This is a genomic window from Mesorhizobium sp. B2-9-1 (assembly GCF_006439455.1).
Lineage (GTDB): Bacteria > Pseudomonadota > Alphaproteobacteria > Rhizobiales > Rhizobiaceae > Mesorhizobium.
Map to the genome: position 1 here is coordinate 164983 of NZ_VFTP01000007.1, position 56116 is coordinate 221098.

Sequence of the window (56116 nt, forward strand, 5' to 3'; positions counted from 1 at the left end):
GAAGACTCAACTCTCGGGAGAACCGTCCCTAGCCTGAAGCAATTCCAGGATCCGTGCGCAGCGATAGGCTCGGCGGCTTCGCCGCAGCCCTCCGTTCGCCGCAGGAAATATGAAGAATGGCGGCCATATGATTTGAGGCGGTCGCGGGTCCTCGTGCCTGACTAATTCCGGCGTTGCGATGCAGCACCCGTACCTCGCCCCGCGCGCACCACGCCATCTATGACATCAGCGGCAGGAAAAGCGCGACGCCGACAAGCGCCAATTGATCTCGATTAACCAGTGCCGCCCTAATTGTTTTCGGCGATATCGCTGCGGATGAACAGGGTTACCGAGGCGTTCTGATAGAGCAGACGATAGTCCCGCAAAGCCTTTGCGATCAAGGGGCTGTCACGCAACGGCGCCGTTGCGTGCGGCTGCGTCAGATGGAGCTTTATAGGTACGTCCGGTCCTGCGGTTCCGTCATCGGCAACGATATCGGGCCGTTTCGTGGTCAACTCACTGGCGATCGCCTGCGTGTATTCCGCCCGCAAGGCTTCGAGCCGAAGCCGGGTCGCGGCATCCGGCCCGGACTCGATTAGGACTAGGGCATCATTGACCATCCAGCCGGACGGGTGGCGCCCAACCATGCGAGCGCCGGTCATTCGGACGAGCGGATTGCCGATCTGCAGCCCCGAGCCGATCGATATAAAGGTCGGGTGATCGGCGATCCGGTTGATGGCGGCCGTCGCCGCGTCGAGATCGCCACGCGGTTCGACGAATGCCAGGCCTTGCCGTGGCGCGACGGTCGTTACGAACAAAAGCAGACCCAGCCCTACACCCGCCTTTGCCATCGCAGGCAGGTCGCGCTGTGGCCGCAACCGGATGAACTGGAGCACAAACGCCAACATGCCGAGCGTCAGGAACGGCATCGCCTGATAGGTCCAGCCTTTGCCCAAGACGACAAACCCAGGGACATAGCCAACACCTGCCAGCAGCAGAATCTTCGCATCGCGATGGGGCCGGTCAGGGTAGGCCATAGCCAACGTTGCCGCAGCCATGGCCACGAAAATCTTCACCGGCAAGAGCATCAACACGTCGACGACCGGCAAGCGCATCGGCAAATAGACCTCACGCAGCAAAGGCAGGACATCGCTGAAGAAGGGCTGCATGAAAATCACAAGCACGACCAGATAGGCGACGGTCAAAACAGCGCCGAAGACATTCTCGGTCGTCAGCAGAGGCCGCGCCGAGCGTCGCTGCGCGGCAAGGATCAGCACCGGGCAAGCCAGCGCCAGCACGCTGAAGGGCGGTTTGATCATGACGAAAATCGCGGCGCCAAGCCCTGCGGCAAGCCGCTCGGCCGTGCTGCCGGCGCGGAAATCCGCTGTCCGGTCGCGTGCCGCAAGCAGCGCCAGCCAAGGCAAAAGGCAGATGACTGCGATTTGTTCGCGCTGGCCGAAATCCGCCGGCGACAGCGCAAGCAGAAGAAACACCAAAACCGGAACTGCCCAGACGAATCGCGTCAGCGTTTGGTCGGCACGTACAAGGATTCGAGCTGAAAGCCAGACCGAACCGATTGCCAGCACTACCATGCCGAGCCCCACCCAGAGCTCCGCCGAAAGCCCGGTCAACCGCTCAAGAATCAGGAATGGCAGATAGAGCCAGGTGGAAAAGGGCGGATTGGCCTCGGCGACGTCGACATATAGGCGTTCGCCGCTCAGCACGCGGTCGCCGACGGTCAGCAGCCACGACACGTCGACATTGCCCGGCAAGACGCGCGAGACGACAATCGCATAGAGCGCGATCAACAATGTTGCGGCGGCCGGCAGGCCAAGACGAAATGCAGTTCCGGCCTGACGGGGCCGCAGATCGGCCTGCTCGCCTGAAGCAACCAATGGCGCATCCATGCCGGGAGCCTCAATAGCAGTACAGCGTTTGTGGCTTAGTTTCTAACGGACCGGCAGTTAAGCGCGCTTTAACCGGCAGACACCGCTCAAAATTTTCCTCGCGACCTCTCCCGAAAAGGACGGCTGCGGATCACTCTGCCTGGGCAGTTCCTGCATTGCGCAGCAGCACTTGAAGTTCGTCATTCTCGGCAATCTGCCGGTAGCCTCGCAGGAAATTGACGTAGTCCTGCCACCGGGCAAGCTCCGCATTCCAGTCCCTGTCGATTTTCTCGACGATTATCATGGCAGGCTTCTGGTTCTCGAGTTCGGCGATCTTGCTCTCGATGTAGCGATCGGCGATCTGCCGGTAGTGGGATGCCGCCTCCTGGTCGCCGTCCCGGCTTGCGATGCCCGAAAGATAAAGCGCCTGTTCACCCAGCCAGTCGTTGCAATGGCGTGAAATCCATGTCCCGCCGAGCATCCGGGTAAGCGGATGGCCCCCCGAGATGTCGGCGCCGACTAGCGCGACGGTCGGCTGAGGAGCCGCGGCCTTAAGCTTGGCGACAAACTCTGCACTGAGCTTCTGTGTCTGCATGAACGGGATGGCGGCGGCGGCAATGATGGCAGCCAGCAGCGTCTTGTGCCTCAGGTCCGTTGCCGTGCCCGACGACTCGTATGTCGATGGGCCAGCTTGCGCCATCCTCAACAGGAGCGCCGCCAGAATCAGGCTGAAGGCCGGAAACGCGTGATAGGCCCAGCCCTTGGCCTGGTAGATCAGCGGCACGGTTGCAGCCAGCGAAGCAAGCGTGAACACGATGATCAGCGGCGACAACGGCAATCCTGGGCGAAGAAAGCGCAGCGCCAGCAGCGCGATCAGGTAGATCGGCCCATAGGTCGTCAGCAACGCCTCCATATTCTGGATCCGCATGTAGGTGTCGGCCAGCACCGGGTAGATGACGCTTAGGAATTCCGGATGGAAATACTGCACGGCGACGATATAGGCGACGCAAATCAGGCCGATCGTCCAGTACTCGACGGCGAAAAGCGTTCGGATCGACCGGCGGTTCCAGGCCGCGTAGAGCGCCGGAACGAGCACGACCAGGGCATAATAGGGCTTCACCAGCACCAGGATGCTGCCGCTCAATCCGGCAAGGAGGGCCACCGGCAGGCTGGGCATTCGATCGTCGATTGGCGCCGCGCGCCAGGCCGTCAGCATGAGCAACGGCAAAAACAGCGCGATCCCGAGATGCTCCCGCTCGCTGAAGGCATTGCCGGGGAAGATGACCAGCAGCGCCAGAAAAAGAGGCAGCAGTGAAAACAGGGTGCGGTTCTCGACAAAACCCGCCCGCCTGGCGATCCATGCGGCAAGGCCCAATCCCGCCAGGCAGATCGCATAGCTGTAGGCATGAACCGCGATTTCAGGCGAGATGCCGATCTTATGCGCGAGCGCCACGGCCGGCATGAACATCCAAAGCGTGAAAGGCGGATTGACTTCGAAAATATCGACATAGAGCCGTGATCCGGCAAGCATCCGTTCGCACACGGTGATCACCCAGCTCGTGTCGGATATGACGCCCCATCGCATCTGCCAGGGAACGGCGGCCGCCAGCACCAGAAGGCAAAAAACCACGGTCCATGTCCGCGTGTTGCGCGCGTCGCTGATCGGCGCGTCTGCCGTCGGGCTGTCGAGGACGGCGGTCATCGGCTCCGTCCTTCGGGGCAGAGGGGGCCGTTGGCGTTGATGGGAACGCCTCCCACGAGGACAGGCTTGCACAACGCCACGAGCAGGGGCGGCAAGGCCTCTTCATTGAAGTCCGGAATGACCAGTGAATAGACCGGGACCTCGCGTCCCGCGGCATTGCCCGCATCGATCACCGGTTCCCTCCCGACACCCGCTGGAGTTTGGCTGGCGACGCTAGTCGGGATTGCCTAAGGCGCCGTTAAGGGGTCACAATTTCCTTAACGCCACTTCCTCGACCAGGTGGTTGGTGCCCTTGCGCAGGATGAGGTCGGCCCGCGCCCTGGTCGGCAGGATGTTCTCGCGCAGGTTCTTCAGGTTGATGTTGGCCCACAGCCCCTCGGCGATGGCCCGCGCGGCATCCTCGGAGAGCTGCGAATAGCGGTGGAAGAAGGAGTCCGGGTTGCGGAAGGCGGTTTCGCGCAGCCGCATGAAACGCTGGATGTACCATTGATGGATCAGCTTCTCGTCGGCATCGATATAGATGGCGAAATCGAAGAAGTCGGACAGGAACGGCACGATCTTGCCGTCCTTCGGCAGCTTGCCCGGCTGCAGGACGTTGATGCCTTCGAAGATCAGTATGTCCGGCCGGTCGATGGTGACGAACTCGCCGGGAATCACGTCGTAGGTCAGGTGCGAATAGACCGGCGCGCTGACGCTGCTTTGCGCCGACTTGATGCCGGACAGGAATCTGAGCAGCGCGCCGACGTCGTAGCTCTCGGGGAACCCCTTGCGCTCCATGAGGTTTTCGCGGCGCAGGATCTCGTTGGGCAACAGGAAGCCGTCGGTGGTGATGAGGTCGACCTTCGGGCTCGACGGCCAGCGCGCCAGAAGTTCCTTCAGCACGCGCGCCGTGGTCGACTTGCCGACCGCGACCGAGCCGGCAATGCCGATGATGAAGGGTGTCTTGACGACGTCCTGCGCGTTGAAAAAGGCCTGGCGCTGCCGGAACAGCAACTGACTTGCCTCGACATGGGCCGAAAGCAGCCGGGACAGCGAGAGGTAGATGCGCTTGACCTCTTCGAGGTCGACCGGGTCGTTGAGCGAGCGCAGCCGGTCGATCTCGTCCCCGGTCAACGTCAGCGGCGTGTCGGCGCGGAATTGCGACCATTGCTCGGCGGAGAAGAATCGATAAGGGGAATACTTCTCGGTCGGAGCCAGCTGGTCCATCAGGTTTCCTGCCCTCCTAGAGCGTGCCGCCGAAAAGTGCGAAGCCGGGTGACATCATGCTCTCTCTTTCGATCAGCCCTGGGGCCGGGATGCCTTTTCGGCGGTACCCGAGCGGCCGGTTCGGCCCTCAAGCTCCTTCAGCACCTCGTCAAGCCGAATGCCCGCGATGCCAAGGACGACCAGCCAATGATATATAAGATCCGCGCTTTCCGAAACGACGGCTTTCTTGTCTCCCTTGACGGCGGCAATCACCGTCTCGACGGCTTCCTCGCCGAGCTTCTGCGCCGCCTTGTCGATGCCTTTGGCGAACAGCTTCGCCGTCCATGAGTCGGCGTCGCCGGAATGGGCGCGCTGATGGATGATCGTTTCCAGCTCGGCGAGTGAAAATTGAGCCATAGCAGCGGTTTAAGTCCGATGGGCGGCCGAGTCCAGCCGCATCGGCAGGCCGGCTTTGGCCATATGCGTCTTGGCTTCGGCGATGGTGTAGGTGCCGAAATGGAAGATCGAGGCGGCGAGCACCGCGCCCGCATGGCCGTCGCGGATACCCTCGACCAGGTGATCGAGCGTTCCGACGCCGCCGGAAGCGATCACCGGCACACGCACCGCGTCGGCAATCGCCCGGGTGAGCGCGATGTCGTAGCCGGCCTTGGTGCCGTCGCGGTCCATCGAGGTCAAAAGGATCTCGCCGGCGCCGCGCTCGACCATGCGCTGCGCGAATTCGACCGCGTCGATGCCGGTCTTCTCGCGTCCGCCATGGGTGAAGATCTCCCAGCGGCCGGTGTCGCCTTGCGCCGATACCTTCTTGGCGTCGATCGCCACGACGATGCACTGATTGCCGAATTTATCGGCGGCTTCCGCGACGAAATCCGGGTTCTTCACCGCCGCCGTGTTGATCGACACCTTGTCGGCGCCGGCTAGGAGCAGCTTGCGGATGTCGGCCACCTGGCGCACGCCACCGCCGACGGTGAGCGGCATGAAGCACTGCTCGGCCGTTCGGGCAACCACGTCGAAGATCGTCTCGCGATTGTCGGACGATGCGGTGATGTCGAGGAAGCAGAGCTCGTCGGCGCCAGCGGCGTCATAAGCCTTGGCGGCCTCGACCGGGTCGCCGGCATCGACGAGGTCGACGAAATTGACGCCCTTGACCACGCGGCCGTTTTTTACGTCGAGGCAGGGGATGACGCGGGCCTTGAGCATCACTTGCGCTCCAGCGTCGAGAGCAGGTCGACCACCAGCGCGCCGACCAGCGGCGGCACGTCGCCCTTGGGATCGAAGGCCGGGTCGTAGGCGGAAATGGTGAGCCCGGCGATGGCGAGCGGCCCGGCGAGACCGCACATGGCGGTGCGCAGCTGCTCGGGCGCCGGACCGCCGGGCGTGGTGTAGCGATTGGCCTGCAGCTTCTCGGGGTCATGCACGTCGAGGTCGACATGCATGTGAACCTGGCGTGCGCCGTCGGCCTTCAGTCTTTGCGCGGCGCTCTTCCAGTCCGGGCATTCGGTCCGGATGATCGGCAGCTTTTCCAGCAGTTCCTCTTCCGCGCTGTCGAGGTCGCGCGCATTGACCAGAACGCAGCGCGACGGATCGACCGGCTTGAAGCCCGGGATCTGCGCCGCTATCGATCGCCAGCACAGGCCCAGCACGGTGGCCAGCGCCATGCCGTCGAGAAAGCCCGTTGTGGTGGTTTCCGGCGTGTTGAGGTCGCCATGCTGGTCGGCCCAGATGATGGCGTCGGCACCGGCACCGGCCACGGCGCCGGCGGCGGTCAGGCAGTTGCCGGCCAGCACGATCGGAAACCGCTTCCTGTCCAGCGCCATGCGGACTTCGCCTGAAACGGCGTTGCAGACGGCAAATCCGGTACCGATCTCGCGCTCGGCTTCGTCCTCGACCACCTTGCCGATGTCGCTCACCTCGACATCGTGGCCGGCGAGCTTCAGCGCCTCGGCCAGCCCGCCCGAAATCAGCGCGTCCGGGCCCTGGCCGCAGCCGCCGTGGAAATGGCCGCTGTCATAGGACGCCAGGATGATCGAAATGTTCACGCTCTTGCCTCCGCCCGCTCGCCGCGCAGGATCGCCAGCGCCTCGGCCGGGTCAATACGGCCGTCATATAGGGCGCGGCCGGAGATCGCGCCTTCGAGTTTTTGCGCGTCGGGCATGGTCATGCGCACGATGTCGGCGATCGAGGCGAGGCCGCCGGAGGCGATCACCGGAATGGACACGGCCTCGGCGAGGTCGATGGTCGAATCCCAGTTGATGCCGGTCAGCACACCGTCGCGGTCGATGTCGGTGTAGATGATGGCGGCCACGCCCGCGCCCTCGAATTTCTTCGCCAGCTCGATGACGCCGAGCTCGGAGGCCTCGGCCCAGCCTTCGACCGCGACCTTGCCGCCCTTGGCATCGATGCCGACCGCTATTTTCCCGGGAAAAGCCTTGCAGGCCTCCTTGACCAGGTCGGGTTCGCGCACCGCCACGGTGCCGAGGATAACGCGCGTCAGGCCGCGATCCAGCCAATCCTCGATCTGCGGCAAGGTGCGGATGCCGCCGCCGAGCTGCACCGGGTTCTTCGTCGCCTTCAGAATGGCGCCGACCGCCGCCGAATTGACGCTCTGGCCCTTGAAGGCGCCGTTGAGGTCGACGACATGCAGCCACTCGAAGCCCTGCTCCTCGAAGGCTTTCGCCTGCGCCGCTGGATCGTCGTTATAAATGGTGGCCGTGGCCATGTCGCCGTGCTTCAGGCGCACGCATTGGCCGTCCTTCAGATCTATTGCCGGAAACAGGATCATCGGTCAGGCGCCCTCGACAATGACGAAATGGCCGGTCGAAGAGGCGAGCCGGAACTTCGAGGCATGCTGATATTCAGGTGAATGATAGCATTCGATCGCCTTGTCGTAGGACTCGAACTCGACCAGCACGTGACGGTTGCCGGTCGCTCCTTCCGGGCTCTCGTAGCGTCCCGCGCGGACCGGGAACTTTGCGCCGTATTTCGCGAAGGCGACAGCGTTCGCTTCGATATATCGCCTGTAGACGTCCGGATCGCGGACATCGATCATCGCCATCCAATAGCCCTTCTTGCTCATTGTCAGGGCCTCCACTTCAGGAAATTCGTGATCAAGGCCAGGCCGAGCGCCTGGCTCTTCTCGGGATGGAACTGCGTGCCGGCGAGGTTGTCGCGGGCGACGGCCGCCGTCACCGCGCCGCCATAACCAGTCGTCGCCACGATCTCGACCGGGTTCTTCGCGTCCAGATGATAGGAATGGACGAAATAGGCGTGCAGCCCCTTCGGGCCGGTCTCGATACCGGAAAACAGCGGGTGCTTGCGTTGGAGTTCGATCGTGTTCCAGCCGATCTGCGGGATTTTCAGCGCCGGATCGGACGGCGTGATCTCCTTGACGTCGCCAGCGATCCAGCCAAAGCCTTTGGTGACGGTCTTCTCCAGCCCGCGCTCCGACATCAGCTGCATGCCGACGCAGATACCGAGAAACGGCCGCCCCTTGACGATCGCGACCTCTTCCACCGCCTCCCACATGCCCGACACCGCATGCAGGCCGGCGGCGCAGTCGGCATAGGCGCCGACGCCCGGCAGCACGATGCGGTCGGCGGAACGCACGCGCTCGGCGTCGGCCGTCAGCTCGATCGTCGCGGCAAGGCCCGCCTCATGCGCGGCGCGCTCGAAGGCCTTGGTGGCCGAGCGCAGATTGCCCGAGCCGTAATCGATGATTGCCACCCGCATGTCAGGGCCTTCCAGGTGTATGGGTCAGGCCGAGCGCCATGCCTGTCTGCGGCGGACGTGCCTGCGATGCGTCCGGCACGATGCGCGGCAGGGCTGACTGCTCCTCGCTCTCCGCGCCGGTTTCCAGCGCATGGCGCATCTCGGCATCGGCGAGATTGCCGGCCTCGATCACGCCCCATTCGCGCCAGCCGCGCCGCCGCAGCGAGGCGATGCGCAGGCCCTGGCCTTCAAAGCCGACATAGAGCGAGACCAGCAGCGACAGCAGCGATCCGGCTCCTTTGAGCCCGAGCCTTTCGCCAGCCCCCGACAGGATCGCCATGACGATGAAGGTCAGGGTCGCCTCGATCCACATCCGGTGCCAGGCAAGCCAGAGCGGCGCGACCAGGAAACCCAGCCAGGTGAAGCTGTCGCGCACGAAAATTGCGTCCTCGGCTTTGTTGCCGGCCGGCGGCGCCATCACGACATAGATCGCCATAGGGCTATCCTTTCAGGGACCCCTTGGTGGAGGGAACCGCGTCGGGCTGGCGCGGATCGGGCTCAAGCGCTGCGCGCAACGCCCGCGCCACCGCCTTGAAGCAGGTTTCGGCGATGTGATGGTTGTTGGCGCCGTAATGGTTGGTCACATGCAGCGTGATGCCGGCATTCTGCGCCAGCGCCTGGAAGAATTCCCGCACCAGCTCGGTGTCGAACGTGCCGATCTTCGGCGACGAAAAGCCCACATTCCAGACCAGGAAGGGTCGGCCGGACACGTCGATCGCCGCCCTGGTCAGCGTCTCGTCCATGGCAATGTCGATCGAGGCATAGCGCATGATGCCGCGCCGTTCGCCCAGCGCCTCGCTCAGCGCCTGGCCGATCGCAATGCCGGTGTCCTCGACCGTGTGGTGATCGTCGATATGCAGGTCGCCCTTGGCCTTGACCGTCATGTCGATCAGCGAATGCCGCGACAGCTGGTCGAGCATATGGTCGAAGAAGCCGACGCCGGTCGAAATGTCGGATTCTCCCTTGCCGTCGACGTCGACGGAGACCGAAATCTCGGTTTCCTTGGTCTTGCGGCTGACTTCGGCCGAACGCGTCATCGCTTTGTCCTTGTTGCCCTGCTTGGAGGCGCCAGGGCTTGAAAACGAAAGCCTTCTATCAGCATGATCCGGCGATTGCCAGTTGCCATTCCAGCCGCTATCGGCTGGGCCTGAGGTGGTTTGCAATCGTTGGCCCTATGCATACATATGACCGATCAAACTCACTCGTACCGCGCCAATCGCCTTTTCAAGGGATAGCGCGCATCGGAGCTCAAATGTCGAATGAACTCACCATGCACGCCACGACCATCATCAGCGTGCGCAAGGGCAACAAGGTCGTGATCGCCGGCGACGGCCAGGTCAGCCTCGGCCAGACGATCATGAAGGGCAACGCCCGAAAGGTCCGCCGGATCGGCAAGGACGGCAGCGTCATTGCCGGCTTCGCCGGCGCTACCGCCGACGCCTTCACCCTGCTCGAGCGGCTCGAAGCCAAGCTCGAACAATATCCGGACCAGCTGACGCGCGCCTGCGTCGAACTCGCCAAGGACTGGCGCACCGACCGCTATCTACGTCGGCTGGAAGCCATGATGCTGGTCGCCGACAAGTCGGTCTCGCTGGCGCTGACCGGCAATGGCGACGTGCTGGAGCCCGAACATGGCGTCATGGCCATCGGCTCGGGCGGCAATTACGCGCTGGCCGCGGCCCGTGCGCTGATCGACACCGACAAGGATGCCGAGCAGATCGCCCGCAAGGCCATGCAGATCGCGTCCGACATCTGCGTCTACACCAACAACAATTTCGTCGTCGAAACGCTTGATGCCGCCTGAACGACCATGACCCCGAACCGAAGGACCGCGAAAGCGAAAGGTGGCCGCCGGTTTTCGGACAAGATCATGGTCGAACCAGCAGATACATATGATTTTCGGCCGGTCACGGAAAAGGACCTGCCGATGATCGCCGGTTGGCTGCGCGAGCCGCATGCCGCCCAATGGTGGGACGCTCCGGACAAGGAGATCGCCGAGATCCGCGAGCATATCGATTCGGTTTCGGTGGAACCGCTGGTCGTCGAGCTCGACGGCAGGCCGATCGCCTATCTGCAGAGCTATGATCCGCATATGGAGGACGACCATCCCTATGCCGACCAGCCCTTCGGCACGGTGGGTATCGATCTCACGATCGGCCCGCCGGAACTGGTCGGGGTCGGCCATGGCTCGGCCATCGTGCGCCAGTTCGTCGAGGAGCTTTTGGAGGAAGGCGCGCCGCGCGTCATCATCGATCCGCATCCCGACAATGGCCGCGCCATCCGCGCCTATGAGAAGGCCGGCTTCAGGGCGATCGGGCGCAGGCATTCGCAATATGGGGATGTCGTGCTGATGGCCGTCGATGCGGCCGACGACGATGAACATCTGGGGGACTGATTGAATGACCGCATCCGGAGGGGACAAGACGCTTTCGGCCTATGAAGACAGCTGGCGCATGGGGCTGCTGCTCGTGCTGGCTTTGATCATCTTCCAGGCAGGCGCCTTGTACGCCATGGGCCACCCGCCGATCTGCACCTGCGGCTACGTCAAGCTCTGGCACGGCGTGGTCAACAGTTCGGAGAATTCTCAGCACATCGCCGACTGGTACACCTTCTCGCACATCATCCACGGCTTCCTGTTCTATGCGCTGGCCTGGGCGCTGTTCCCGCGCTCGCCGGTGGGCTTAAGGCTCGCCTTCGTCGTACTCATCGAAGGCGGCTGGGAGATCCTCGAAAACAGCCCCTTCATCATTGACCGCTATCGCGCCGGCACCATCTCGCTCAACTATTACGGCGACTCGATCATCAACTCGGTGTCCGACACGCTGTTCATGGCGCTGGGATTTGTGATGGCGCGAAAGCTACCTATATGGGTGATCGTGGCCCTGGCGCTCATCTTCGAGCTCGGCACGGGCTACATCATCCGGGACAATCTGACGCTCAACGTGATCATGCTGCTGCATCCGTTCGAGTCCATCAAACAGTGGCAAAGTGGAATTTGAGTAAATGAGCACCTTCTCTCCCCGCGAAATCGTTTCGGAACTCGACCGCTTCATCATCGGCCAGAAGGACGCCAAGCGCGCCGTGGCCATTGCCTTGCGCAACCGCTGGCGCCGCCAGCAACTGGAAGGCCAGATGCGCGAAGAGGTGATGCCGAAGAACATCCTGATGATCGGCCCGACCGGCGTCGGCAAGACCGAGATCTCGCGGCGTCTGGCGCGGCTCGCCGGCGCGCCCTTCGTCAAGGTCGAGGCGACCAAGTTCACCGAGGTCGGCTATGTCGGACGCGATGTCGAGCAGATCGTGCGCGACCTCGTCGAGGTCGCCATCGGCCTGGCGCGCGAGAAGATGCGCGAGGACGTCGCCGCGCGCGCCCAGATCAACGCCGAGGAACGCGTGCTGGAAGCCCTCGTCGGCAAGACGGCGAGCCCGGCGACCCGCGACTCCTTCCGCAAGAAGCTGCGCGACGGCGAGCTCGACGACAAGGAGATCGAGATCGAGGTGGCCGACACCGGCACCGGCGGCATGCCCGGCTTCGAGATTCCCGGCATGCCGGGCGCCAATGTCGGCGTGCTCAACATCAACGACATGCTGTCGAAGGCGATGGGCGGCCGCAGGACCAAGACCCGCAAGACCACGGTGCGCGATTCCTATGCGCTGCTGGTCAACGACGAGTCCGACAAGCTGCTCGATCAGGACGAGGTGGTGCGCAGGGCGCTGGAATCGGCCGAGAATGACGGCATCGTCTTCCTCGACGAGATCGACAAGATCGCGGCCAGGAGCGACATTTCGGGCGGTCCGTCGCGTGAAGGCGTGCAGCGCGACCTGCTGCCGCTGGTCGAAGGCACCACGGTCGCGACCAAATATGGGCCGATCAAGACCGACCATATATTGTTCATCGCTTCGGGCGCCTTCCATGTCTCCAAGCCGTCCGACCTGCTGCCCGAGCTGCAGGGCCGCCTGCCGATCCGTGTCGAGCTGCGCGCGCTGGAGAAGGCGGATTTCATCCGCATCCTCACCGAGACCGAGGCTAGCCTCATCAAGCAGTATATCGCGCTGATGAAGACCGAAGGCGTCGAGCTGACCTTCACCGACGACGCCATCGATTCGCTCGCCGGCATCGCCGTCGACCTCAACGCCAGCGTCGAGAACATCGGCGCCCGGCGCCTGCAGACGGTGATGGAGCGCGTGCTGGACGAGATTTCCTACGACGCACCCGACCGCCACGGCACGGCCGTCACCATCGACGCCGCCTATGTCGAGAAGCATGTCGGCGACCTGTCTAGAAACACCGACCTGTCGCGGTTCATCCTCTGAGTTCCTAGTTCCCCTACACAGGGAGTGAACATCAGCGCAAACGCCGGGGATTGGTTGAAGCCGCCCCAACGTCGTCATTCTATGGCGGAGCAAGGAGCGAAGCGACGCGGCGCAGACCCTGGAATCAATGCCGCGACTTGGAAGCGTCGCCACGGTGCAGAATTCTGCTCCGTTGCACGCCTTGGCGAAGGTAACGGCATGGATTCCAGGGTCTTCGCGACGGAGCTTCGCTCCTGCTCCGCCCTGGAATGACGATCGCGATGGGCGTTTCGGCCAATCTCCAACGCGTGCCACCTGCCAATGCAACAGAGCCGACCGGTCAAATCCCTGTGTTGTGCCACTAGTTCGGGCCGGCTCTCGTAGCCGACCCGAAACGGCCCTCCGGTGCCCCGGCTTCCGGCCCGCCTGAAAACGCCCTTCCAATCCAAAGTGTGGCCAAATGGAAGCATCTGGCCACCATTTTCGCTGACAGCTCGAAGCCTTCTCTCGACTCTGCCATGCGCTTTACCTAGTTTGCCGCGCATTCGAAGGCGGCGGCGTATGAAGAAACTTATCCTGCTTTTTCTCGGCATGGCCCTGGCGGCGGCGGTGGCAACCGCCGATGCCGCGACCATCGTGCCCCCAGGCAACCGCAACAGCGCGCAGCCGGATATTCCAGGCGCCTCCAGCCGGCGCACCCAGGCCACCAACACCACCTTCCAGGCCAAGTACCGCAAGGTCTACGCGCTCTTGCAGAACGATGCCGAGCTGCGCGGCAAGATCAGGAAGGCGGCAGCGGCCTACGGCATCGATCCCATGCATATCGTCGGCGCTATCGTCGGCGAGCATACCTACAATGTCGACGCTTACGACCGCCTGCAGACCTACTACGTCAAGGCGATCTCCTATTTGTCGAGCAAGCTCTCCTTCGCCTATCACGGCGAGGACGTCTCGGATTTCATCCAGCGGCCGGAATTCGAGAAATGCGCCGGCATGGACGACAGCTACGACCTTTGGGAATGCCGCGAGCAGGTGTGGAACCGCGCCTTCCGCGGCAAGAGCGTCGGCGGCGAGGACTTCCCCAACGACCGTTTCGGCGCCACCTTCTTCCAGCCCTATTATGCCGGCCAGACCTTCGGCCTCGGCCAGCTGAACCCGCTGACCGCGCTGCAGATGAGCGACCTCGTGCACAAGGTCTCGGGCCTGCCCAGGCTCGACGTCGGCGATCCCAACGCGGTCTACAAGACCATCATGGACCCGGACCTGACGCTGCCTTACGTCGCCGCGACCATCAGGAAGTCCATCGACGCCTACCGCGGCATCGCCGGCTTCGACATCTCGAAAAATCCGGGCCTCACCGCCACGCTCTACAATGTCGGCAACCCCGAAGAGCGCGCTTATGCGCTGAAGGCCGAGAACGAAAAGCGCCGCGCCGCCGGCGAGCCGGAAAAGCTGCCCGAAGAAAATTATTACGGCTGGTTGGTCAACGACAAGCTGGATGAGCTGAAGGCACTGTTTTAGGCGTCACGTTCGCGCTGCCCCTCAAGGCCCGCGACCCATCCCTTCGTCATTCTAGGGCGGAGCAAGGAGCGAAGCGACGCGCGCAGACCCTAGAATCCATGCCGTGACATCGGTCGTAGAATGCCAATGGTCCAGAATAGCCGCTAATGGCTGCGCCAGCTAAGATCGCTCCATGACCGGCTATGTCTACATGACCGCAAGCCAGAAAGGCGGCACGATCTATATCGGTGTCACCAACGACCTTGCTCGCCGGATGCCGGAGCACAAGACTGGCCAAGGCTCCAGCTTCACCAGCCGCTACGGTGTGCAGCGTCTGGTCTGGTACGAGGAGTATTTCGATATCGCCGATGCCATTCAGCGTGAGACGTCATTGAAGCGCTGGCCACGACGATGGAAGGTCGAGCTGATCGAGAAGAGCAATCCTGAATGGTTCGAGCTCTTTCGTGGAATTGGCTGGTGGGCGTTCTAAACCGTGGCGGCTCTCAACCGTCACGGCATGGATTCTAGGGTCTGCGCGCGTCGCTTCGCTCCTTGCTCCGCCCTAGAATGACGAAGGATACGCCGGCAGGCAGATGAGGGGCAGCGCCGCGATCAGCAATTGGCGCGACAGCTCAAGCTGCCAGCAGCGACTTCAGCTTGACCGCTTGCGAGCCGAGCGCTTCCGGCGCCGGGCTCGCCCGCTTGGCGATCAGCATTTCCGCCAGCCGGATGTCGCGCGCCACCGCATTGCCGGGGCCGATGCCGCTGGCGGCGACCAGCCTTCCGTCCTCGGCCAGGTGGAACAGGATGAAGGCGCCGTCGTCGAGATCGCGCCGCACGATCGAACGGCCCTCGTCCGACAGCCCGGCGATCTGCAGGGTCAGCCCGTACTGATCCGACCAGAACCACGGCACGGCGGCATGCACCTCTTCGCCGCCCAGTATGTTCTTCGCGGCTAAGGCGCCCTGTTCCTGCGCGTTGCGCCAGGCTTCGAGGCGCACGCGCCGGCCGCCATAGACGGCGAGCGGGAACGAGCAGCAATCGCCCGCGGCGAAGATATCCGGGTCGGCGGTGCGCAATTGCTCGTCGACCGCGATGCCGTTGTCGATGGCCAGCCCCGCCTCGGCGGCAAGCGCGGTCACCGGCACGGCGCCGATGCCGATCACCGCGAGATCGGCGACGACCCTCTGCCCGTCGGCCAGCGTGATGCCGACCTCCTTGCCGTCGTCGTCAATCGCCGCAATCCCCTGGCCGGTGCGGATCGCAACGCCCTCGGCCTCATGCGCCTTGTGGATGATCTCGGCGATTTCGGCCGGCACGCCGCGCATCAGGATGCGCGGCTGCGCCTCGATGACGGTGACGGCGGCGCCTGGCTTGCGCGCCGCAGCGGCAAGCTCGAGGCCAATGAAGCCGCCGCCGATAATGGCGACGCGGTTGCCGGCGCTGAGATGAGCGCGAATGGCCAAAGCGTCGTTGAACGTCCTGAGATAGACGCAACGGCCGCCGAGACCCGGCATCGGCAGCTTGCGCGGCACGGATCCGGTCGCCAGCAAAAGCTTTTCATATGGCAGGGAGGATCCGTCCGACAGTTGCACGACATGCGCGGCACGATCGATCGCGACGGCCCGGACGGAATGGATGTGGCGGATCGCGCGCTCGGCGAACAGCGCGTCGGTGGCGATCGCCTTGATGGCCGGCGCCTCGCCGGTCATCGCTTCCTTCGACAGCGGCGGCCGCTCATAGGGCAGATGCGGCTCGTCGCCGACCAGCGTGACCGGCCCTTCGAAGCCGAGATCGCGCAAGGCGAGCGCGGCGCGCCCGCCGCATTCGCCGGCTCCGATGACCACCATTCCTCCCGTCATCAGCGTCACCCGACCTGAACAAGAACTTTGCCGGCGTTGACCTTGACCGGATAGGTCCTGAGGCTGACGCAGACCGGCGCGCCTCTTGCATCGCCGGTCTTGTAGTTGAAGCGGCCATTGTGCTTCGGGCATTCGATGATGTCGTCCATCACCAGCCCGTCGGCCAAATGCACCTTTTCATGCGTGCACAGCCCGTCGGTCGCGAAATATTCGTCGTCCGGGCTGCGGTAGATGGCGAAGGTGCGGCCTGCATGGTCGAACCGCATCACGTCCTCCTCATCGATGTCTCCGGCCGCGCAGGCCTCGACCCAGTCGCTCATCTCGTCCTCCGCGAAAATCGGTTGGTTAAGCTCTTCGGCAGATCATTCGGCCGCGGCCGCCACCGGATTGTCGTTGTGCAGCTCTTCCCGGTAGGGCCTCGCCGTCGGCGGCAGCGCGCGCTTGAGGAAATAATCCTCGTTGCGCAGCTGGCGCAGGAAGGCCGGGATCATCTCGCGATAGCCGGCCAGGATCGACGGCGTCGGCGCCGGCAGGTCATGTTTGATCATCTCATGCAGCTTCGGCAGCGCGTGATAAGGCACCATCGGGAACATGTGATGCTCCACATGGTAGTTCATGTTCCAGTAGATGAAGCGGCTGACCGGGTTCATGTAGACGGTGCGGCTGTTCAGCCGGTGATCGATGACGTTCTCGGCCAGCCCGCCATGCTGCAGCAGTCCGGTCATGACGTGATGCCAGGCGCCGTAGAGGCGGGGCAGGCCGATCAGCATCAGCGGCAGCCAGGAATGCAGATAGAGCGCCAAGGCGATCGTCGCGATGTAGATGGCGAGCCATATGCGGGCGACGCGGATGGCCTTCGGCTGTTCCTGTTCGGGGATGAAGGTCTTTTCCGCCGCGCTGATGAGGCCGACAGCATTGCGCACCATGTCGGTCATCGCATGCCAGGCATCGAGAATGCCGAAAAAGTTCAACACGACGCGCAGCAGGTCCGGCGGCCGCATGACGGCGATCTCGGGATCGCGCCCGACGATGATGGTGTCGGTGTGGTGGCGTGTATGGCTCCAGCGCCATGTCACCGGATTGCGCATGATCATGAAGCAGGCGAGCTGGTAGACGGCGTCGTTCATCCATTGGGTGCGGAAGGCCGTGCCATGGCCGCATTCGTGCCAACGGGAATCGGTCGAGGAGCCATAGAGCGTGCCATAGACGAAGAAGAACGGCACGCACCACCAGCTACCCCAGAACCAGGCGCCGCCCGCACCGCTGAGGATCAGCGCGCCGAGCCAGATGATGGTGTCGCGGATCGCCGGCTGGTCGGAGCGCTGCATCAGCTCCTTCATCTGCTTGCGCGGGATCTCGGTATGGTACCACTCGGCCGCCGCCAGCCCGTTCTCGACCGCGAGCTGGGCGTCGCGGCCGGTCAGGCTGTAGTCGCGTGGCGACGCCGACGTCATGGCCGTCATTGAGGTTCCTCCAACAGCGCCTGGCGAACGGATTTAGCAGGTCTGGGCCCGTTCATGGCCGGCTTCCACTTCACCATACCGCCGGCTCATGATAGCCTCAACGTCAGGAAGATAGTTTCTATCATTTCCTATCAGGATGAGATATGCTGAGTCGGACAAGCAATGGAGCATTCATGGCAAAGCGGCCGACCATTAGCGATCTCGCGCGCGTCTCGGGCGTCAGTGTCGCCACCGTCGACAGGGTGCTGAACAGCCGCCTGCCGGTACGCGAGGAGACGGCGCGCCGGGTGTATGAGGCCGCCACCGAGATCGGCTACCACGCGGCGGGGCTGATCAAGCAGCGCATGCGCCAGGAATTGCCGGAATACCGGCTCGGCTTCCTGCTGCTGAGGGGCAATGACGTCTTCTATGGCGATTTTGCCAGGGAGCTCGAGCTGGCGGTTTCGCAATCGCAACGTTTCCGCGGCACTGCCGCGATCGACTTCGCCACGTCGCTGGCGCCCGATGAGATTGCAGGCCAGATGCGCAGGCTGGCGGCCAAGTCGAGAGCCATCGCCGTTGTCGGCCCGGATCACCCGACGCTGACGGCGGTGGTGGAGGCGCTGAAGGCGAGGGGGCAGCCGGTCTTCTCGCTGCTGTCCGATTTCGCCGCCGGCATCCGCGAGGGCTATGTCGGTCTCGACAACCGCAAGGTCGGACGCAGCGCCGCATGGATGATCGCCAAGGCCGCCAGGAAGCCGGGCAAGGTGGCGCTCTTCGTCGGCAGCCACCGCTTCCATGGCCACGAGCTGCGCGAGATCGGCTTCCGCTCCTATTTCCGCGAGCACGCGCCGGATTTCACAGTGATGGAGACGCTGGTCAACCTCGAGGCCAATGACGTGACGCATGACGCCATGCTCGATCTTCTGGCGCGCCATCCCGATCTTGCCGGTTGCTATGTCGCCGGCGGCGGCATGGAAGGCGCCGTCTCGGCGCTGAGGACGGCGAACCCGGCGGATATGCCGGTCGTCATCTGCAACGAGATCAACGCCGTCTCGCGCGCAGCACTTGCCGACAACATCCTCACCATGGTGATCTCGACGCCGCTCTCCGCGCTCTGCCGGGAGCTCCTGGGGCTGATGGCCCATGCCATCGAAAGCGGCGCCGCCAATGCGCCGGGGCAGACCTTCCTGCCCTTTGACATCTATCTGCCGGAAAACATCTAGAAGCTCCAGCGCAGGGATTTTGATCGGTCGCCCGTTTAACGTTGGCAGGTGGCACGCGTGGAGATTGGCCGAAACGCCCATCGCGTCGCTCCGCCATAGAATGACGAGGTTGGGAGCGGCTTCAGCCAATTCCCGGCGTTTGCGATGGAGCCGATGTGAAAGAATCCATCAGGCTGATGGATTCTTTCATGGCGATTTGCTCCGATTCGGACTCAGCTTTCGACGATCGTGGCCTTCGTCACGGCGATCTGGACCGAAAAACCGGCCAATCTCGTCGGAATCGCCCTTGACGTTTCCAAAACGAAATGGAATAAATATTTCACCAACTAGGCTTTTTGGTTCTTTCGTTCCGGGAGCGTCTGCACGAACGGAGGAAGAGGCGTTCCAGTCGGATTGGCGACGCCGCATGGCCGCAGGGAGAGATTCCCCGGGCAAACCGGGGATTCCGGTTCAAATGGGTGCAGCCGGACACCAAGTGGAGGAGAATAAAATGAAGAAACTGCTTTTGGGCGTCGCGCTTTCGGCGCTGATGTGCTCATCCGCCTTCGCCGCCAAGATCGGCGTTTCGATGGCCAAGTTCGACGACAACTTCCTGACCGTGCTGCGCAACGGCATGATCGCGCAGGCCAAGGGCATGAGCGGTGTCGAATTGCAGGTCGAGGATGCGCAGAACGACGTGGCCAAGCAGCTCGACCAGATCAAGAACTTCGCCGCCTCGGGCGTCGACGCCATCATCGTCAATCCGGTCGACACCTCGGCCACCCAGGCAATGTCGGACGCGGCCGCCGCGGCCAAGATCCCGCTGGTCTATGTCAATCGCCAGCCGGTCAATGTCGACTCACTGCCGGACAACCAGGCTTTCGTCGCGTCGAACGAGGCGGAATCCGGCACGCTCGAGACTAAGGAAGCCTGCCGCCTGTTCAAGGAAGCCGGCAAGAAGGAAGCCAATGTCTACGTGATCATGGGCGAGCTCTCGAACCAGGCCGCGGTGCAGCGCACCAAGGACATCGAGGAAGTCATCGCCACGCCGGACTGCAGCTTCATCAAGATCATCGACAAGCAGACCTCGAACTGGGATCGTGACCAGGCGCAGAACCTGATGACCAACTGGCTGTCGTCGGGCAAGGCGTTCGACGGCGTCATCGCCAACAACGACGAAAGCGCCATCGGCGCCATCCAGGCGATGAAGGCCGCCAACATCGACATGAAGGCGGTGGTCGTCGGCGGCGTCGACGCCACGCAGGACGCGTTGGCCGCGATGCAGGCAGGCGATCTCGACGTGACTGTCTTCCAGGACGCTGCCGGCCAGGGCGCCGGCGCGCTCGACGCGGCGCTGAAGCTCGCCAAGGGCGAAAAGGTGGAACACAAGGTCTATATCCCGTTCCAGCTCGTCACTCCGGCGAACATCGACAAGTTCTTGAAGAAGAACTGAGGCGCGCCGGCGCAATTCCAGGAACGGTTTTCGGTACGGAATTGCGTGAAGACAAACCGCGGGGTGGTGCCGCGACGCATCGGACTGGCTGAAGTCGGGTGCTGGCGAAGCGGCGCCGCTCTGTTCCTCTCCCGCCCGACAGGGCGGGAGAACGGGGCGCGGTCATTCGGAGGAAGAAGACGTGTCACAGACATCGCATGGCATTGGCGGATTGAGCTATGACGCCAAGAAGCGCCCATGGCCGGCCGAGTTCAACGTGTTCCTGGCGCTGGTCATCCTCGTCGTCGCCTTCGAGCTGATAGGCCGCGTCTTCCTCGGCGACAGCTTCCTGTTCAACACGCGCGAGAATGTGTCGGGCCTCTTCAACGAGCAGCGCCTGCAGATCATCATCCTGCAGGTCTCGATCGTCGGCATCATCGCCATCGGCGTCACCCAGGTCATCATCTGCGGCGGCATTGATCTGTCCTCGGGCTCGATCGTCGGCGCCACCGCCATGATCGCCATGAGCTTCGCGCAGGTTGCGACCGTCAACGGCAATCCCAATCCCAAGGCGATGTTCATCGATTATGGCTGGACCGACCTGCCGGTTATCGTGCCGGTGCTGGTCGCGATCGGCTGCGGACTGATCGCCGGCCTGATCAACGGCCTGTTGATCGCCTATACCCGCATTCCGCCTTTCATCGCCACGCTCGGCATGATGGTCACCGCGCGCGGCATTGCCAAATGGTGGTCGAAGGGGCAGCCGATCTCGTTCCCGACCGACAGTTTCGCGGCCATCGGCAAGGGCCTGATGCCTGTCGTCATCTTCATCTCGCTGGCGCTCCTGTTCCAGCTTATCCTGAGCTATACGAAATACGGCAAGCATTGCTACGCCATCGGCTCCAACGAGGATGCCGCGCGCATGTCGGGCATCAAGATCGCCAACCACAAGGTGCTGGTCTACGCCATCGCCGGCATCCTCGCCTCGCTCGCCGCCGTGGTGCTCTGCTCCAAGAACCTTACCGCCCAGGCCGGCATGGGCGTCATGTACGAGCTCGACGCCATCGCCATGGCGGTCATCGGCGGCGTTTCGCTGTCGGGCGGCCGCGGCTCCATCATCGGCACCGTCATCGGCTCGCTGATCTTCGGCGTCATCATTTCCGGCTTCACCTTCCTGCGCCTCGACGCCTACTATCAGGAGATGGTCAAGGGCGTGATCATTGTCGGCGCGGTCGTTCTCGATCAATGGCGCCAGCGCCGCCGCGCGATAGGAGCTTGACCATGTCCGACATCGTTTTGAAGACCGAAAACCTCACCAAGCATTATGGCGGCGTGCACGCCTTGCAGGAGGCGAATTTCGAACTGCGCAAGGGCGAGCATGTCGCCATCATGGGCGACAACGGCGCCGGCAAGTCGACCTTCGTGCGCCAGATCACCGGCGTCGAGCAGCGCACCGACGGCAAGATCTGGTTCGACGGCAAGGAAGTGAACTTCGCCGGCCCGATCGAGGCACGCGAGGCGGGCATCGAGACCGTGTTCCAGAACCTTGCGCTGGCCGACGATCTCGACGTGCCGTCGAACCTGTTCCTTGGGCGTGAGAAGGTGCTCTTCAACCTCGGGCCGTTCTCGATCCTCGACCGCAAGGCGATGCGCAAGGCGACCGAGGCGGCGCTGATCCGCACGGCGGTGAAGATCCCCAATCTCTCCAGCACCATCCGCCATATGTCCGGCGGCCAGCGCCAATGCGTCGCGATCGCCCGGACCGCGACCTTCGCCTCCAAGCTGATCATCATGGACGAGCCGACGGCAGCCCTCGGCGTGCAGGAAACCGCGCAGGTCGAAAACATCATCCGTACGCTGAAGGAAAACGGCGAGCCGCTGATCCTGGTCAGCCACAACATGCGCCAGGTGTTCGATCTGGTCGACCGCATCGTCGTCTTCCGCCGCGGCAAGATCGTCGCCAACCTGCGCAAGCAGGACACCGACGGCAACGACATCGTCGCCTACATCACCGGCGCCAAGACCGGACAGGCGGAACTGCAGGCCGCCTGACGGACGCCGCAACGGGCGCTGCGACGGGATCAATCAATCATCCGCGCCGGCCGGCGCGGACAGCTTTCTGAATCACCTCAAAGGATCTTCCATGACTCTCCGCTTCGCTCTTCTCGGCGCCGGTCGTATCGGCAAGGTGCATGCCCGCGCCGTCGGCTCAAATCCGCAGGCAAAACTGGTTGCCGTGGCGGATGCCTTCGAGAAAGCGGCGACTGAGCTCGCCTCCGCCTACGGCGCCGAAGTGCGCACGATCGATGCCATCGAGCAGGCCAAGGACATCGACGCCGTCATCATCTGCACGCCGACCGACACCCATGCCGATCTGATCGAGCGCTTCGCCAAGGCCGGCAAGGCGATCTTCTGCGAGAAGCCGATCGATCTCTCCGTTAAGCGGGTCGAAAAATGCCTGGCCGTTGTCGAGAAGACCAAGGCCACGCTGATGGTCGGCTTCAACCGCCGCTTCGACCCGCATTTCGCTGCCGTCCGCAAGGCGATCGACGACGGCGCCATCGGCACGGTCGAGATGGTCACCATCACCTCGCGCGATCCAGGCGCCCCGCCGCTCGACTACATCGCCCGCTCCGGCGGCATTTTTCGCGACATGACCATCCATGATTTCGACATGGCGCGCTTCCTGCTCGGCGAGGAGCCGGTGGCCGTCAGCGCCCATGCCTCGGTGCTGGTCGACAAGAAAATCGGCGAAGCCGGCGATTTCGACTCGGTCAGCGTCATCCTCGAAACCGCCTCCGGCAAGCAGGCCGTCATCTCCAATTCGCGCCGCGCCACCTATGGCTATGACCAGCGCATCGAGGTGCATGGCTCCAAGGGCATGGTCGCTGCCGAGAACCAGCGCCCGGTGTCGATCGAGCTCGCCAACGACAAGGGCTACACCCGCCCGCCGCTGCACGACTTCTTCATGACCCGCTATCTCGACGCTTATGCCAACGAGATCGCGGCTTTCATCACGGCAGCGACGTCGGGCAAGAAAGCAGCGCCGAGCGGCAAGGATGGGCTGATCGCGCTGAAACTGGCCGACGCGGCCTTGCAGTCGGCCAAGACAGGCAAGACCATCCGCGTCGATTAAATCACGGGCGAGCGTTTGAGGACGGTCAGGTTGTCGGACTGCGGGGTCTAGTGATTAGCCGGAGCATCCCTCACGTCGTCATTCTATGGCGAAGCAAGGAGCGAAGCGACGCGGCGCAGACCATAGGATCCATGCCGTTACATCTGAGCGATGCTAACGGTGCAAAATTCTGCTCCGCTGCGTTCTTCGACTGGCGTCACGGAATGGATCCTAGGGTCTTCGCGACGGAGCTTCGCTCCTGCTTCGCCCTAGGATGACGACGTAGAGGATGGGGCGAGGCACCGAGAAACGATCGGAACCTCAATGAACCTCGAAGTCCATTGGTAGTCAAAAACACAGGAGCACAGCGATGAACGGTTTGGCCGGTCGCAATTCACAAACGCGCGCCATCGTCACCGGCGGCGCGCAGGGCATCGGCTTCGCGGTTGCGGAAGCCTTGGCCGACGAGGGCTGCCGCGCACTGGCGCTGATCGGCCGCTCGCAGGAAAAGGGCGACAGGGCGGTCGCGGCGCTTAAGAAGAACGGCGTCGACGCCATCTTCATCAGCGCCGACGTCGCCAAGGTCGCCGACTGCAAGCACGCTGTCGAGACCGCGATCAAGCACTTCGGAACGCTGAACGCGCTGGTCAACGCCGCCGCCACGTCCGCGCGGGGGTCGTTGGTGGAGACCTCGGAAGAACTCTTCGACCAGATCTTCGACACCAACGTGCGCGGACCCTTCTTCCTGATGCAGGGTCTTGTCGCGCATCTCCTGGAGCGCAAGGCTCCGGGCTCGATCGTCAACGTGCTGTCGATGTCGGCCCATGCCGGCCAGTCCTTCCTCACGCCGTATTCGACCAGCAAGGGCGCGCTGATGACGCTGACCAAGAACGTCGCCAGCTCCTATCGGAAGAACCGCATCCGCTGCAACGCCGTGCTGCCCGGCTGGATGGACACCGAGGGCGAGGCGATCGTGCAGAAGAAATGGCATGGCGCGCCGGACGACTGGCTGGAGAAGGCCGAGGCCGCGCAGCCCATGGGCCAGCTGGTCAAGCCGGCTCAGCTTGCCCGGCTGATCACCTACATGCTGAGCCCGCAGGCCGGCGTCATGACCGGCTCACTGGTCGACTATGATCAGAACATCGCCGGGGTGGTCGGCGAGTAGTCACAGGGGAGTCTGGCGGCGACGCAAGTTACTTCGTCATCCACGGGCGGAGCAAGGAGCGAAGCGACGCGGCGTAGACTCGAGGATCCATGCCGCGACTGCAGAGCGTTGCTGCGGTCCAGAATTATGCATCGCCGCGCTCTTCGGCCAAGGTAACGGCATGGATTCCAGGGTCTTCGCGACGGAGCTTCGCTCCTGCTTCGCCCTGGAATGACGAAATCGCGAAGGTTCGGCCCCACCCCGAAATCGCCAGCCTCAACAGGCACGTGACAAACCCCAACGCTTCGACTATATGAGCCGTATGATCTACCTGACCGCCTCGTTTTGGTACTTTAGCTACGGTAGCTCGCTGGCGGCGGGAGGATTGCGCTCGATCTGAAAACTCCAGATCAAAAATCCGACAAGCCGCCAGACCTGGCGGCTTTTTTGTTTCAGCCGGCAGGTCTCCTAAACCAGGAGCAGAAAGCCGTGTTGACCACCACAGACGACCTTCGGGTCACCGAAATCAGGGCCCTGAGCGCGCCGGACGAGGTGATGCGCGAGATACCGCGCTCGCTCACCGCGACGCGTACCGTCGCCGCCTCGCGCAACGCCATCCATTCCATCCTTTCGGGGGCCGACGATCGACTGCTTGTCATCGTCGGCCCATGTTCCATCCACGATCCGGTCGCGGCCGTTGACTATGCCAGCCGTCTGGCGGCGCTGCGCGAGGCCCTGGCCGACCGGCTCGAGATCGTCATGCGCGTCTATTTTGAAAAGCCGCGCACCACGGTCGGCTGGAAGGGCCTGATCAACGACCCGGACCTCGACGGCAGCTTCAACATCGAAAAGGGGTTGCGCATGGCGCGCAACGTTCTGTCGGCCGTCAACAATCTCGGCCTGCCGGCGGCGACCGAGTTCCTCGACATGACCATCCCGCAATACATCGCCGACCTCGTCGCCTGGGGCGCGATCGGCGCGCGTACAGCCGAAAGCCAGATCCATCGCGAGCTGGCCTCGGGCCTGTCCTGTCCGGTCGGCTTCAAGAACGGCACCGACGGCAATCTCAGGATCGCCGGCGAAGCGGTGAAGTCCGCCGCCCAGCCGCATCATTTCATGGCGGTGACCAAGGGCGGCCGCAGCGCCATTGCGGCAACCACCGGCAACGAGGATTGCCATGTCATCCTGCGCGGTGGCATCGCGCCGAACTATGATGCCGCAAGCGTCGAGGCCGCCGCGGCCGAGCTCGTCCGCATCGGCGTCGCGCCGCGGCTGATGATCGACGTCAGCCACGCCAACAGCGCCAAGAAGCCGGAGAACCAGCCGAAGGTCGCGCATGACGTGGCGGGCCAGGTTGCCGCGGGCGACGAGCGCATCATCGGCGTCATGATCGAGAGCAATCTCGTCGCCGGCCGGCAGGACGTCGTGCCCGGCAAGCCGCTGGTCTACGGCCAGAGCATCACCGACGGCTGCATTGACTGGGCGACCACGGAAACGGTGCTGCACGGCCTCGCTGGCGCGGTCGAATGGCGCCGATCGGTGAAGCGCGAAATGCTCGCCAACCGGCAGGGTGCGGCTTGAGCGAAATGGAGAGGGCGGCGATCACGCCGCCCTCAACCCTTCCCAGGCGGTGAATATCGAAACGGCAAACAGCAGCAGCCCCGCTGCGCGGCCTGCAAATGTGGTTGCCTTCGGATTGTCGACCAGCAGGCTCCGGCTGCGCCCAGCTGTAACGGCGAGCCCGCCATAGATCGCGGCCTGCGTGGCGACCGTCAGCAATCCCATGATTGTCGCCTGCATCCAGATCGGGCCGTAAGCCGGCTTCAGGAATTGCGGATAGACGGCAAGGATGAAGAGATAGGCCTTCGGATTGATCAGGCAGGTGACCAGGCCCTGGCGAAACGCCTTCCAGGCCGAGCGGCTCCCCGATGGTGCGTTGTCGCCGACGGTGATCGAGCTGCGCATCAGCGAAATGCCGATATAGGCCATGTAGGCGGCGCCGGCGATCAGCAGCGGCGTGAACAGGATCGGCACGAAATGCATGAGCAGCCCGACGCCGATCGCGCCGTTCAGCGTGTGCACAGCGCCGCCCAGCATGATGCCGGCGGTCGCGGCCAGACCTCTGTTGCTGCCGCCGGACAGCGCATTGGCCAGCACGAACAGCATGTCCATGCCCGGAACGGCGATGATGCCGAACAGAAGCACGAAGAACAGCCAGAGATTTTCGCCATAGCTCATGTCAGTTGCCTGTCGCATTATCCGCCTGCACGCAAAGGAATCTGTTGCTTTTCAAGCGGGTAGGCGGCCCTATAGGGCATTCCAACTGACGGGGGTGTGTCAGTTGCATTCCAGCCGGGTGAGAAAATGCGCAAGGCCTCGCGCCTGTTCGAGATCATCCAGATCCTGCGGCTGGCCAGGAAGCCGGTGACGGCGGCGACGATTGCCGAGCGGCTGGAAGTGACCGTACGCTCGGTCTATCGCGACATCGCGGCCTTGCAGGCGATGCGCGTGCCGATCGAGGGCGGGCGCGGCATCGGCTACATCTTGCGACCAGGCTTCGACCTGCCGCCACTGATGTTTTCCATCGAGGAGATGGAAGCGATCGTCCTGTCGCTGGCGTTGCTGGAGCGCACCGGCGATGACGAGCTCAAGCAGGCGGCGAAACGCGTCGGCGCTAAGATCGCCGGCGCCGTACCGCCGCCTTTGCGGCAGACCCTCGACGCCAACGCCCTCCATGCCTGGGGCTTTGCAGCACCCTCCGCTTCCGCCGTCGACCTCGCTTTGGTCCGCCGCGCCATCCGCGACGAGGAGAAACTAAGCCTTTCCTATCGCGACGAGGCGGGACGTCCGACCGGCCGCATCATCCGTCCGGTCGCGCTGATCTATTATGCCGAGACGGCCAACATCGTCGCCTGGTGCGAGTTGCGGCAGGCCATCCGCAATTTCCGCAGCGACCGCATCGAGGATTGCCGGGCGGCCGGCCAATGGTTCAAGGGCGAAGGCGACCGGCTGCGGCAGGTGTGGGTCGACGGCTGGGAGATCAATGTCCCGGTGGCGGCCGGCAACTGACGCGTTGCCGGCCTTGTATCTCAGGGGACGATGCCGCGGCAGGCCCAGGCGACATTGGCGACGGATCGCGGGCCATCGGGTCGGCCGGCTTGATAGGCATCGCGGACGGCGGCCTCGACACGCTCCCGCTCGGCCGCGTCCAGTGTCATGTATCTGCCGAGCGGGCCTTCGCCGGCGCCGATCGGCGCCCAGAAGTCGTCGAAATCCGCGTAATCCATGCGGATCATCAGCTCGGCCTCCGTGACATCGGCCAGGCCTTGCTCGACAAAGGTCCGCTTCATCTCGCCCGGCTGCACCATCGGCTGGAAGCAATAGCGGCTGCGCATCTGGCGCCCGCTTTCGCTGAGCGCCGCAACTGTGTCGATCATCATGCGCATGGCGGTCATGCCGCCATAATGGTCCCAGACCACGGCCGCGACCACGCCGCCCGGCCGCGTCACGCGGCGCATCTCGGCCACCGCCTTGCCGGCCTCTGGCACGAAGTGCAGCACCAGCAGCGCCAGCGCGCGGTCGAACACATTGTCGTCGAACGGCAGGGCGGTGGCATCCGCCTGCTGGATGGTGACGCGCGGGTCGGTGTTCCTCTCCTTCGCCGCCGCGACGAAGACCGGCGAGAAGTCGATGGCCTGGATCTCGGCGAGATCGCCTGACTTCGCCAGCTCAAAGGTGAGGCTGCCGGTGCCGCAACCGACGTCGAGGACTTTTTCGCCGCCGGCCAGACCGGCGAAATCGATGAACTTGGGCGCGAGCCGGCGGCTCCAGCGTCCCATAAGTTGCTCATAGCCGGACGCCGCCTGAACGGTGAAACTTGATGTCATCCCGCCCTCCCTTCGCTGAGGTCAGCCTAGACGTCCACGGAAGCCGTGCCAAGCAGCGAAAGCAGCGGATCGTTCCGTGACCGCACACAAGCGTAGGCCCTGGCGGCCCAGCACGTTGCCGGGATTGTGCACAGAAGCTAATATGGCGCCGAACCCTCGCGAACATTGGGGGACGGGGTGAGCAAGATCCTGATTTGCGGTGGAGGCATAATCGGGTTGTGCACGGCGACCATGCTTGGCCGCGACGGTCATGACGTGACGGTCCTCGAGGCCGATCCGGCGGACCGGCCTTCGAGTTCCATTCAAGGATGGGACTGGGAGCGCCCCGGCGTTGCGCAGTTCAGGCAGCCTCACAACCTCAGCTCGCGTTTCCGGATAGTCGCCGATCAGGAGCTGCCGGGGCTGACGGAGATATTGCTGCGCGCCGGCTGCGTCTGGATGGACTTCTTCGATCCTCGATCGTTGCCCCCGACACTGACGGACAGGGCGCCCCGCCCGGGCGACGAAGCCATGCGCTTCGTCACCGGCCGGCGGCCGGTGATCGAATGGGCCACGGCCGAGATGGCGCAAGCTGCGCCCAATGTGACCGTCCGGCGGGGGATCAAGGTTCGCGAGCTGATCACGGGCGCCTCAGCCATTCCTGGCGTGCCGCATATTGCCGGCGTTCGAACGACGTCCGGCGAGGACATTGGCGCCGACCTGGTGATCGATGCGATGGGGCGGCGAAGCCCTGCCTGCGAATGGATCGTCGGGGCGGGAGGCCGCAGTCCGAGCGAGGAAGCCGAGGACAGCAATTTCGTCTATTTCACCCGCTATTTCACGGGCAGGCAGCGGCCGCGCCGAAAGGGCCGCCTGCTCACGCCGATGGGGTTGTTCTCGATTCTCACGCTGGATGGCGACAACGACACCTGGTCGGTAACCCTGTTCACCTCGGCGAGAAACAAGGCCATGCGCGCTTTGCGCGACACCGCCACGTTTCACCGTGTCGTCATGGCATGTCCGATGCAGGCCCATTGGCTTGACGGCGAGCCGATCACGCATGTCCTGCTGATGGCTGGCGTTCTCGACCGCTACCGGCGGTTTGTCGTCGACGGCCAGCCTGTCGTCACCGGGTTTGCGGCTGTGGCCGACGCCTGGGCCTGCACCAATCCGTCCGCCGGGCGGGGGTTGAGCGTCGGCCTTCTGCACGCGCAGGTGCTCAGGAATGTCGCTCGCCGGCACATCGGCGACCCTGCCGAATTCTCGCGGGAATACGATGCCGAGACCGAACGCCAGGTCGGGCCGTTCTATCGCAACCAGATCGCCGCCGACCGTGCCCGGATCGCGGAGATGGACGCCCTGGCGGACGGCCTTCCTGTTCCGCCGCCGAATCCGGTCATGGCCCGGCTTTTCGCCGCCGCAAGCGAGGATGCCGACGTGTTTCGCGGCGTGATCGAGATCGCCATGTGCGTTTCGCTGCCGCAGGACGTCGTCGCCAGACCGCATGTCGCGGCAAAACTGGCCGAACTGGACGGTCGCCCCTTGCCGCCGAATCCCAACGTCATCGATCGCGACCGTATGGCATCCCTGCTTGCCGGCTGAGCTTTTCGCAATCCAGCGTCGACGGGCGGGATAAAGGCTTATCGGACGACGAAGGCTTCGCTCACGCAGGCGCCGTTTTGCCGGTCGAGAGAGCGTCGAACACTTCGCCCGTTTCGGCCACGAGCGTTCGCACCAGTTGTCCGGCGGGAAGCTCCCTGTTCAGGGCCGCCGCCTGCCCATAGAGATGGAAGGCGAAATCCTTGTCGCCGCCGAGCGGAGCGCTGAGCGCGACCATTTGCGGGAAGTCCGGAAGGGGCACCCTGCGCTCCTCCATTTCCAGGGCGTAGCGGGTGCGCCTCGCCCGCGCCGCGCGGCCAGTGAAGGCATCGGTGACCATCGTGTCCATGTCGGTCGCCGCGCGGATCAGGGCGCGGCGCGGTGCGTCCGTGCCGGCTTCGTCGCAGGACAGGAAGCCGGTGCCGATCTGCACGCCGCTGGCGCCAAGCGCGAAAGCGGCCGCTATGCCGCGGCCGTCGGCGATCCCTCCCGCGGCAATGACCGGGAGCTCGACGGCATCGACGACCTGGGGAACCAGCGCCATCGTTCCGACGCCGTCGCCAGGACCGTTGGGAGCATGCGAACCGCGGTGGCCTCCCGCCTCCCAGCCCTGGGCTATGACCGCGTCGGCTCCACCGTCGGCGAGCTTGCGTGCCTCGGCGACATTCGTCGCGGTGCCGATGATTGCGATCCCAGCTTGCTTCAGCCTGCCGACGGCAGCCGCTTCCGGAATGCCGAAATGAAAGCTCACGACCGGCGGGCCGATCTCGAGCAGCAGTTCAAGCTTTTCTTCGTCGAAACCCGGTCCGATCGGCGGAAGCCTCCGCGAGGGTTCGCCGAGCGACAGCTCCTCGTAATAGGGCCGCAACCTGTCGATGACCTGGGTCAGCACGGCGTCGCCGGTGTCGGGCCTGGGAAAAACAAAGAAGTTGAGGTTGAAGGGACGCCCGGTCAAGGCGCGCATTTGGCGCGCAACGTAGCGCAGGCCATCCGGCAGCATCGATGCGCATCCGAGCGACCCAAGCCCACCGGCACTGCTCACCGCGGCGGCGAGTTCCGGCGTCGCCGAGCCCGCCATCGGCGCCTGGATGATCGGATGCTCGATCTTGAAAAGATCGCATAAACGGCGGTTTGGCCACATGAGCGTTTTTCCTGTTGGGAAGGAACACGCACACCCATCATAAGCCGGTCGCGGGGCCGGGGTCACCGGAATTGTGCGGGTACGCTCCCCACGCTCTCCCGCTCCACCAGCGGGCACTCCAGCTTGGTGATCGGATAGCGTCCGCGGCCGGGCGTCGGCGGCGTCTCCAGCTGCTCGATCGCCCATTGGCCCATCGCCAGATGCGGAAGGATCGAGGTCGTCAGCGGCGGGAACAGATGGCGGGCGATCTCCTCATCGTCATAGCCGACCACGGAGATGTCCTGCGGGATATGCAGGCCGGCTTCCTTCAGCGCTTCGTAGCAGCCGATCGCGGTGCGGTCGTTCTGGCAGAAGATGGCGGTCGGTCGCTCCTTGAGTCCGAGCAGCTTGACCGTCGCAGCATAGCCGGCACTGGCCGACCAGTCGCCCTCGACCACCAGTTCCGGGTCGAACGGGATGTCGGCGGTGGCTAGAGCGCGGCGGTAGCCCTTGAGCCGATCTTGAGCGGCCTGCATCCACGGCTCGCCGGTGATGGTGGCGATGCGGCGATGGCCATGGCCGATCAGGTGTCTTGTCGCGCTCTGGCCGCCGGCGATCTCGGAGGGAACCACGGCCGGGAAGGCATAATCGGCGGTGTAGCAGTTGAGCAGGATCACCGGCATCTCGAGACTGTAGAGGAAATCCGGCGCAGCGATCTCGCGGGTGAAGATGGTCATATAGATCAACGCCGTGATGCCGCGCCCCGTCAGCGCCTGGACGGCGCGCGGCTCCATCACCGCGTCGCCCATGGTCTGCGCCACCAGAAGCACGTTGCCGGCGTTCCACGAGGCCTGCCGCGCGCCCTCGATGGCGACCACCGCCTCGGGGCTGGTGGCGAGCTGGTCGACCGCGAAGCCGATGACGCCATCCAGGCCTTCGAACGGCGTCACCGGCGGCCGCAGCGCCGAAAAGACCGGCGGCGAATAGCCCAGCGCTCGGGCCGCCTCGATCACCCGGTCGCGTGTCTGCTGCGACAGCCTGATGCCCGGGGTATTGTTGAGCACGAACGAGACCGTCGCCTGCGAGCAGCCGGCGGCGCGTGCGATGTCGGTCATGGTGACGCGTCCTTTGGGCTTGGCGGCCGGCTTGCGGCGCCTGGAAGCCCCGGGAGGATCGCGCAGTTCCGTCGGTTCACTCATGGTCGGTTCCCAAACCCGGCCGGCTCTGAAGCAAAGGCCGATTGCAACGGCAAGATGGTCGGCACGCTCATCTAAAACGCAATATTGATAATAAGTATTATCAAGTGCGACATACAAACCGCCGGCCGCGCCGCATCGCGACGAAATAATGCGACAAGGTCAGCAGCGCTGACAATTCCCATGGGTTTCCGTGCGGTAACAGGCTTTTGCCGCACGTGCACTCCTCACTCCCAGGCGCATCTTTCGACCAGCGTCTCCTCCGCTTCGAAAGCGCGCGCCTCAGTCAAAACTAATACTCTTTACTAATAGCTGTAAGCGTTCTACTGTCAACTCGTCGAAACCGTCCGGGCTTCCGCTCGGTGCCGGCAAAGTGCGAAGGATGCTCGCTCGAAGCCGGCGGGATCGCCGGTTTGGGCTCGTGTCCATCCTCACGAAAATGTCAGACAAATCGGACTATTTACGAATGCCACATGAGTGTCTAGTGTCTCGACCGCGGCCGGATCGGAACCGTTCTTAAGTCGGCGGACCTTTGCGCCACACCCTTGAGGAGGAGGGTTATCCGCGCCGCAGCCGAGACATCAGCGAAGAGTTCTACAAGGGAGGTTGAACTATGAAATCCATGATACGCAACGCATCCGTCGCCGCGGCGGCCTTGGCTTTAGGCCTGTCGGTAAGCGCCAGTGTGCGCGCCGACGACAAGCCGACGCTGGCCTTCGTCGTCAACGGTGCGTCAGACTTCTGGAAGGCGGCGGAAGCCGGCGTGAAGAAGGCGCAGGGCGAACTGCCCGACTACAATCTCGAGCTCAAATATCCGGAACAGTCTTCCGTCGCCATCCAGCAGCGGCTGATGGACGATCTGGTGACGGCAGGCGTCAAGGGCATCATGGTCTCGGCCGTCGATCCCAAGACCTCGACCGACGGATTGAACAAGATCGCGTCGGAAACCGCGCTGTTCACCACCGACTCGGATGCGCCGCAGACCAAGCGCGTCGCCTATATCGGCTCGTCCAATGTCGATGCCGGCAAGCAGGCGGCCGAGATCGCCAAGAAGGCGATGCCCAACGGCGGCAAGTGCCTGGGCTTCGTCGGCCTGCTCGGCGCCGACAACGCCAAGGAGCGCATCCAGGGCATGAAGGACGGGCTCGCCGGCAGCAAGATCGAGCTGGTCGACGTGCGCGGCGACGACATCGACCAGGCCCGCGCTAAGAAGAATGTCGAGGACGCGCTGGTCGCCAGCCCCGACATCACCTGCATGGTCGGCTTCTACTCCTACAACACGCCGCGCATCTATGAAGCGCTGCGCGACGCCGGCAAGCTCGGCCAGATCACCGTCGTCGGCTTCGACGACGATCCGATCACGCTGGGTGGCGTCAAGGAAGGCACCGTCGCCGCGACCGTGGTGCAGCAGCCGTTCGAATGGGCTTATCAGGGCATGAAGCTGATGGCCGCCTACCTCAAGGGCGACAAGTCAGGCATCCCGGACGGCAATCTGATCATCATCCCGACCAAGATCATCGGCAAGGATGACGTCGACGCCTACGCCGCCAATCTCAAGGCGATGCAGGGCAAGTAGGTCCAAAACAGATGCGCCGGCTCAAGGGTCCGCCTTGAGCCGGCGTTCGTATTGACGGACCTGCCAAGGCCCGTCAGTCTGTGGGCCACCGGCTGTTGCCCCGTGCGGTAAACTATGGCGTGATGACCTCTACCGATTCCACTCAACCGACCATCGCTCCGTTCCTGAGCCTCGAGGCCGTGCGCAAGACCTATCCGGGCGTTGTGGCGCTGGACAGGTTCTCGATGGAGGTCCGGCCCGGCGAGGTCATAGGCCTGGTCGGCGAAAACGGCGCCGGCAAATCGACGCTGATGAAGATCCTCGGCGGCGTGACGCGGCCGGACAGCGGCACCGTCACCGTCGATGGCGCGGCGCATGACGGATTGACCGTCGAGCAGAGCATCGGCTCCGGCATCGCCTTCGTGCATCAGGAATTGAACCTCTTCGAAAACCTCGACGTCGCCGCCAACATCTTCTTCGGCCGCGAGCCGCTGCGCGCCGGCCCGCTGAGGCTGGTCGACCGCGCGAAATTGCGCGAGATGGTGGCGCCGCTCCTGAAGCGCGTCGGCGCCAATTTCTCGGCCGACGCGCCGGTGGCATCGCTGTCGCTCGCACAGCAGCAGATGGTCGAGATCGCCAAGGCGCTGTCGATCAAGGCCCGCCTTGTCATCCTCGACGAGCCGACTTCCAGCCTGCCGATGGCGGAGACCGAAAAGCTGCTCGACGTCATCAAGGGCCTGAAGGCGCAAGGCATCAGCGTCATCTTCATCTCGCACCGGCTGCATGAGATCGAGCGCGTCGCCGACCGCGTCGTGGTGCTGCGCGACGGCACGCTGGCCGGCACCCTTCCCAAGAGCCACATCAATCACGACGAGATGGTCAGGCTGATGATCGGCCGCATGCTGAAGGAGCGCGAGAAGGCCGGCGAGGCCGCCCGCGCGCCGGGCAGCGTGGCCCTGTCGGCGGATGCGATCCGCACCAGCACCTATCCGGACCGGCCGGTCAGTCTGGAATTGAAACGCGGCGAGATACTCGGCCTCGCCGGCCTGGTCGGTTCCGGCCGCACGGAGCTCGCGCGCGTGCTGTTCGGGATCGACGAACGGCTCGCCGGCAGCGTTGCGCTCGACGGCAAGCCGCTTAATGTAGGCTCGGCGGCGGACGCGGTGGCGAACGGCATCTTCCTGGTGCCCGAGGACCGCAAGCTGACCGGCATACTGCTCGACCTGTCGATCGCCCAGAACATTTCGTTGCCCAATCTGCCGGCACATGCCAGGCGCTCGCTGGTCTCGGTCGGCGCCGAACTCGCGACGGCGGAAAGGCAGAAGAAGAACCTCGGCATCAAGGCGCCGTCGGTCTTGACCCGCACCGGCACGCTGTCGGGCGGCAACCAGCAGAAGGTGGTTCTGGCCAAATGGCTGGCGATGAACCCCAAGGTGATGATTCTGGACGAGCCGACGCGTGGCATCGACATCGGCGCCAAGGCGGAGATCTACGGGCTGATGCGGGCATTGGCCGACGCCGGCGTCGCCGTGCTGATGATCTCCAGCGACATGGAAGAAGTTATCGGCGTGTCGGACCGCATCGCGGTCATGCATGAGGGGCAGATCTCCGGCATCCTCGACAAGGACGATTTCAGCCAGGAGAACGTGCTTTTGCTGGCGGTCGGCAAGAAGCCGAAACTGCTGCAAACGGCGGGAGGAGCGCAATGACCAAGAAAGATCTCGGCCTGCTGATCCTGATCCTGGTGGTCGGCGCGGTGGTGACGGCCATCAATCCGCGCTTCCTGTCGGCGATCAACCTCGCCAACACCTCCAACCTGGTCGCTCTGTTCGGCATTCTTTCGATCGGCCAGGCCTTCGTCATCATCACCGGCGGCATCGAATTGTCGGTCGGCTCGGTGATCGCCCTGCTCGGCACGCTGTTCATCGACTTCATCGCGGTGCGCGAGGTGAGCTGGCCGCTTGCCTTCGTGCTGATCCTCGCGCTCGGCGCCGTCATCGGCTTCGTGCATGGCTGGCTGATCACGCGGCTGAAACTGCAGCCCTTCGTGGTGACGCTGTGCGGCCTGCTCATCTATCGCGGCGTGGCGCGCTTCTATACCGCCGACGGCACGGCCGGCTTCGCCTTTGGGCAGAATTTCCCGACGCTCGAGTTCCTGACCGCGGGCCGCTCCTACGGCCTGCCGAACAGTTTCATCGCGCTGATCGTCATCGCCATCGTGATGTGGGTGGTGCTGCACCGCTCGGTTTTCGGCCGCTATCTCTATGCGATCGGCAAGAACGAGGAAGCGGCGAAATATTCCGGCATCCGCACGGGCCGGGTGATCATCGCCGCCTATGTCATCTGCGGCGTGCTGACGGCGCTGTCGGCGATCTATTTCGCCATGTACACGCGCTCGATCTCGCCCGCGAGCCACGGCCAGTTCTATGAGCTTTATGCCATCGCCGCGGCGGTGCTGGGCGGCTTCTCGCTGCGCGGCGGCGAAGGGTCGCTGGGCGGCGCTGTCCTCGGCACCGTGCTGCTGCAGGAGTTGCAGAACCTCGTCAACCTGCTCGGCATTCCTTCCTCGCTCAACTTCGCGGTGATGGGCGGCGTGATCCTGATCGGCGTGCTGGTCGACCAGCAATGGGGCGTCTTCCGCGCACGGCGCCGGATGCTGGAGGCGTCTCGCAGGGGCGTCGCCGGCGCGCCGGCGGAGTAGTCTCGCTCTTCCGTCCACCCCGGACCGGGTTCCGATTGGGTCGACGCTCGCGGTGAAGCCGCGGGGCAAGTCCCGATTCGTGGACGAATTGCAACAACGCGTGAACCGGAAAACAGCCCTTGTCGCAGAATCGGGGCTGGGCTAAGCAATTGGTATCTGAGGGTTCCAAGAACAAAATATGGGAGAAATTACCGTGACATCTTCACGTTGGATCGCGCTCGCCGCGCTGGCGTTGACCTGCTCGACCCCGGCTATGGCCAAGGATTGGAAGACCGTGACGGTCGCGATGGAGGGCTCCTACGCCCCGTGGAACCAGACCGATGCCAGCGGCAAGATCGTCGGCTTCGAGGTGGACATCCTGAACGACGTCTGCGCCCGCGCGAAGCTCGAATGCAACATCGTCGCACAGGACTGGGACGGCGTCATTCCCGGGCTCACGGCAGGCAAGTTCGATATCGTCATGGACGGCATGTCGATCACCGAAGAGCGCATGAAGACCATCGACTTCTCGATCCCCTATGCCTCTTCGCCGGTGGCTTTCCTGGCCGACAAGAACGGCCCGCTGGCGCAGATGTCCAACACCGGCAAGATGATCGATCTGTCGAAGGACGACGCCGAATCCAAGGCGGCGCTCGACACGCTGCGCAAGGAGCTCACCGGCAAGAATGTCGGCCTGCAGGTCTCGACGACGGAAGCGACCTTCGCCGACAAATATCTCAAGGATGTCGCCAACGTCCATGAATACAAGACCACCGACGAGCACGACCTTGACCTGATGGCGGGCCGCATCGACGTCGCCTTCGCCGACACCACCTATTTCCTCGGCACGCTGGCCAAGCCGGACGCCAAGGACCTGGAATTCGTCGGCCCGCAATTCAAGGGTGGCCCGATCCTCGGACCGGGCATCGGCGCCGCTTTCCGCAAGACCGACAAGGACCTGCAGGACATCTACAACAAGGCGCTCAAGGCCGCGCTCGACGACGGTTCGGTGTCGAAATATTCCATGCAATGGTTCAAGATCGACATTACCAAGTAATGTCGCAACGGGAGTAGCCAAGGCTGCTCCCGTTTTGCATTGAGTGCATGTCGCCCGAAAGTGCGGGAAAACGACATGCACCGAAGCAGGAACCCGTCGATGCCTATCTCGGCGCCCGCAGGAGCCGTAAGTGGAGTTTCTCAAAGATCTCAAGGACCAGGTGTCGACGGCCTATGAGCTGTTGGCCGCCGGCTGGGGCGTGCAACTGCTCTGGGGCATCGCCTGGACGCTCGCCGTCACCGTCGTCTCGATGATGATTGGTGCCGTGCTCGGCTCGCTGGTGGCGGCGGCCAAGCTTTCGCATCGCGGCGGATTGAGGTTCATCGGCGAGAGCTACACCACCGTCTTCCGCGGCGAGCCGGAACTCCTGATCATCTACCTGTTCTACTATGGCGGCACCCAGGTCCTGACCGGCGTGGCGCGCTCGACCGGATCGATCGGCTCGGCCGACATCTTGAACATGCCGAGTTTCCTCGGCGGCGTTCTCGCGGTCGGCATCATTTCCGGCGCCTACCAGGCCGAGGTTTTTCGCGGCTCGTTCCTGGCGATCCATCGCGGCGAGCTGGAAGCGGCGCGTGCCTACGGCATGTCGCCCTGGCTGCGGTTTCGCCTCGTGATCATGCCGCAGGTCCTGCGTCTTGCGGTGCCGGGGCTGGGCAATGTCTGGCAATTGACCATCAAGGACTCGGCGCTGATCTCGGTCACCGGCGTCGCCGAGCTGATGCTGACAGCCAACAAGGCGGCGCGTTCGACGCATCATTCGCTGCTTTTCTACACGCTCGCCGGCATCCTCTATCTGGTGATGACCTCGATCTCGACGCCGATCTTCGACAGGGCCGAGCGCTACACCTCCCGCAGCTTCACACGGCCGAAATAAGAGGTGGCGGTGGATTTCGACTTCTACCTTTCGACCATGTGGAGTGTGCTCAAGGCGCTGCCGCTGACGCTCGAGATCTGGTTCTTCGGCATCGCCTTCGGGCTCCTCATCGCCACCGGCCTGACCTGGCTGCGGGCGTCCGGCTACAAATCGGGCGAGTATTTCACCCGCGCCTATGTCTTCGTCTTCCGCGGCTCGCCGCTGCTGGTGCAGCTTTATCTGGTCTATTTCGGGCTCTCCCAGTTCGACTTCGTCCGCCACAGCCCGATCCTGTGGCCGATCCTGCGCGATCCGATGTATTGCACGATCGTCGCCATGGCCCTGAACACGGCCGCCTATGAGAGCGAGATTTTCCGCGGCGCGCTGCGAGCCGTGCCTGTCGGCCAGATCGAGGCGGCCAAGGCGTTCGGCATGTCGGGCTTCACCCGCTTCCGCCTCGTCACGCTGCCGATCGCGCTGCGGCTTGCGTTGCCGGCCTATTCGACCGAAATCATCCTCATGACCAAGGCCACCGCGCTGGCGTCCGTGGTCACCATCATGGAGATGATGGGAACGGCGCAGAAGATCCAGCATGACACGTTCCGGCCGATTGAGGTGCTGACCTGCGCCGGCGTGATCTACCTGCTTCTCAACCTGTCGATCGCCCGGCTGTTCGCCTGGGTCGAGCACCGGCTTTCACCGCATCTGCGTGCCCCGCCCGAGCAGAGCCAGCAAGTCAAACCTGTACCGGAGGTGTTGTGATGTCGGCAAATGTCGCCGCTGCCGCGAAAGCCGCGCCGTCCTCCGATGAGACGCCCGCCATCAGCGTCAAGGATCTGCGCAAGTGCTTCGGCGATCATGAGGTGCTCAAGGGCATTTCGCTCGAGGCTCACAAGGGCGACGTCATTTCAATTCTCGGCTCCTCCGGGTCCGGCAAGAGCACGATGCTGCGCTGCATCAACCTCCTGGAAACCCCGGATTCCGGCGAAGTGCGGGTGGATGGCGAGCTCATCAAGATGAAGCGGGGTCGCGACGGCCACCAGATGCCCGCCGACATCCGCCAGGTGGAGCGGATCCGCGCCAACCTCGCCATGGTTTTCCAGAGCTTCAATCTGTGGTCGCACATGACCGTGCTGGAAAACCTCGTCGCCGCGCCGACGCATGTGCTGAAGCGGCCGCGCGCGGAATGTCTGGAGCAGGCCGAGGCATTGCTGAAGCGCGTCGGCATATGGGAGCGCCGCAACTACTATCCGCCGCATATGTCCGGCGGCCAGCAGCAGCGCGCCGCGATCGCCCGCGCCCTGGCGATGAACCCCAAGGTGATGCTGTTCGACGAGCCGACATCCGCGCTCGACCCGGAACTGGTCGGCGAGGTGCTGCGCGTCATGCGCTCGCTCGCCGAAGAAGGACGCACCATGCTGGTCGTCACGCATGAGATGGGCTTCGCCCGCGACGTGTCGAGCAAGGTGATGTTCCTGCACAAGGGCGAGGTGGACTCGGCCGGCGAACCGAAGGAGATGTTCGCCAGGCCGCCGACGCCGCAATTCAAGCAGTTCATCGCCAACTTCAACAAGTGAAGCGCTGCCTCCCCCTTCTCCCCTTGTGGGGTGAGAAGCGGTCCGCGTTAGCGGACGAAAAGCCAATTGCTTGGCTTTTCGAGCTTCGAACGCCCTGAGCCTGCGAAGGGCCGGCCGTGGCCGCGAAGCGGCCGGATGAGGGGTGCTGGACGGAGTGGGGCGCTGACGTTTGGGCACAACGGTGCTGCCAGGCGAAGGCCATCGCCAAGCTGGAGCACCCCTCATCCGTCTCGGCGCTTCGCGCCGATCCACCTTCTCCCACAAGGGGAGAAGGGAAAGCGTCAGATCATGTCCGACAGATCCGAGAACGCCATCGCCTTGCGCAGCACCTCGGCGAAGCGTTCGCCGGCGATTTCCTTGTCGCCGCTGTTGTCGATCGAGGTCACATCCTGTCCCGTCAGCTTGATGCTCGTGCTGCGCGCCAGGCGGGCAAGCACTTCGCCGCGCGATTCACGGCCGCGCGCCGCTAGCCGCTCGGCGAGGATCTCCGGCGTGGCGGTGATCTCGACCACGGCCAGATTGGCATAGCGCTCGCGCAGCGCCGGGATGACCGCGCGGGAGACATTCGCCACGGCTACATGACCATTGGCGACCGCCCAGTCGACATCGGCCGGCAGGCCATAGCGCAGGCCGTGCGCGTCCCAGCACAGCGAGAAGGCGCCGTCCGCCTCCGCCTCGGCGAAGGCGGCGTCGGCCAGCGTGTCGTGGTCCTCGCTTGCCGTGTCGCTCGGCCTGGTGATGACGCGGCGCACGAATTCCAGCCGCGTCTCGCCGACAAAGCGCTGCTTGGCGTAGCCGATCACCGTATCCTTGCCGGCGCCGCTCGGGCCGACCACCGCGACGAAGACGCCGTTGCGGATCGGCAGCCTGTCGGCCAGCTCGCGCTCGATGAGGGCCGAGACCATCATGCGACCCGGCTGCCCAGGCGCCAAACCGTACGCACGACCGGCACATGGTCGTCCACGCGTACCCGCACAAGGTCTGCCCGGCGGCCGGGCTCGATGACGCCGCGGTCGGCGAGGCCGATCGCTTCGGCCGGGTTCTTCGAGACCATGGCGACCGCCTGCGGCAGCGAGATGCCCTCGACGACATCGCCGAGGAAGAAGGCCGACTGGATCAGACTGAAGGGGATGTAGTCGGACGACAGGATGTCGAGCAGGCCGTCGGCGGCGAGCGTGCGCGCCGAGACATTGCCGGAATGCGAGGCGCCGCGCATGACGTTCGGCGCGCCCATCAGCACGCCGAGGCCTGCGGCTTTCGAGGCCTTGGCGGCCTCTTGCGTCGTCGGGAACTCGGCGACGCGCACGCCCTGCTCGATCGCTTCGTCGACATGGCTGGCGGTCGCGTCGTCATGGCTCGCCAGCACGATGCCGCGCTCCTGGCAGGCGGCCGAGATGAAGACGCGGTTCGGACCGGAATTGCGGGCCGATTCGGCCATCCGCTTCTCGCAGAATTTCTGGAAGTCGCGGTCCGTCAGCTTCAGCTTGCGCTGGTAGTAGTAGGCATAGGTCTCGAGGTTGACGAACTGGCGCTGTCCGGGCGCGTGATCCATCAGCGAGGCGAGCTTCACCCGCTCGTCTGTCTCGAAATTGGCGAAAGCCTCGAGGCAGTCCGGCGCCGAGACCTCGCAGCGCAGATGGATGAAATGATCGGCCCTGAGCCGATCCTGGCGCACGCTGTCCTCGATCGCGTCGGCCAGCTTGCGGACGTCGTCGGATTTCAGGTCGGCATCCTCGTCCATGCCGACGCGCAAGGCGTCGAGCACCGTGGTGATGCCGGCGGTCGCCACCTGGGCGTCATGGGCAAGCACGGCGGCGATCGGGTTCCAGCGCACTTTCGGGCGCGGCGCATAATGGCCCTCGAGGTGATCGGTGTGCAGCTCGACAAGGCCCGGGATGATGTAATCGCCGCCCATGTCCTCGCCGGCGCGAACGGCACCGGGCTCGACGGTGGCAATCAGGCCGTCGCGCAACAAAAGCGAGCCCTCGACGATTTCGTCGGGCAACACGATGCGGGCATTGGTGAGAATGGTTTCGGCGGTCATCTCGGGCGGTCCTATCTCAAGCAGTCGCTTCAGAGCAATTCCAGGAAAAGTGCCTTGCGGTTTTCCGTCCGGAATTGCGTAAAAACAAAAAGATAGGGCGGTTCAGCGTTTCCGCTGATCCGCCCTAGGCGGTCTTGCGGGCAGCCCGGCGGCCAAGCGCATGATGGGAAAGCACCATGAACGGGGCGCCGGGCTCGCTTTCGACGAACAATGTCAGCGCATCCACCGGCACCGGCTGCCGCAGCACGTCGGCGAACAGGCCGTCGATCGCTGCACGAAGACGTGGGCTTTCCTGTGGCCCGACCCGCCCCGAGAGCGTCATGTGGAAGCGGAACGTATCGAAGACGTAAGGATAACCCCATTGGCAGAGATTGCGGAACTCGTCCGGCTTCAGCGCATCGGGGCTGCGGCGCTCGATCTCGGCCTCGGTCAGCGGCGCGCGGAACGGATCGAAGGCGCGCACCACCTCGCCGGCGAAATCGTTGAGCGGCGCAAACTGCGTTTCCGGCACCAGCGCGAAAAAGCCGTCGATCTGGCCGACGACGAGACGCGGGATGATCACAGGCGGCGTCGTTCCGGCGAAAGCGTCGAGCGCGGCGCGGAGCGAAGCTTCCGTCTCGTTCAGCGCCAGCCGGAACGGGGCTTTCAGCGTCGCATGGAATCCGTAGCGCCGGGCGGAGGCGGTATGGAAAGCGACTTCCGCGGCCGACAGATCGCCCACGGCCTCGACCGGCCGCGTCGCCGCGCCAAACGGGTCGCGGCCCAGCCAGTTAGCGGCAATGCGCGCCAGCTTCTCGTCCTGCCCCGGGGTGTAGTAGATCGCGTAGCGCATGGGCGTTCCTCGTCAAGCGCGCTGCGCGCCCCAAAGGAATATGCGACGCGCTTCAAGTCATTGTCTTGGCAAGTCGTGGCCCAAAACGCCGGAGCGCTTGCGGCGACATGCACCGGAACCGCTGCCATAGGTGATTTCCATGACGGATTGACGAAGCTTTCGTGGGTTTTCGAAGGCAAGTCCAGCACGGAGCTCGTTAGCCGACGATTTTTCCGGCCTGGACCAACGGCTTTGCCGGCGTGCCGATCAGGCCTTCATCAGCCACTCATGCTCGGCCGCGTTGTGGAATTTCCACGTCCGCTTCGGTCCGGCCATGACGTTGAGGTAATAAAGGTCGTAGCCGTGGCAGGCCGCGCAAGGATGATAGCCCTTGGGCACCAGCACGACATCGCCGTCCTCGATCGCCATCGCCTCGTCCAGCTCGCGCACGCCGTTGCGGTCGGCATCGGTGTAGACGCGTTGGAAGGCAAAGCCCTGCGGCGGGTTGAGGCGGTGGTAATAGGTCTCCTCGAGATAGGATTCGGCCGGCAGATTGTCCTGGTCGTGCTTGTGCGGAGGATAGCTGGAGGTGTGGCCGCCGGGGGTGATCACCTCGACCACCAGTAGCGAATCCGCCGGCTTGCCCTCGGGCAGGATGTTGGTGACGTAGCGCGTGTTGGTGCCCTTGCCGCGCACCTCCTGGCCGAGATCGTCAGGTCCGATGACGCGCACCGGCAGACGGCCACCGAGGCCAGGCGCCGAGCAGACGGCGAGCTCCAGCTCGGTATCGGCGGTCACCGACCAGTCGGCGCCTTGCGGCACATAGACCGACCACGGCTTGCCTTCGAAGGGCGACATGCGCTCGCCGAGCAGGCCGAGATCCTTGCCGCCGGCCGACGCCTTGCCTTTGCCGGTGACGAAGACCAGGCAGACCTCGCGCTCGCCCGTTTTGCCGGACACCGTCTCGCCCGGACGAAGCCGATGCAGATCAAAACCGACATAGGTCCAGCCGGCGCTTTGCGGCGTGACATGAGCGACATGGCCGTGGCCCTTGTCGGCCTTGACGAGCAGTTTCGACATTTTTTGGCTCTCCTAATTCCTGGGCGCCCCATTGGCGCAGCTAAGAATCCGATGGACTATCGCGAAAACCTTGGAGATTGGCCGGTTCCCTCGCAACGTCGTCATTCTAGGGCGGAGCAAGGAGCGAAGCGACGCGCGCAGACCCTAGAATCCATGCCGTTACACCTGCCGTAGAATGCAGCGGTGCAGAAAGAGGCTGTCTGGGCCGGCGTTTCGGCGCCATTGTCTGCACCGTCGCGACACGTCAAAGTCATGGCATGGATCCTAGGGTCTGCGCCGCGTCGCTGCGCTCCTTGCTCCGCCCTAGGATGACGAAGCGAGGAGCGTTTCGGCTAATCGCCAACGTATGCGATCCGCCATGCACGCAGTATCCGATCCGTAGAAGCTCTCGAGCCATGGATCACTCACTCTTTTGGTTCGACGTCGGCCTTGTTCTCCTCCACCGGCTTATAGAGATAGAAAAACTGCCACACCGCGTAACCGGCGAAGCCCAGCGCGATGATGCCCCAGAAGGGTGTGCCGGAGGCGAATTCGATCACCGACCAGATGAGGCAGACCGCGACGACCGCGATACGGCGCCACAGCGGCCGGAAGAAGGGATGCTCATAGTCTTTCATCGCGCCAATCCAGGATTTTGCCAAAGCGCACCAGATAGACCGGGCGCCCCGACTAATCCACCGTTCAGGCTGGAAACCCTTGTGTCTCCACCGTGTAGCCGGCGGCCGTCATCACTCGCATCAGCTCCTTGTGGCCGACCTCAGCCATCTTGAGCGGCGGGTTCTTCTTCGGATCCTGCTCGGCTTCGACCACGAACCAGCCTTCATAGCTATGATCGGCGAAACGCTGCACGATGGCGCCGAAATCGAGCGAGCCGTCACCCGGCACGGTGAAGGCGCCGAGCGCCACGGCGTCGAGGAAGGACTGTTTTGTCCGGTCGAGCCCGTCGATCACGCCCATGCGAACATCCTTCACATGGACGTGGTTGATGCGCTTGTGGTGATTGTCGATGGCGCGCAGCACATCGCCGCCCGCAAAGGCGAGATGGCCGGCATCGAGCAGCAGCGGAATGCCTTCGCCGGAGTTGCGCATGAAAGCGTCGAGCTCCGGCTCGGTCTCGACCACCGCCGCCATGTGGTGATGGTAGGAAAGCGGCATGCCCTGTTCGGCGCACCATTCGCCGAACTCGGTGACGCGCCGGCCGTAAGCCTTCATCTCGTCGCCTGAAAGTTTTGGCTTGGTGGCCAAAGGCTTGGAGCGATCGCCCTGGATGGATCGGCCGACCTCGCCATAGACGATGCAGGGCGCGTCGACCGCCTTGAACAGCTCGATCATCGGCTGGATGCGGTCCTTGTTACGGGAGATGTCCTCATCGACCAGCGTGCCGGAGAACCAGCCGCCGCAGAGTGTGACGTCGGCCTGCTTCAGGATCGGCAGCATCACCTTCGGATCGTTGGGGAAGCGGCGGCCCATCTCCATGCCGGTGAAGCCGGCCGAGCGCGACTGGCGCAGGCATTCCTCCAGCGACACGTCATCGCTCAGTTCCACGAGATCGTCATTCCACCATGCGATGGGGGACATGCCCAGTTTGGCTTTCAAGTCGTCACTCCAATGTCGGTTCGTTGCGAGGCCGGCTCAGCCCTGACGGCTGCTCACGGCTTCCTCATAGTTCTTGCGCGCGGCGTTGACCTGCGGCCGCGCCGAGACTTCCGGCACGGCGACATCCCACCAATGGCCGCCGGCCTCGGTCGAGACCAGCGGGTCGGTGTCGATGACCAGCACGGTCGTCTTGTCGTTGTTCTTCGCCTTGGCCAGCGCCGTCTCCAGCTCCGCGATCGACGCCACCTTCTCGGCAACGGCACCTAAGCTTGCCGCATGCGCGGCGAAGTCGACGTCCGGCATCACCTCGTGGCGCGCGTCCTTCAAGAGATTATTGAAGTTGGCACCGCCGGTCGCCATCTGCAGCCGGTTGATGCAGCCATAGCCACGATTGTCGAGCAGCACGATGGTAAGCTTCAGGCCAAGCATCACCGAGGTGGCGATCTCGGAATTGAGCATCAGATAGGAGCCGTCGCCGACCATGACGACGACCTCCTGGTCAGGCTTCGCCATCTTGACGCCGAGCCCGCCGGCGATCTCGTAGCCCATGGTCGAGAAGCCGTATTCGGCATGGTAGGAGCCCGGCGCGCCGGCCTGCCAGAGCTTGTGCAATTCGCCGGGAAGACCGCCCGCGGCATGCAGCAGCGTGACGCCCGAGCCCATGGCACGCTGCACGGCGCCGATCACTTGCGCATCGGACGGATAGGCGGCGTTGGTCGACGCGGTCACCTTGGCGGCGGCGGCCTGCCACTCCGTCTTGCCCTTCAATGCATTGTCGGTCCACGCGGCCGGCGCCTTCCAGCCCTTCAGCGCGGCGGACAGCTCGGCAAGCCCTTCGGCCGCGTCGGCAACCAGCGGCAGCGCCCAATGCTTGCCGGCGTCGAAACCTTGCGTGTTCAGGCCGATGATGGTGCGGCCGGCATTCTTGAACAGCGCCCAGGAGCCGGTGGTGAAATCCTGCAGCCTGGTGCCGATGGCGAGCACGACATCGGCCTCTTCCGCCAGCCGGTTGGCGGCCGACGTGCCGGTGACGCCGACCGCCGCCATGTTGAGCGGATGGTCGTCGGGCAGCGAGGACTTGCCGCCCTGCGTCTCGCAGACCGGAATGCCGGCGCCCTGCACCAGCTTGGCGAGCTCGTCCGAAGCTTGCGAATACAGCACCCCGCCGCCGGCGATCACCAGCGGCTTCCTGGCGCCCTTCAGCGCAGCGACGGCCGCCGCCAACTCATGGCGGTCCGGGCGCGGCCGGCGCGGCGTCCAGACGCGCTCGGCGAACAGGCTTTCTGGATAACCATAGGCCTCGGCCTGCACGTCCTGGCAGAGCGAGAGCGTCACCGGGCCGCATTCGGCCGGATCGGTCAGCACCTGCATGGCGCGATTCAGCGCCGGGATGATCTGCTCCGGCCGCGTGATGCGGTCGAAATAGCGCGATACGGGGCGGAAGCAGTCATTGACGCTCGCCGTGCCGTCGGAGAAATCCTCGGCCTGCTGCAGCACCGGGTCGGGCAGGCGGTTGGCGAAGATGTCGCCCGGCAAAAACAGGACGGGCAACCGGTTTACATGCGCGAGCGCGGCCGCCGTCACCATGTTGAGCGCGCCGGGGCCGATCGAAGAGGTCGCTGCCATGAAGCGGCGGCGGAAATTGGCCTTGCCATAGGCGATCGCCGCATGCGCCATCGCCTGCTCGTTATGGGCGCGGAAAGTCGGCAGCTCGTCGCGCACCTGATAGAGCGCCTCGCCAATGCCCGCGACATTGCCATGGCCGAAGATCGCCCAGACGCCGCCGAAGATCGGCACTTTTTTCCCGTCGATCTCAGTCATTTGCCGGCTGAGAAAGCGGGTCAGCGCCTGCGCCATCGTCAGGCGGATTGTCTTGCTCATGATGTCTCCTCCGCGGTCCTTCAGCGGTCCTGTTATGCGGCCTTGCGGCCGCGCGCGGCAAGCCATGCCTCGGTCAGCTGCTCGAAGCGCGCGGCCATGTCGGCGATCGCCTCGTCATCCGACATCCGGCCGGCCAGCCATTGTTCGGCGGCGTTGACGAAGATGGTGCGACCGACGGCAAAGCCCTTGACGATTGGCGCATTGGCGGTTGCCGCAAAGGCCGCGACCAGCTCGTCCTGCGGCGCTTCCAGCCCGAGCAGCACGATGCCGCGGCACCATGGATCGTTCCTGACGATGACCTGTTCGATCTTCGCCCAGGCGCCTGCCGAAGCCTGCGGCTCGAGCTTCCACCAGTCGGGCTTGATGCCGAGCGCATAGAGTTCCTCCAGTGCGCGGGGAATGGTGGTGTCGTCAAGCTTGCCGTGCTTGCCGGCGATGATCTCGACCAGCAGTTCGCGGCCGACTTTCCGCGCCGCCTCGAACAAAGCGCGCAGCTTCTGCTGCTGCTCAACTTTGAGCGCTTCCGGATCGTCCGGGTGGTAGAAGCACAGGCATTTGATGCAATGGTCGACCGGCCATTCGGTAAGCTGCGAGCCGATATCCTGCGAAAACTCGAAGCGCAGCGGGCGCGATCCGGGCAATTCGACCGGACGGCCGAGCCAAGCGAAGGGATGGCGGGCGAATTCGAACATCGCGTCGCGGCCATATTTCTCGTCGATCAGCATGCCGTAGCCGTCGCGGCCGGCCGCGACCTTTGCCGCCGCCTTGACGGTGAGCACCTTGAAGTCGGGGATTCGCGCAACGTCGGCGCCGACCTTGGCGGCAACGTCTTCGAGCTGGACGCGATGGTCGCAGGCCAAAGCCATCAGCGAGGGAATGTCACGCCGCCGCGTCGTTGCCCAGTGGACGTGGTTGATCGCCTCGTCCTTGCGCAGCGCCAGGTGCTTGCTGCCGTGCTTCAGAAAGAACTGCAGCTCCTCGAAAGTCGGATATTCCGGTGCGCAGAGCAGGCGCGAAACGGCGAAGGCGCCGCAGGCATTGGCCCAGGTCGCGGCCGTCGCAAAACTCTCGCCGCCGAGCCAGCCCCGCAGGAAGCCCGACATGAAGGCGTCGCCGGCGCCGAGCACATTGTAGATCTCGATCGGGAAACCCTTGCCGACGATGCCGTCCTCGAGGTCGTCGCTGATCGGCCCGTCATAGACGATGCAGCCCTTGGCGCCGCGCTTGAGCACGATGGTGGCCGGCGATAGCGCGCGGATCGTCTTTAGCGCGCTCAGGCAATCGTCGGCGCCGGAAGCGATCATGATCTCTTCCTCGGTGCCGACGATGAGATCGCAATCCGGCAGCACGGTCTTGAGCTGCGCCGAGACGCGGTCCGACTTGACGTAGCGCTCGAAGCCCTCGGCATGCCCGGCAAGGCCCCAGAGGTTCGGGCGATAGTCGATGTCGAACACCACCTTGCCACCCCGGGCCTTCATGAGGCGGATAGCCTTGCGCTGGGCTGCATCGGAATTGGGCCGCGAGAAATGCGTACCGGTGACGACGACCGAGCGCGCCGAAGCGACGAACGCCTCGTCGATATCCTCCTCGGCCAGCGCCATGTCGGCGCAGTCCGAACGATAAAAGATCATCGGCGAGACGCCTTCGCTCTCGACCGAAAGCAGCACCAGCGCCGTCAGTCGCTCCTTGTCGGTCTTCAGCGCGTCGACGGAGACGCCCTCGCGCCGAAGCTGCTCGCGGATGAAACGGCCCATCTGCTCGTCGCCGACGCGGGTGAGCAGCGCCGAGCGCAGGCCGAGCCGCGCCGTGCCGACGGAAATATTGGCCGGACAGCCGCCGACGGATTTGGCGAAAGAGGTGATGTCCTCCAGCCGCGAGCCGATCTGCTGGCCATAGAGATCGACCGAGGCGCGGCCGATGGTGATGACGTCGAGCGGCGGGTATTTCCCTTCCACGGCTTCGCCCATTCGAACCTCCCATCGGCCTTGTTTTGCAGAGCAGCGTCGTTTTGGACAGCACGCGCCGGCGACGGCGTGGTGTCGTCAATATGAAATATTAATTCCAATCTACAGTCAATATGGAATGAGCATTCCCGAGCCGAAAAGCGCTCGTCCGGGAGGCTCAGCCCTTGCGCCGGCGCCCGGCCTCGCGGCGCTTCTCGCCGACGGCGACGGTCAGCGCCATCGCCAGCGCCATCGTCGCCGAGATCGAGCGGAAGCCGCCGAAATCGGCCTCGGCGACCTCGAACCAGACCTTGGCGAATTGCGCCAGCGGCGAGAAGGACGAGTCGGTGATCGCCACGATCGGCACGCCCTGCTCGGCGATCGAGCGCGTCTCCTCGATGGTCGCCGGCGCGTAAGGCGAGAAGCTGATGGCGATGACGGCGTCGCGCGGCGTGGCGAAGCCGATCATCTCGGCGTTCAGCCCCGCGGCCGATTCCACCAGCTGGTTGCGGATCTTGAGCTTGCCCAGCGCATAGGCGATGTAGGACGCCACCGGATAGGAGCGGCGCTTGGCCAGCACATAGATCGTCTCGGCCTTAGCCAGGAGCGCCACCGCCTCCTCGAAATGGGCATCGTTGAGCGAGCGTGAGATGTCGCCCAGCGAGGTGCTGGCGGCGGCGACGAAGCCGTCGAAGATCGCCCGATGCCCGCGGCCTTCCTCGGCCTTGGCGCGCAGCGCCGCCAGCCGCTCGTCATAGGAGGAGTTGCGCTCGCGCAGCCGCTCGCGGAAAACCTGCTGCAGGCTGGTGAAGCCGTCGAAGCCGAGCTGCTGGGCAAACCGGATCAGCGTCGAGGGCTGCACGCCGGCCGAGGCGGCAATGCTCGCCGCCGTGCCGAAGGCGATGTCGTCGGGATTGTCGAGCGCATAGGCGGCGATCTGCGCGATGCGCTTGGGCAGGCTCGCGCGCCTGTCCAGGATCGTCGCGCGCAGCGTTTCGAAATCGCGAGGCACCCGTTCGTCCATCGTCGCTCCGCCCACGCTCATAAGGTTTGTCCCTCTCCTGCCTCATCATAGCGAGTTCGCGCAAGAACACCATAAAAAATGATTTAGATGTTCCATTCTTTACTAAAATGGACTAATTCATCCACACATACTTTCCTTTATCCTGGAGACAATCGACATGGTCGGAGTGGGCCTCATCGGCACGGGCTTCATGGGCAAGTGCCACGCCATCGCCTGGAACGCGGTGGGCACGGTCTTTCCCGATGTCGACAAGCCGAAACTGGTGCATCTGGGCGAGGTGAATGACGAGCTTGCCAAACGTAAAGCTGCCGAGTTCGGCTTCGCAAAAGGCTCCGGCGACTGGCGCGCCGTGGTCGAGGATCCGGACGTCGAGATCGTCTCGCTGACCACGCCAAACCAGTTCCACCCGGAAATGGCGATCGCCATCCTCGAGGCCGGCAAGCATCTGTGGTGCGAGAAGCCGATGGCGCCGAGTTTCGCCGAGGCCGAGGCAATGGCGAAGGCCGCGAAGACATCCGGCAAGGTCGCCGTGCTCGGCTACAACTACATCCAGAACCCCGCCATCCGCCATATCGGCGCTCTGCTCGGGGAAAAGATCATCGGCGACGTCAACCTCGTGCGCATCGAGATGGACGAGGATTTCATGGCCGACCCCGAAGCGCTGTTCTTCTGGAAGCACGAGGCCTCTTCCGGCTATGGCGCGCTCGACGATTTCGCCGTGCATCCGCTGTCGCTGATCAGGGCGCTGTTCGGCCGCGTTTCGCGCGTCATGTGCGACATGGTCAAACCCTATGCCGACCGCAAGACCGCTTCCGGCGCTCCCCGCGCTGTCGAGACCTATGACATCGCCAGCGTCTTGATGCATCTCGAGAACGGCGTTGCCGGCTCGCTGCTGGTCAACCGCTCGGCCTGGGGCCGCAAGGGCCGCATTGCCATCCAGATCTTCGGCTCGAAGGGCTCGATCCTCTACGACCAGGAGCGGATGAATGAGTTCCAGCTCTACCTCACCGCCGACCGGCCGACCGAGCAGGGCTACCGCACCGTCCTGGTGGCGCCGCACCACAAGCCTTACGATTCCTTCCTGCCGGCGCCCGGCCACGGCCTCGGCTTCAACGACCTCAAGATGATCGAATGCCGCGAGCTCCTGATGCGCATCGCCGGCAAGCCGGCCCGCATCATCGATTTCGACGAGGGGCTGGAAATCGAGCGCACCGTGCATGCCATGGCCCGTTCGTTCCAGGAGCAGCGCTGGGTCGATGTGAGGTGATCGAGCCGAGCGCTGGGGCCGGTATGACGGCCCACGGTGGCCGGCCAATGCAGGTTCGGATCTGAACATTCAGGCCAGGTTGATGGCGACGTTGCGCAGCAGCGCCACGGATTTGCGCATGCCTTCCATCGGCGACAGCATCATGTCCTCGTGCTCGATCGACAACACGTCGTCATAGCCGGCCTGCTTCAGCGCGGTGCAGAACTGCCGCCACCAGGTTTCACCGTGGCCGTAGCCGAGCGTGATGTAATTCCAGGCCCTTTCGGCATAATGATTTGGCGGGCGCGTATCGAGCGTGCCGTCAATAGCGGCCGGTATAGGTTCGATGCGTGTGTCCTTGGCGTGGACGTAGTAGATCGCCGAGCCAAGCTTGCGCACGGCGGCGATGGGATCGGCGCCCATCCACATCGGATGGCTCGGATCGTAGTTGGCGCCGACCGTCTCGCCGACCGCATCGCGCAGCCGGAACAGCGTCTGGACATTGTACACGGCCTGATGCCCATGCAGTTCCAGGCAAAGCTTCCTGATGCCCAGATTGTCCGCAAATCCGACGAGATTGCGCCAATAGGGGATGATGCAATCGTCCCACTGGTAGCGCTGGATGTCGGCGCATTCGGGCGGCCAATCGGTGATGATCCAGTTGGGATTGGCGTCGCCGGGTCCGCCCGGCAGCCCGGACATCATCACCACCCGGTCGATGCCTAGGACACTCGCCAGCCGGATCGTGTCTTCAGTCACTTGGCGATGCTGCTTGCCCTGCGGACCCGGATGCAGCGGGTTGCCGGAGCAGTTAAGCGCCGCGATCGTCAGCCTGTGGTCGCGAACCTTGGCGACGAATTCGGTTCGGGTCGTCTTGCTGTCCAGCATGGCGGCCAGATCGATATGCGGCGCCGATGACCAGTTGCCGCAGGCGAACTCCAGCGTCTCCAGCCCCAGCTCGGCCGAGGCGCGCAGCATCTCGTCGAAGGACAGGTTGCCGAGGCTGTCTGTGATCATGCCAATCTTCATTTCGGGACTCCCGCTTGCCTCACACCCGCCGATTAGAGTTTCACCGGTTCGAACCTGCCGGACCGAGCCGACGCGAGCGCCGCCTCGCAAAGGATCATGGCCTTGCGCCCATCGCTGGCGGTGACCGCCGGCCGCCTGCCCGTTTCGACGCAGGTGATGAAATGGTCGATCTCGGCCGCGTAGGATTCCGCATAGCGTTCGACGAAGAAGTAATAGGGCTTGTCGCGCGATATGCCCTTGCCGCCATACAATTCCACCGAGGTCGGCAGCCGGTTGCCGGCCTGCAGCATGCCGTCGGCGCCGTGCACCTCGATGCGCTGGTCATAGCCATAGGCGGCCCTGACGCTGTTGTTGATGTGGCATTGCCGGCCGGACGCCGTTCGCAGGATGAACATCGCGGTATCGTAGTCGCCGAGCTTCCTGTATTGCGGCGCCACCAGCGAGGAGCCGGTCGCGAAAAGCTCCACAGGCTCCTCGCCGAGCATGTTCCGCGCCATGTCGAAATCGTGGATGGTCATCTCGCGAAAAACGCCGCCGCCTCCGGCCAGCGCTTCCTCGGTCTCCGGTTCGGGATCGCGGCTGGTGATGATGACCTGCTCGACGGCGCCGATCTCGCCGCCATCGAGGCGCTCCTTCAGCGCGCGGAAGCTCGGATCGAAGCGACGGTTGAAGCCGATCTGGAACGGCACGCCGGCTTTCGCCACAGCGGCCAGGCACTCGTCCGTGCGCTTGAGGTCGAGGTCGATCGGCTTCTCGCAGAAGATCGCCTTGCCCTTTGCCGCCGCTGCCATGGCGAGATCGGCGTGGGTGCGCGTCGCCGATGCGATGAACACCATTTTCACTGCCGGATCGTTCATAACGGTTTCGGTATCCACGATCTCGGCGCCGGTTACGGCGGCGACCTTCTCGGCCGCCTCGCGATTGGGATCGACGACGTAGCGCAGCCGCACCTTCGGGTGGCGCGCGAGATTGCTCGCATGCACGCGGCCGATCAGCCCCACCCCGAACAGACAAACATCCATCATGCGTTCGACTTTCTCATCAGGCCGCTCCAGCACTGCCGGCCGGTTCGTGTATCCGAGCGGCAATCATTTCACCGCGCCCATGGTCAGGCCGCGAACCAGGTGCCGCTGCACCAGCAGCGCGAAGAACACGATCGGCAGCGCTCCGATGACGCCGGCGGCGGCCATCGAGGCCCAGTCGGTATCGATGCGCCCGATGAGTGTGGCGGTGCCGCGCGGCATGGTCATCGCCCGTGGCGTGGCGGTCAGCGCCAGCGCGAAAAGGAATTCGTTGAAGGTGACCAGCACGGCGAAGATCGCGGTGGCCGCGAGCCCCGGTGCCGCCAATGGCAGCGTGATGCGGCGGAAGGCGCCGAAGCGTGAATCGCCGTCCACCATGGCCGCCTCCTCGAGGTCGACCGGGATCTCGCGGAAGAAGCTCTCCATCATCCAGACGCAGAAGGTGACGTTGAAGGCGGTGTAGGTGGCGATCAGGCCGAGCCAGCTGTCGAGCAGCCCAAGGCTCAGCATCAAGAGATAGACGGGTATCAAGATCACCACCGGCGGAATGATGCGCAGTGTCAGGAGGAAGAGACCGATCTTGCGCTCCGCGGCGAAGGGCAGGCGGAATCTGGCGATCACATAAGCGCCCATCGCGCCGAAGACCAGCGCTATCGCGACCGAGAAGAAGGTGACCACCACCGAGTTCGTCAGGTAGGAGCCGAACTGCTTTTCGGTGAACAGCCGCACGTAATTGTCGAGCGTCGGCACATGCGGATAGAGGGTGCCTTCCTGCGTGATCTCGCGGTTGGACTTGAGCGAGGTGGACACCAGCCAGTAGATCGGCAGCAGCACCACTGCCAGCACGAAAATGGTGGTGAGGATGCGCGCCAGGCGGGTGCTCATGACGCGTCGATCCTGCGCAGGAGCCTGATGGCGCTGAAGGCGAGCGCGAGCACGACGAGGCCGATCGTCACGAACAGCGCCGCCGCGTATCCGGTCTGCTGGAATTTGAAGGCGGTGTCGTAGCCATAGATCGAGATCAGCCTCGTCGCTTCGCCCGGCCCGCCTCGGGTCAGCACGAAAACCTGGTCGAAGGTGCCGAAGGCATCGATGGTGCGGAGCACGATGGCGACCGCCAGCACCGGCCGCATCATTGGGAAGGTGAGATCGGCGAAGACGCGCCAGGACCCGGCGCCGTCGACGCGCGCCGCCTCGAACGGCTCGTGCGGCAGCGACTGAAGGCCGGCGAGCAGGATGAGGAACATCAGCGGCGTCCATTCCCAGACGTCGAGCACGACAAGACCGATGAAGGCATTGAGCGGGTTGCCGAGGATCTGGACCCCGCCGCCACCCATGGCCTCCGAGAGCGCGGTCAGCATGCCGGCGTCGCTGGCGTAGATCAGCCTGAACAGGATGGCGACGACGACCGGCGTGATCACCATGGGAATGATCAGCACCGTCCTGAGCAGCCGGATACCGCGGAATTCGTGCAGGCAGAACAAGGCAAGCGCGAAGCCCAGCACCGCCTCGATGGAAACCGCAAGCGCCACGAACTTGACCGTGACCCACAGCGAATTCAGGAACTGTGCGTCGCTCCAAAGCTGCACATAGTTCCGGAAGCCGACATGGGCGACGGGCGAGCCATAGCGGTAAGCCCTGGTGCTGGCGCGCAGCCCGTCCCAGAGCGGATAGACGAGCACGCCGAGCACGATCGTCAGGCCCGGCGCCAGCATGAGATAGGGGAGGGCGAGGTCGAGCCCCGCCCCCTGCAGGCGATATTTGCGTGCCTGCATGCCGGTTTGCATCAGTAGTACCCGGCCGTGGTCAGATAGTCCTTGACCTGCTTGGCCGCCGTGTCCAATGCGGCACCGCCGCCGGAGCCGGCCTGCAGCGCCTTGTTGAGCTCGATGCCGAGCAGTTCCTCGACCTTCGCCCAGTCGGGGGTGCGCGGCCGCGGCAGCGCGCCGGCGTCGAGCTGCTGCAGGGCGACCGGTATCAGTCGGTTGCCGGGCTTGGCGATGCCGAAGGCGCTGCGCTTGACCGGGATCGAGCCCGCTTCCGAAAGCTTGGCCTGAGTTTCGGCGCTGACATACCACTTCAGGAACTCGATCGAGTTCGCCTTGTTGGGCGCCGATTTCGGCACGCCGGCGATGAATATGCCCATCTGGGCGATCGCCTTTTCCCGCTTCGGCACGACGCCGAAATCGAGCTTGCCGGCGACCTTGGTCTGGGCGGGATCGTCGGCCTTCAGCGCATTGCCCGAATATTGGATTATGGCGCCGGCATCGCCGCCGAGGATCGCCGCGCCCTCCTGGTCGGAGTCGAACTCGACCACCCCGCTCGGCGCGTTCTGCTTCATCGTGCCGACGAAGAAATCGGCCGAGGCCTTGCCTTCGGCCGAATTGAAGATCGGGTTCCACT

The 56116-nt window shown here is 64.1% G+C and carries 56 protein-coding genes (2 of these 56 running past the window's edge); 24 read left to right on the forward strand and 32 right to left on the reverse strand.

Annotated features, from left to right (window positions below):
* On the forward strand, positions 1-37 hold the final stretch of the coding sequence (locus tag FJW05_RS15675) for a glycosyltransferase family 87 protein (protein ID WP_246673452.1). Its footprint begins 1121 nt before the window's first position; 37 of the gene's 1158 nt are visible here — the last part of the coding sequence; its start codon lies beyond the left edge, outside the window; it ends in the stop codon at positions 35-37.
* Between the two features lie 250 nt (positions 38-287).
* On the opposite strand, the gene FJW05_RS15680 is transcribed toward FJW05_RS15675, so the two are convergent.
* From FJW05_RS15680 to hisB, 11 genes are all read right to left on the reverse strand, one after another.
* Positions 288-1703, reverse strand: coding sequence for a hypothetical protein (locus FJW05_RS15680; protein WP_140633635.1), 1416 nt, complete (start codon positions 1701-1703; stop codon positions 288-290).
* A 313-nt stretch (positions 1704-2016) separates the two neighbouring features.
* Positions 2017-3567, reverse strand: coding sequence for a hypothetical protein (locus FJW05_RS15685; protein ID WP_140633638.1), 1551 nt, complete (start codon positions 3565-3567; stop codon positions 2017-2019).
* A gap of 246 nt (positions 3568-3813) precedes the next feature.
* Positions 3814-4773: a type I pantothenate kinase gene (coaA, locus tag FJW05_RS15690; RefSeq protein ID WP_140543266.1), complete on the reverse strand. Its 960-nt coding sequence runs from the start codon at positions 4771-4773 to the stop codon at positions 3814-3816.
* A 72-nt stretch (positions 4774-4845) separates the two neighbouring features.
* A complete protein-coding gene (locus FJW05_RS15695) occupies positions 4846-5169 on the reverse strand; it encodes a phosphoribosyl-ATP diphosphatase (protein WP_140633641.1) in 324 nt (107 codons plus the stop codon).
* Positions 5170-5178: 9 nt separating this feature from the next.
* Positions 5179-5970 (reverse strand): imidazole glycerol phosphate synthase subunit HisF, encoded by a 792-nt coding sequence (hisF, locus tag FJW05_RS15700; protein ID WP_140633644.1) that lies wholly within the window; start codon positions 5968-5970, stop codon positions 5179-5181.
* The gene (locus FJW05_RS15705) at positions 5970-6809 is read right to left on the reverse strand and encodes an arginase family protein (protein ID WP_140633647.1); all 840 of its coding nucleotides are present in this window, start codon (positions 6807-6809) and stop codon (positions 5970-5972) included. The genes hisF and FJW05_RS15705 overlap by 1 nt, the downstream gene beginning before the upstream one ends.
* Positions 6806-7552 carry a 1-(5-phosphoribosyl)-5-[(5-phosphoribosylamino)methylideneamino]imidazole-4-carboxamide isomerase gene (hisA, locus tag FJW05_RS15710; RefSeq protein ID WP_140543270.1) on the reverse strand — a complete coding sequence of 249 codons (747 nt, stop codon included), beginning with the start codon at positions 7550-7552 and terminating at the stop codon, positions 6806-6808. Before hisA ends, FJW05_RS15705 begins: the two co-directional genes overlap by 4 nt.
* A 3-nt stretch (positions 7553-7555) precedes the next feature.
* The gene (locus FJW05_RS15715; protein WP_140633650.1) at positions 7556-7846 is read right to left on the reverse strand and encodes a DUF1330 domain-containing protein; all 291 of its coding nucleotides are present in this window, start codon (positions 7844-7846) and stop codon (positions 7556-7558) included.
* 2 nt (positions 7847-7848) lie between these two features.
* Positions 7849-8499: an imidazole glycerol phosphate synthase subunit HisH gene (gene hisH / locus FJW05_RS15720; RefSeq protein ID WP_140633653.1), complete on the reverse strand. Its 651-nt coding sequence runs from the start codon at positions 8497-8499 to the stop codon at positions 7849-7851.
* Position 8500: 1 nt separating this feature from the next.
* On the reverse strand, positions 8501-8974 hold the full coding sequence (locus FJW05_RS15725; protein ID WP_140633656.1) for a DUF2628 domain-containing protein: 474 nt from the start codon (positions 8972-8974) through the stop codon (positions 8501-8503).
* A gap of 4 nt (positions 8975-8978) precedes the next feature.
* The gene (gene hisB, locus FJW05_RS15730; protein WP_140633659.1) at positions 8979-9575 is read right to left on the reverse strand and encodes an imidazoleglycerol-phosphate dehydratase HisB; all 597 of its coding nucleotides are present in this window, start codon (positions 9573-9575) and stop codon (positions 8979-8981) included.
* A 215-nt stretch (positions 9576-9790) separates the two neighbouring features.
* Here hisB and hslV point away from each other — a divergent pair, with 215 nt between their 5' ends.
* From hslV to FJW05_RS15760, 6 genes are all read left to right on the forward strand, one after another.
* A complete protein-coding gene (gene hslV / locus FJW05_RS15735; protein WP_140543275.1) occupies positions 9791-10342 on the forward strand; it encodes an ATP-dependent protease subunit HslV in 552 nt (183 codons plus the stop codon).
* Between the two features lie 66 nt (positions 10343-10408).
* Complete coding sequence (locus FJW05_RS15740; protein WP_140633662.1) at positions 10409-10933, forward strand: GNAT family N-acetyltransferase; 525 nt, start codon at positions 10409-10411, stop codon at positions 10931-10933.
* 4 nt (positions 10934-10937) lie between these two features.
* Complete coding sequence (locus tag FJW05_RS15745) at positions 10938-11537, forward strand: DUF2585 domain-containing protein (protein WP_140633665.1); 600 nt, start codon at positions 10938-10940, stop codon at positions 11535-11537.
* Between the two features lie 4 nt (positions 11538-11541).
* Positions 11542-12852: an ATP-dependent protease ATPase subunit HslU gene (hslU, locus tag FJW05_RS15750; protein ID WP_140633668.1), complete on the forward strand. Its 1311-nt coding sequence runs from the start codon at positions 11542-11544 to the stop codon at positions 12850-12852.
* 540 nt (positions 12853-13392) lie between these two features.
* Positions 13393-14352, forward strand: coding sequence for a DUF1402 family protein (locus tag FJW05_RS15755; RefSeq protein WP_140633671.1), 960 nt, complete (start codon positions 13393-13395; stop codon positions 14350-14352).
* Between the two features lie 172 nt (positions 14353-14524).
* Positions 14525-14821, forward strand: a complete 297-nt coding sequence (locus FJW05_RS15760) for a GIY-YIG nuclease family protein (RefSeq protein ID WP_140633674.1) — start codon at positions 14525-14527, stop codon at positions 14819-14821.
* A gap of 142 nt (positions 14822-14963) precedes the next feature.
* Here FJW05_RS15760 and FJW05_RS15765 read toward each other — a convergent pair whose 3' ends face one another.
* The 3 genes from FJW05_RS15765 to FJW05_RS15775 are packed head-to-tail and all read right to left on the reverse strand — an operon-like array spanning position 14964 to position 17647.
* Positions 14964-16193 carry an FAD-dependent oxidoreductase gene (locus tag FJW05_RS15765; protein WP_140633677.1) on the reverse strand — a complete coding sequence of 410 codons (1230 nt, stop codon included), beginning with the start codon at positions 16191-16193 and terminating at the stop codon, positions 14964-14966.
* Between the two features lie 5 nt (positions 16194-16198).
* Positions 16199-16513, reverse strand: coding sequence for a MocE family 2Fe-2S type ferredoxin (locus FJW05_RS15770; protein WP_140633680.1), 315 nt, complete (start codon positions 16511-16513; stop codon positions 16199-16201).
* A 42-nt stretch (positions 16514-16555) separates the two neighbouring features.
* Entirely contained in the window at positions 16556-17647 is a 1092-nt protein-coding gene (locus FJW05_RS15775; protein ID WP_140633809.1) for a fatty acid desaturase family protein, read from the reverse strand.
* A gap of 182 nt (positions 17648-17829) precedes the next feature.
* Here FJW05_RS15775 and FJW05_RS15780 point away from each other — a divergent pair, with 182 nt between their 5' ends.
* The 7 genes from FJW05_RS15780 (at position 17830) to FJW05_RS15810 (ending at position 26112) form a co-directional block, all read left to right on the forward strand.
* Positions 17830-18861 carry a LacI family DNA-binding transcriptional regulator gene (locus FJW05_RS15780; RefSeq protein ID WP_140633683.1) on the forward strand — a complete coding sequence of 344 codons (1032 nt, stop codon included), beginning with the start codon at positions 17830-17832 and terminating at the stop codon, positions 18859-18861.
* 490 nt (positions 18862-19351) lie between these two features.
* On the forward strand, positions 19352-20293 hold the full coding sequence (locus FJW05_RS15785) for a sugar ABC transporter substrate-binding protein (protein ID WP_140633686.1): 942 nt from the start codon (positions 19352-19354) through the stop codon (positions 20291-20293).
* Positions 20294-20474: 181 nt separating this feature from the next.
* Positions 20475-21551, forward strand: coding sequence for an ABC transporter permease (locus tag FJW05_RS15790; protein ID WP_095768206.1), 1077 nt, complete (start codon positions 20475-20477; stop codon positions 21549-21551).
* Between the two features lie 2 nt (positions 21552-21553).
* On the forward strand, positions 21554-22324 hold the full coding sequence (locus FJW05_RS15795; RefSeq protein WP_140543283.1) for an ATP-binding cassette domain-containing protein: 771 nt from the start codon (positions 21554-21556) through the stop codon (positions 22322-22324).
* Positions 22325-22415: 91 nt separating this feature from the next.
* Positions 22416-23408 (forward strand): inositol 2-dehydrogenase, encoded by a 993-nt coding sequence (iolG, locus tag FJW05_RS15800; RefSeq protein ID WP_140633688.1) that lies wholly within the window; start codon positions 22416-22418, stop codon positions 23406-23408.
* Between the two features lie 349 nt (positions 23409-23757).
* The gene (locus tag FJW05_RS15805) at positions 23758-24552 is read left to right on the forward strand and encodes an SDR family oxidoreductase (protein ID WP_140543285.1); all 795 of its coding nucleotides are present in this window, start codon (positions 23758-23760) and stop codon (positions 24550-24552) included.
* 468 nt (positions 24553-25020) lie between these two features.
* Entirely contained in the window at positions 25021-26112 is a 1092-nt protein-coding gene (locus FJW05_RS15810) for a 3-deoxy-7-phosphoheptulonate synthase (RefSeq protein ID WP_140633691.1), read from the forward strand.
* Positions 26113-26133: 21 nt separating this feature from the next.
* On the opposite strand, the gene FJW05_RS15815 is transcribed toward FJW05_RS15810, so the two are convergent.
* Complete coding sequence (locus tag FJW05_RS15815; RefSeq protein WP_140633694.1) at positions 26134-26769, reverse strand: LysE family translocator; 636 nt, start codon at positions 26767-26769, stop codon at positions 26134-26136.
* A gap of 126 nt (positions 26770-26895) precedes the next feature.
* Here FJW05_RS15815 and FJW05_RS15820 point away from each other — a divergent pair, with 126 nt between their 5' ends.
* Complete coding sequence (locus FJW05_RS15820; protein ID WP_140633697.1) at positions 26896-27600, forward strand: YafY family protein; 705 nt, start codon at positions 26896-26898, stop codon at positions 27598-27600.
* A gap of 20 nt (positions 27601-27620) precedes the next feature.
* Here FJW05_RS15820 and FJW05_RS15825 read toward each other — a convergent pair whose 3' ends face one another.
* Positions 27621-28418 (reverse strand): class I SAM-dependent methyltransferase, encoded by a 798-nt coding sequence (locus FJW05_RS15825; RefSeq protein WP_140633700.1) that lies wholly within the window; start codon positions 28416-28418, stop codon positions 27621-27623.
* 177 nt (positions 28419-28595) lie between these two features.
* Between FJW05_RS15825 and FJW05_RS15830 the strand changes: the two genes are divergently transcribed.
* Positions 28596-29999, forward strand: coding sequence for an FAD-dependent oxidoreductase (locus FJW05_RS15830; protein ID WP_140633703.1), 1404 nt, complete (start codon positions 28596-28598; stop codon positions 29997-29999).
* 61 nt (positions 30000-30060) lie between these two features.
* Here the strand turns inward: FJW05_RS15830 and FJW05_RS15835 are convergent, their stop codons facing one another.
* Positions 30061-31137, reverse strand: a complete 1077-nt coding sequence (locus tag FJW05_RS15835) for a nitronate monooxygenase (RefSeq protein ID WP_140633705.1) — start codon at positions 31135-31137, stop codon at positions 30061-30063.
* Between the two features lie 62 nt (positions 31138-31199).
* Complete coding sequence (locus tag FJW05_RS15840) at positions 31200-32315, reverse strand: LacI family DNA-binding transcriptional regulator (RefSeq protein WP_181164958.1); 1116 nt, start codon at positions 32313-32315, stop codon at positions 31200-31202.
* Positions 32316-32925: 610 nt separating this feature from the next.
* Between FJW05_RS15840 and FJW05_RS15845 the strand changes: the two genes are divergently transcribed.
* The 7 genes from FJW05_RS15845 to FJW05_RS15875 all read left to right on the forward strand — a co-directional run bounded on the left by FJW05_RS15845 (position 32926) and on the right by FJW05_RS15875 (position 40037).
* On the forward strand, positions 32926-33888 hold the full coding sequence (locus FJW05_RS15845; protein ID WP_140633708.1) for a sugar-binding protein: 963 nt from the start codon (positions 32926-32928) through the stop codon (positions 33886-33888).
* A 122-nt stretch (positions 33889-34010) separates the two neighbouring features.
* A complete protein-coding gene (locus tag FJW05_RS15850; RefSeq protein ID WP_140633815.1) occupies positions 34011-35576 on the forward strand; it encodes a sugar ABC transporter ATP-binding protein in 1566 nt (521 codons plus the stop codon).
* Entirely contained in the window at positions 35573-36568 is a 996-nt protein-coding gene (locus tag FJW05_RS15855; protein WP_140633711.1) for an ABC transporter permease, read from the forward strand. The genes FJW05_RS15850 and FJW05_RS15855 overlap by 4 nt, the downstream gene beginning before the upstream one ends.
* A 193-nt stretch (positions 36569-36761) precedes the next feature.
* A complete protein-coding gene (locus FJW05_RS15860; protein WP_246673454.1) occupies positions 36762-37604 on the forward strand; it encodes a transporter substrate-binding domain-containing protein in 843 nt (280 codons plus the stop codon).
* A 130-nt stretch (positions 37605-37734) separates the two neighbouring features.
* On the forward strand, positions 37735-38481 hold the full coding sequence (locus FJW05_RS15865) for an ABC transporter permease subunit (RefSeq protein WP_246673455.1): 747 nt from the start codon (positions 37735-37737) through the stop codon (positions 38479-38481).
* A 9-nt stretch (positions 38482-38490) separates the two neighbouring features.
* Entirely contained in the window at positions 38491-39222 is a 732-nt protein-coding gene (locus tag FJW05_RS15870; protein WP_181164959.1) for an ABC transporter permease, read from the forward strand.
* Positions 39222-40037, forward strand: a complete 816-nt coding sequence (locus FJW05_RS15875) for an ATP-binding cassette domain-containing protein (protein WP_140633717.1) — start codon at positions 39222-39224, stop codon at positions 40035-40037. Before FJW05_RS15870 ends, FJW05_RS15875 begins: the two co-directional genes overlap by 1 nt.
* A gap of 281 nt (positions 40038-40318) precedes the next feature.
* Here the strand turns inward: FJW05_RS15875 and phnN are convergent, their stop codons facing one another.
* The 9 genes from phnN to FJW05_RS15920 form a co-directional block, all read right to left on the reverse strand.
* Complete coding sequence (gene phnN, locus FJW05_RS15880; protein ID WP_181164960.1) at positions 40319-40945, reverse strand: phosphonate metabolism protein/1,5-bisphosphokinase (PRPP-forming) PhnN; 627 nt, start codon at positions 40943-40945, stop codon at positions 40319-40321.
* Positions 40942-42081 (reverse strand): alpha-D-ribose 1-methylphosphonate 5-triphosphate diphosphatase, encoded by a 1140-nt coding sequence (locus FJW05_RS15885; RefSeq protein ID WP_140633720.1) that lies wholly within the window; start codon positions 42079-42081, stop codon positions 40942-40944. The genes phnN and FJW05_RS15885 overlap by 4 nt, the downstream gene beginning before the upstream one ends.
* 124 nt (positions 42082-42205) lie before the next feature.
* Positions 42206-42913 (reverse strand): DUF1045 domain-containing protein, encoded by a 708-nt coding sequence (locus FJW05_RS15890; protein WP_140633723.1) that lies wholly within the window; start codon positions 42911-42913, stop codon positions 42206-42208.
* Positions 42914-43159: 246 nt separating this feature from the next.
* Positions 43160-43972, reverse strand: coding sequence for a 5-deoxy-glucuronate isomerase (gene iolB, locus FJW05_RS15895; protein WP_095768042.1), 813 nt, complete (start codon positions 43970-43972; stop codon positions 43160-43162).
* Between the two features lie 404 nt (positions 43973-44376).
* On the reverse strand, positions 44377-44589 hold the full coding sequence (locus FJW05_RS15900; protein WP_140633726.1) for a DUF3329 domain-containing protein: 213 nt from the start codon (positions 44587-44589) through the stop codon (positions 44377-44379).
* A gap of 64 nt (positions 44590-44653) precedes the next feature.
* Positions 44654-45568 (reverse strand): myo-inosose-2 dehydratase, encoded by a 915-nt coding sequence (iolE, locus tag FJW05_RS15905; RefSeq protein WP_140633729.1) that lies wholly within the window; start codon positions 45566-45568, stop codon positions 44654-44656.
* Between the two features lie 36 nt (positions 45569-45604).
* Entirely contained in the window at positions 45605-47449 is a 1845-nt protein-coding gene (gene iolD / locus FJW05_RS15910) for a 3D-(3,5/4)-trihydroxycyclohexane-1,2-dione acylhydrolase (decyclizing) (RefSeq protein WP_140633732.1), read from the reverse strand.
* Positions 47450-47481: 32 nt separating this feature from the next.
* Positions 47482-49416, reverse strand: a complete 1935-nt coding sequence (iolC, locus tag FJW05_RS15915; protein ID WP_140633735.1) for a 5-dehydro-2-deoxygluconokinase — start codon at positions 49414-49416, stop codon at positions 47482-47484.
* 154 nt (positions 49417-49570) lie between these two features.
* The gene (locus tag FJW05_RS15920) at positions 49571-50416 is read right to left on the reverse strand and encodes a MurR/RpiR family transcriptional regulator (RefSeq protein ID WP_176477064.1); all 846 of its coding nucleotides are present in this window, start codon (positions 50414-50416) and stop codon (positions 49571-49573) included.
* Between the two features lie 157 nt (positions 50417-50573).
* Between FJW05_RS15920 and FJW05_RS15925 the strand changes: the two genes are divergently transcribed.
* Positions 50574-51683 (forward strand): Gfo/Idh/MocA family oxidoreductase, encoded by a 1110-nt coding sequence (locus tag FJW05_RS15925; RefSeq protein WP_140633738.1) that lies wholly within the window; start codon positions 50574-50576, stop codon positions 51681-51683.
* Between the two features lie 69 nt (positions 51684-51752).
* Here the strand turns inward: FJW05_RS15925 and FJW05_RS15930 are convergent, their stop codons facing one another.
* The 5 genes from FJW05_RS15930 to FJW05_RS15950 all read right to left on the reverse strand — a co-directional run.
* Positions 51753-52679, reverse strand: a complete 927-nt coding sequence (locus FJW05_RS15930) for a sugar phosphate isomerase/epimerase (protein WP_246673457.1) — start codon at positions 52677-52679, stop codon at positions 51753-51755.
* Between the two features lie 44 nt (positions 52680-52723).
* Positions 52724-53716: an inositol 2-dehydrogenase gene (iolG, locus tag FJW05_RS15935; protein ID WP_140633744.1), complete on the reverse strand. Its 993-nt coding sequence runs from the start codon at positions 53714-53716 to the stop codon at positions 52724-52726.
* Positions 53717-53779: 63 nt separating this feature from the next.
* Complete coding sequence (locus FJW05_RS15940; protein WP_140633747.1) at positions 53780-54598, reverse strand: carbohydrate ABC transporter permease; 819 nt, start codon at positions 54596-54598, stop codon at positions 53780-53782.
* Positions 54595-55488 carry a sugar ABC transporter permease gene (locus tag FJW05_RS15945; RefSeq protein ID WP_181164961.1) on the reverse strand — a complete coding sequence of 298 codons (894 nt, stop codon included), beginning with the start codon at positions 55486-55488 and terminating at the stop codon, positions 54595-54597. The genes FJW05_RS15940 and FJW05_RS15945 overlap by 4 nt, the downstream gene beginning before the upstream one ends.
* Before the next feature lie 11 nt (positions 55489-55499).
* Positions 55500-56116: the 3' end of an extracellular solute-binding protein gene (locus FJW05_RS15950; protein ID WP_140633753.1), read on the reverse strand. Its footprint extends 697 nt past the window's final position; only the last 617 of its 1314 coding nucleotides appear in the window; its start codon lies off the right edge, out of view; its stop codon occupies positions 55500-55502.

Bases quoted from the DNA above. Each gene is read 5' to 3' on its own strand.
- FJW05_RS15685 (WP_140633638.1), bottom strand. From the start codon at position 3,567: ATGACCGCCGTCCTCGACAGCCCGACGGCAGACGCGCCGATCAGCGAC.
- coaA (WP_140543266.1), bottom strand. From the start codon at position 4,773: ATGGACCAGCTGGCTCCGACCGAGAAGTATTCCCCTTATCGATTCTTC.
- FJW05_RS15695 (WP_140633641.1), bottom strand. From the start codon at position 5,169: ATGGCTCAATTTTCACTCGCCGAGCTGGAAACGATCATCCATCAGCGC.
- hisF (WP_140633644.1), bottom strand. From the start codon at position 5,970: ATGCTCAAGGCCCGCGTCATCCCCTGCCTCGACGTAAAAAACGGCCGC.
- hisA (WP_140543270.1), bottom strand. From the start codon at position 7,552: ATGATCCTGTTTCCGGCAATAGATCTGAAGGACGGCCAATGCGTGCGC.
- FJW05_RS15715 (WP_140633650.1), bottom strand. From the start codon at position 7,846: ATGAGCAAGAAGGGCTATTGGATGGCGATGATCGATGTCCGCGATCCG.
- hisH (WP_140633653.1), bottom strand. From the start codon at position 8,499: ATGCGGGTGGCAATCATCGATTACGGCTCGGGCAATCTGCGCTCGGCC.
- FJW05_RS15725 (WP_140633656.1), bottom strand. From the start codon at position 8,974: ATGGCGATCTATGTCGTGATGGCGCCGCCGGCCGGCAACAAAGCCGAG.
- hisB (WP_140633659.1), bottom strand. From the start codon at position 9,575: ATGACGCGTTCGGCCGAAGTCAGCCGCAAGACCAAGGAAACCGAGATT.
- hslV (WP_140543275.1), top strand. From the start codon at position 9,791: ATGTCGAATGAACTCACCATGCACGCCACGACCATCATCAGCGTGCGC.
- FJW05_RS15740 (WP_140633662.1), top strand. From the start codon at position 10,409: ATGGTCGAACCAGCAGATACATATGATTTTCGGCCGGTCACGGAAAAG.
- FJW05_RS15745 (WP_140633665.1), top strand. From the start codon at position 10,938: ATGACCGCATCCGGAGGGGACAAGACGCTTTCGGCCTATGAAGACAGC.
- hslU (WP_140633668.1), top strand. From the start codon at position 11,542: ATGAGCACCTTCTCTCCCCGCGAAATCGTTTCGGAACTCGACCGCTTC.
- FJW05_RS15755 (WP_140633671.1), top strand. From the start codon at position 13,393: ATGAAGAAACTTATCCTGCTTTTTCTCGGCATGGCCCTGGCGGCGGCG.
- FJW05_RS15760 (WP_140633674.1), top strand. From the start codon at position 14,525: ATGACCGGCTATGTCTACATGACCGCAAGCCAGAAAGGCGGCACGATC.
- FJW05_RS15765 (WP_140633677.1), bottom strand. From the start codon at position 16,193: ATGACGGGAGGAATGGTGGTCATCGGAGCCGGCGAATGCGGCGGGCGC.
- FJW05_RS15770 (WP_140633680.1), bottom strand. From the start codon at position 16,513: ATGAGCGACTGGGTCGAGGCCTGCGCGGCCGGAGACATCGATGAGGAG.
- FJW05_RS15775 (WP_140633809.1), bottom strand. From the start codon at position 17,647: ATGACGTCGGCGTCGCCACGCGACTACAGCCTGACCGGCCGCGACGCC.
- FJW05_RS15780 (WP_140633683.1), top strand. From the start codon at position 17,830: ATGGCAAAGCGGCCGACCATTAGCGATCTCGCGCGCGTCTCGGGCGTC.
- FJW05_RS15785 (WP_140633686.1), top strand. From the start codon at position 19,352: ATGAAGAAACTGCTTTTGGGCGTCGCGCTTTCGGCGCTGATGTGCTCA.
- FJW05_RS15795 (WP_140543283.1), top strand. From the start codon at position 21,554: ATGTCCGACATCGTTTTGAAGACCGAAAACCTCACCAAGCATTATGGC.
- iolG (WP_140633688.1), top strand. From the start codon at position 22,416: ATGACTCTCCGCTTCGCTCTTCTCGGCGCCGGTCGTATCGGCAAGGTG.
- FJW05_RS15805 (WP_140543285.1), top strand. From the start codon at position 23,758: ATGAACGGTTTGGCCGGTCGCAATTCACAAACGCGCGCCATCGTCACC.
- FJW05_RS15815 (WP_140633694.1), bottom strand. From the start codon at position 26,769: ATGAGCTATGGCGAAAATCTCTGGCTGTTCTTCGTGCTTCTGTTCGGC.
- FJW05_RS15820 (WP_140633697.1), top strand. From the start codon at position 26,896: ATGCGCAAGGCCTCGCGCCTGTTCGAGATCATCCAGATCCTGCGGCTG.
- FJW05_RS15825 (WP_140633700.1), bottom strand. From the start codon at position 28,418: ATGACATCAAGTTTCACCGTTCAGGCGGCGTCCGGCTATGAGCAACTT.
- FJW05_RS15835 (WP_140633705.1), bottom strand. From the start codon at position 31,137: ATGTGGCCAAACCGCCGTTTATGCGATCTTTTCAAGATCGAGCATCCG.
- FJW05_RS15840 (WP_181164958.1), bottom strand. From the start codon at position 32,315: ATGAGTGAACCGACGGAACTGCGCGATCCTCCCGGGGCTTCCAGGCGC.
- FJW05_RS15845 (WP_140633708.1), top strand. From the start codon at position 32,926: ATGAAATCCATGATACGCAACGCATCCGTCGCCGCGGCGGCCTTGGCT.
- FJW05_RS15850 (WP_140633815.1), top strand. From the start codon at position 34,011: ATGACCTCTACCGATTCCACTCAACCGACCATCGCTCCGTTCCTGAGC.
- FJW05_RS15855 (WP_140633711.1), top strand. From the start codon at position 35,573: ATGACCAAGAAAGATCTCGGCCTGCTGATCCTGATCCTGGTGGTCGGC.
- FJW05_RS15875 (WP_140633717.1), top strand. From the start codon at position 39,222: ATGTCGGCAAATGTCGCCGCTGCCGCGAAAGCCGCGCCGTCCTCCGAT.
- phnN (WP_181164960.1), bottom strand. From the start codon at position 40,945: ATGATGGTCTCGGCCCTCATCGAGCGCGAGCTGGCCGACAGGCTGCCG.
- FJW05_RS15885 (WP_140633720.1), bottom strand. From the start codon at position 42,081: ATGACCGCCGAAACCATTCTCACCAATGCCCGCATCGTGTTGCCCGAC.
- FJW05_RS15890 (WP_140633723.1), bottom strand. From the start codon at position 42,913: ATGCGCTACGCGATCTACTACACCCCGGGGCAGGACGAGAAGCTGGCG.
- iolB (WP_095768042.1), bottom strand. From the start codon at position 43,972: ATGTCGAAACTGCTCGTCAAGGCCGACAAGGGCCACGGCCATGTCGCT.
- FJW05_RS15900 (WP_140633726.1), bottom strand. From the start codon at position 44,589: ATGAAAGACTATGAGCATCCCTTCTTCCGGCCGCTGTGGCGCCGTATC.
- iolD (WP_140633732.1), bottom strand. From the start codon at position 47,449: ATGAGCAAGACAATCCGCCTGACGATGGCGCAGGCGCTGACCCGCTTT.
- iolC (WP_140633735.1), bottom strand. From the start codon at position 49,416: ATGGGCGAAGCCGTGGAAGGGAAATACCCGCCGCTCGACGTCATCACC.
- FJW05_RS15920 (WP_176477064.1), bottom strand. From the start codon at position 50,416: ATGGACGAACGGGTGCCTCGCGATTTCGAAACGCTGCGCGCGACGATC.
- FJW05_RS15925 (WP_140633738.1), top strand. From the start codon at position 50,574: ATGGTCGGAGTGGGCCTCATCGGCACGGGCTTCATGGGCAAGTGCCAC.
- FJW05_RS15930 (WP_246673457.1), bottom strand. From the start codon at position 52,679: ATGATCACAGACAGCCTCGGCAACCTGTCCTTCGACGAGATGCTGCGC.
- iolG (WP_140633744.1), bottom strand. From the start codon at position 53,716: ATGATGGATGTTTGTCTGTTCGGGGTGGGGCTGATCGGCCGCGTGCAT.
- FJW05_RS15940 (WP_140633747.1), bottom strand. From the start codon at position 54,598: ATGAGCACCCGCCTGGCGCGCATCCTCACCACCATTTTCGTGCTGGCA.
- FJW05_RS15945 (WP_181164961.1), bottom strand. From the start codon at position 55,488: ATGCAGGCACGCAAATATCGCCTGCAGGGGGCGGGGCTCGACCTCGCC.